This is a genomic window from Salimicrobium humidisoli, assembly GCF_002295105.1.
GTDB classification, from domain to species: Bacteria; Bacillota; Bacilli; order Bacillales; family Halobacillaceae; genus Salimicrobium; species Salimicrobium humidisoli.
Genome location: NZ_NSGH01000014.1, coordinates 1 through 57671 on the forward strand (window position 1 = coordinate 1; position 57671 = coordinate 57671).

At 46.1% G+C, this 57671-nt stretch carries 60 protein-coding genes and 1 pseudogene (1 of these 61 running past the window's edge); 54 read left to right on the forward strand and 7 right to left on the reverse strand.

From position 1 onward, the window contains the following. Positions 1 to 118: 118 nt before the first annotated feature. Both CKW00_RS13955 and CKW00_RS13860 read left to right on the forward strand, forming a co-directional pair. A pseudogene (locus CKW00_RS13955) lies at positions 119 to 205 on the forward strand (group II intron maturase-specific domain-containing protein); the annotation flags it as partial. Then, positions 205 to 354: a hypothetical protein gene (locus CKW00_RS13860; protein WP_233129763.1), complete on the forward strand. Its 150-nt coding sequence runs from the start codon at positions 205 to 207 to the stop codon at positions 352 to 354. The pseudogene CKW00_RS13955 and the gene CKW00_RS13860, both read left to right, overlap by 1 nt. A gap of 147 nt (positions 355 to 501) precedes the next feature. Here the strand turns inward: CKW00_RS13860 and CKW00_RS09405 are convergent, their stop codons facing one another. Then, positions 502 to 996: a hypothetical protein gene (locus CKW00_RS09405; protein ID WP_095822360.1), complete on the reverse strand. Its 495-nt coding sequence runs from the start codon at positions 994 to 996 to the stop codon at positions 502 to 504. A gap of 199 nt (positions 997 to 1195) precedes the next feature. Here CKW00_RS09405 and CKW00_RS09410 point away from each other — a divergent pair, with 199 nt between their 5' ends. The 10 genes from CKW00_RS09410 (at position 1196) to CKW00_RS09455 (ending at position 13007) form a co-directional block, all read left to right on the forward strand. Next, positions 1196 to 1477: a YlaN family protein gene (locus CKW00_RS09410; RefSeq protein ID WP_008589694.1), complete on the forward strand. Its 282-nt coding sequence runs from the start codon at positions 1196 to 1198 to the stop codon at positions 1475 to 1477. A 97-nt stretch (positions 1478 to 1574) separates the two neighbouring features. Continuing rightward, positions 1575 to 2765, forward strand: a complete 1191-nt coding sequence (gene ftsW / locus CKW00_RS09415) for a putative lipid II flippase FtsW (protein ID WP_095822361.1) — start codon at positions 1575 to 1577, stop codon at positions 2763 to 2765. Beyond that, complete coding sequence (gene pyc, locus CKW00_RS09420) at positions 2753 to 6196, forward strand: pyruvate carboxylase (protein WP_095822362.1); 3444 nt, start codon at positions 2753 to 2755, stop codon at positions 6194 to 6196. The genes ftsW and pyc overlap by 13 nt, the downstream gene beginning before the upstream one ends. A 271-nt stretch (positions 6197 to 6467) precedes the next feature. Continuing rightward, on the forward strand, positions 6468 to 7409 hold the full coding sequence (gene cyoE, locus CKW00_RS09425; protein WP_008589701.1) for a heme o synthase: 942 nt from the start codon (positions 6468 to 6470) through the stop codon (positions 7407 to 7409). 67 nt (positions 7410 to 7476) lie between these two features. After that, on the forward strand, positions 7477 to 8544 hold the full coding sequence (gene coxB / locus CKW00_RS09430; protein ID WP_095822363.1) for a cytochrome c oxidase subunit II: 1068 nt from the start codon (positions 7477 to 7479) through the stop codon (positions 8542 to 8544). A 62-nt stretch (positions 8545 to 8606) separates the two neighbouring features. After that, the gene (ctaD, locus tag CKW00_RS09435; RefSeq protein WP_374704060.1) at positions 8607 to 10430 is read left to right on the forward strand and encodes a cytochrome c oxidase subunit I; all 1824 of its coding nucleotides are present in this window, start codon (positions 8607 to 8609) and stop codon (positions 10428 to 10430) included. Beyond that, on the forward strand, positions 10427 to 11050 hold the full coding sequence (locus CKW00_RS09440) for a cytochrome (ubi)quinol oxidase subunit III (protein WP_095822365.1): 624 nt from the start codon (positions 10427 to 10429) through the stop codon (positions 11048 to 11050). Before ctaD ends, CKW00_RS09440 begins: the two co-directional genes overlap by 4 nt. Positions 11051 to 11053: 3 nt before the next feature. Further along, the gene (gene ctaF, locus CKW00_RS09445) at positions 11054 to 11380 is read left to right on the forward strand and encodes a cytochrome c oxidase subunit IVB (RefSeq protein ID WP_095822366.1); all 327 of its coding nucleotides are present in this window, start codon (positions 11054 to 11056) and stop codon (positions 11378 to 11380) included. 251 nt (positions 11381 to 11631) lie between these two features. Beyond that, on the forward strand, positions 11632 to 12549 hold the full coding sequence (ctaG, locus tag CKW00_RS09450) for a cytochrome c oxidase assembly factor CtaG (RefSeq protein WP_095822367.1): 918 nt from the start codon (positions 11632 to 11634) through the stop codon (positions 12547 to 12549). A gap of 2 nt (positions 12550 to 12551) precedes the next feature. After that, positions 12552 to 13007: a DUF420 domain-containing protein gene (locus CKW00_RS09455; protein WP_095822368.1), complete on the forward strand. Its 456-nt coding sequence runs from the start codon at positions 12552 to 12554 to the stop codon at positions 13005 to 13007. A gap of 154 nt (positions 13008 to 13161) precedes the next feature. Here the strand turns inward: CKW00_RS09455 and ytvI are convergent, their stop codons facing one another. Further along, positions 13162 to 14220 (reverse strand): sporulation integral membrane protein YtvI, encoded by a 1059-nt coding sequence (ytvI, locus tag CKW00_RS09460; protein WP_095822369.1) that lies wholly within the window; start codon positions 14218 to 14220, stop codon positions 13162 to 13164. An 82-nt stretch (positions 14221 to 14302) separates the two neighbouring features. Further along, positions 14303 to 14674: a YugN family protein gene (locus CKW00_RS09465; RefSeq protein WP_008589716.1), complete on the reverse strand. Its 372-nt coding sequence runs from the start codon at positions 14672 to 14674 to the stop codon at positions 14303 to 14305. A 183-nt stretch (positions 14675 to 14857) separates the two neighbouring features. Between CKW00_RS09465 and CKW00_RS09470 the strand changes: the two genes are divergently transcribed. Then, positions 14858 to 15292: a YlbF family regulator gene (locus CKW00_RS09470; RefSeq protein WP_008589718.1), complete on the forward strand. Its 435-nt coding sequence runs from the start codon at positions 14858 to 14860 to the stop codon at positions 15290 to 15292. Positions 15293 to 15308: 16 nt separating this feature from the next. Further along, positions 15309 to 15584: a YlbG family protein gene (locus tag CKW00_RS09475; RefSeq protein ID WP_008589720.1), complete on the forward strand. Its 276-nt coding sequence runs from the start codon at positions 15309 to 15311 to the stop codon at positions 15582 to 15584. Positions 15585 to 15663: 79 nt separating this feature from the next. Here CKW00_RS09475 and CKW00_RS09480 read toward each other — a convergent pair whose 3' ends face one another. Beyond that, positions 15664 to 16047, reverse strand: a complete 384-nt coding sequence (locus CKW00_RS09480) for a DUF7147 family protein (protein ID WP_095822370.1) — start codon at positions 16045 to 16047, stop codon at positions 15664 to 15666. Positions 16048 to 16262: 215 nt separating this feature from the next. On the opposite strand from CKW00_RS09480, the gene rsmD reads away from it, so the two are divergent. From rsmD to CKW00_RS09495, 3 genes are all read left to right on the forward strand, one after another. Further along, positions 16263 to 16820, forward strand: a complete 558-nt coding sequence (gene rsmD, locus CKW00_RS09485; RefSeq protein WP_095822371.1) for a 16S rRNA (guanine(966)-N(2))-methyltransferase RsmD — start codon at positions 16263 to 16265, stop codon at positions 16818 to 16820. A 1-nt stretch (position 16821) separates the two neighbouring features. Continuing rightward, a complete protein-coding gene (gene coaD / locus CKW00_RS09490; protein ID WP_095822372.1) occupies positions 16822 to 17304 on the forward strand; it encodes a pantetheine-phosphate adenylyltransferase in 483 nt (160 codons plus the stop codon). 202 nt (positions 17305 to 17506) lie between these two features. Continuing rightward, positions 17507 to 18523 carry a SepM family pheromone-processing serine protease gene (locus tag CKW00_RS09495; RefSeq protein ID WP_095822373.1) on the forward strand — a complete coding sequence of 339 codons (1017 nt, stop codon included), beginning with the start codon at positions 17507 to 17509 and terminating at the stop codon, positions 18521 to 18523. 121 nt (positions 18524 to 18644) lie between these two features. Here the strand turns inward: CKW00_RS09495 and CKW00_RS09500 are convergent, their stop codons facing one another. After that, the gene (locus CKW00_RS09500) at positions 18645 to 19844 is read right to left on the reverse strand and encodes a nucleotidyltransferase (protein WP_095822374.1); all 1200 of its coding nucleotides are present in this window, start codon (positions 19842 to 19844) and stop codon (positions 18645 to 18647) included. Positions 19845 to 19987: 143 nt separating this feature from the next. Between CKW00_RS09500 and CKW00_RS09505 the strand changes: the two genes are divergently transcribed. From CKW00_RS09505 to CKW00_RS09515, 3 genes are all read left to right on the forward strand, one after another. Continuing rightward, positions 19988 to 20503: a YceD family protein gene (locus CKW00_RS09505; RefSeq protein WP_180962606.1), complete on the forward strand. Its 516-nt coding sequence runs from the start codon at positions 19988 to 19990 to the stop codon at positions 20501 to 20503. A 49-nt stretch (positions 20504 to 20552) separates the two neighbouring features. After that, positions 20553 to 20726 (forward strand): 50S ribosomal protein L32, encoded by a 174-nt coding sequence (gene rpmF / locus CKW00_RS09510; RefSeq protein WP_095822376.1) that lies wholly within the window; start codon positions 20553 to 20555, stop codon positions 20724 to 20726. A gap of 125 nt (positions 20727 to 20851) precedes the next feature. Continuing rightward, positions 20852 to 21595 carry an enoyl-CoA hydratase/isomerase family protein gene (locus tag CKW00_RS09515; RefSeq protein WP_095822377.1) on the forward strand — a complete coding sequence of 248 codons (744 nt, stop codon included), beginning with the start codon at positions 20852 to 20854 and terminating at the stop codon, positions 21593 to 21595. A 60-nt stretch (positions 21596 to 21655) separates the two neighbouring features. Here CKW00_RS09515 and CKW00_RS09520 read toward each other — a convergent pair whose 3' ends face one another. After that, positions 21656 to 22144 carry an N-acetyltransferase gene (locus tag CKW00_RS09520; RefSeq protein WP_008589736.1) on the reverse strand — a complete coding sequence of 163 codons (489 nt, stop codon included), beginning with the start codon at positions 22142 to 22144 and terminating at the stop codon, positions 21656 to 21658. A 147-nt stretch (positions 22145 to 22291) separates the two neighbouring features. Between CKW00_RS09520 and CKW00_RS09525 the strand changes: the two genes are divergently transcribed. The 30 genes from CKW00_RS09525 (at position 22292) to pyrE (ending at position 54082) form a co-directional block, all read left to right on the forward strand. Continuing rightward, the gene (locus CKW00_RS09525) at positions 22292 to 22675 is read left to right on the forward strand and encodes a DUF3397 family protein (RefSeq protein ID WP_095822378.1); all 384 of its coding nucleotides are present in this window, start codon (positions 22292 to 22294) and stop codon (positions 22673 to 22675) included. Between the two features lie 133 nt (positions 22676 to 22808). Then, positions 22809 to 24428, forward strand: a complete 1620-nt coding sequence (gene bshC / locus CKW00_RS09530) for a bacillithiol biosynthesis cysteine-adding enzyme BshC (RefSeq protein ID WP_158221305.1) — start codon at positions 22809 to 22811, stop codon at positions 24426 to 24428. 218 nt (positions 24429 to 24646) lie between these two features. Continuing rightward, a complete protein-coding gene (gene mraZ, locus CKW00_RS09535) occupies positions 24647 to 25078 on the forward strand; it encodes a division/cell wall cluster transcriptional repressor MraZ (RefSeq protein WP_095822380.1) in 432 nt (143 codons plus the stop codon). A 21-nt stretch (positions 25079 to 25099) separates the two neighbouring features. Further along, on the forward strand, positions 25100 to 26077 hold the full coding sequence (gene rsmH / locus CKW00_RS09540; RefSeq protein ID WP_095822381.1) for a 16S rRNA (cytosine(1402)-N(4))-methyltransferase RsmH: 978 nt from the start codon (positions 25100 to 25102) through the stop codon (positions 26075 to 26077). Further along, positions 26074 to 26442, forward strand: a complete 369-nt coding sequence (ftsL, locus tag CKW00_RS09545; protein WP_095822382.1) for a cell division protein FtsL — start codon at positions 26074 to 26076, stop codon at positions 26440 to 26442. The genes rsmH and ftsL overlap by 4 nt, the downstream gene beginning before the upstream one ends. 19 nt (positions 26443 to 26461) lie before the next feature. Next, positions 26462 to 28603, forward strand: a complete 2142-nt coding sequence (locus CKW00_RS09550; RefSeq protein ID WP_095822383.1) for a penicillin-binding protein — start codon at positions 26462 to 26464, stop codon at positions 28601 to 28603. A gap of 145 nt (positions 28604 to 28748) precedes the next feature. Further along, entirely contained in the window at positions 28749 to 30212 is a 1464-nt protein-coding gene (locus CKW00_RS09555; RefSeq protein ID WP_095822384.1) for a UDP-N-acetylmuramoyl-L-alanyl-D-glutamate--2,6-diaminopimelate ligase, read from the forward strand. A 1-nt stretch (position 30213) separates the two neighbouring features. After that, positions 30214 to 31563, forward strand: coding sequence for a UDP-N-acetylmuramoyl-tripeptide--D-alanyl-D-alanine ligase (locus CKW00_RS09560; protein ID WP_095822385.1), 1350 nt, complete (start codon positions 30214 to 30216; stop codon positions 31561 to 31563). Between the two features lie 36 nt (positions 31564 to 31599). Then, a complete protein-coding gene (gene mraY, locus CKW00_RS09565) occupies positions 31600 to 32586 on the forward strand; it encodes a phospho-N-acetylmuramoyl-pentapeptide-transferase (RefSeq protein WP_095822386.1) in 987 nt (328 codons plus the stop codon). Then, positions 32583 to 33923, forward strand: a complete 1341-nt coding sequence (gene murD, locus CKW00_RS09570; RefSeq protein ID WP_095822387.1) for a UDP-N-acetylmuramoyl-L-alanine--D-glutamate ligase — start codon at positions 32583 to 32585, stop codon at positions 33921 to 33923. Before mraY ends, murD begins: the two co-directional genes overlap by 4 nt. A gap of 259 nt (positions 33924 to 34182) precedes the next feature. Continuing rightward, complete coding sequence (locus CKW00_RS09575) at positions 34183 to 35016, forward strand: cell division protein FtsQ/DivIB (protein ID WP_095822388.1); 834 nt, start codon at positions 34183 to 34185, stop codon at positions 35014 to 35016. A gap of 172 nt (positions 35017 to 35188) precedes the next feature. Further along, complete coding sequence (ftsA, locus tag CKW00_RS09580; protein ID WP_095822389.1) at positions 35189 to 36523, forward strand: cell division protein FtsA; 1335 nt, start codon at positions 35189 to 35191, stop codon at positions 36521 to 36523. Positions 36524 to 36562: 39 nt separating this feature from the next. Continuing rightward, positions 36563 to 37708 (forward strand): cell division protein FtsZ, encoded by a 1146-nt coding sequence (gene ftsZ, locus CKW00_RS09585; RefSeq protein WP_095822390.1) that lies wholly within the window; start codon positions 36563 to 36565, stop codon positions 37706 to 37708. A gap of 292 nt (positions 37709 to 38000) precedes the next feature. Further along, positions 38001 to 38795, forward strand: a complete 795-nt coding sequence (gene pgeF / locus CKW00_RS09590; protein WP_095822391.1) for a peptidoglycan editing factor PgeF — start codon at positions 38001 to 38003, stop codon at positions 38793 to 38795. 14 nt (positions 38796 to 38809) lie between these two features. Continuing rightward, a complete protein-coding gene (locus CKW00_RS09595) occupies positions 38810 to 39499 on the forward strand; it encodes a YggS family pyridoxal phosphate-dependent enzyme (protein WP_198951630.1) in 690 nt (229 codons plus the stop codon). 2 nt (positions 39500 to 39501) lie between these two features. Beyond that, a complete protein-coding gene (locus CKW00_RS09600; protein WP_095822392.1) occupies positions 39502 to 39942 on the forward strand; it encodes a cell division protein SepF in 441 nt (146 codons plus the stop codon). 6 nt (positions 39943 to 39948) lie between these two features. Next, positions 39949 to 40218 (forward strand): YggT family protein, encoded by a 270-nt coding sequence (locus CKW00_RS09605; RefSeq protein WP_093104949.1) that lies wholly within the window; start codon positions 39949 to 39951, stop codon positions 40216 to 40218. Positions 40219 to 40292: 74 nt separating this feature from the next. Then, positions 40293 to 41060 carry a YlmH family RNA-binding protein gene (locus CKW00_RS09610; RefSeq protein WP_095822393.1) on the forward strand — a complete coding sequence of 256 codons (768 nt, stop codon included), beginning with the start codon at positions 40293 to 40295 and terminating at the stop codon, positions 41058 to 41060. 114 nt (positions 41061 to 41174) lie between these two features. Beyond that, a complete protein-coding gene (lspA, locus tag CKW00_RS09615; RefSeq protein WP_095822394.1) occupies positions 41175 to 41648 on the forward strand; it encodes a signal peptidase II in 474 nt (157 codons plus the stop codon). Beyond that, positions 41645 to 42553, forward strand: coding sequence for an RluA family pseudouridine synthase (locus tag CKW00_RS09620; protein WP_095822395.1), 909 nt, complete (start codon positions 41645 to 41647; stop codon positions 42551 to 42553). The genes lspA and CKW00_RS09620 overlap by 4 nt, the downstream gene beginning before the upstream one ends. 142 nt (positions 42554 to 42695) lie before the next feature. Continuing rightward, positions 42696 to 43238 carry a bifunctional pyr operon transcriptional regulator/uracil phosphoribosyltransferase PyrR gene (gene pyrR / locus CKW00_RS09625; protein WP_076570305.1) on the forward strand — a complete coding sequence of 181 codons (543 nt, stop codon included), beginning with the start codon at positions 42696 to 42698 and terminating at the stop codon, positions 43236 to 43238. Between the two features lie 141 nt (positions 43239 to 43379). Beyond that, positions 43380 to 44741, forward strand: a complete 1362-nt coding sequence (locus CKW00_RS09630; RefSeq protein ID WP_095822396.1) for a uracil-xanthine permease family protein — start codon at positions 43380 to 43382, stop codon at positions 44739 to 44741. Between the two features lie 10 nt (positions 44742 to 44751). Next, positions 44752 to 45672, forward strand: coding sequence for an aspartate carbamoyltransferase catalytic subunit (locus CKW00_RS09635; protein ID WP_095822397.1), 921 nt, complete (start codon positions 44752 to 44754; stop codon positions 45670 to 45672). Further along, positions 45620 to 46894 (forward strand): dihydroorotase, encoded by a 1275-nt coding sequence (locus CKW00_RS09640; protein WP_095822398.1) that lies wholly within the window; start codon positions 45620 to 45622, stop codon positions 46892 to 46894. The genes CKW00_RS09635 and CKW00_RS09640 overlap by 53 nt, the downstream gene beginning before the upstream one ends. Continuing rightward, complete coding sequence (carA, locus tag CKW00_RS09645; protein ID WP_095822414.1) at positions 46894 to 47982, forward strand: glutamine-hydrolyzing carbamoyl-phosphate synthase small subunit; 1089 nt, start codon at positions 46894 to 46896, stop codon at positions 47980 to 47982. Before CKW00_RS09640 ends, carA begins: the two co-directional genes overlap by 1 nt. After that, the gene (gene carB, locus CKW00_RS09650) at positions 47969 to 51172 is read left to right on the forward strand and encodes a carbamoyl-phosphate synthase large subunit (protein ID WP_095822399.1); all 3204 of its coding nucleotides are present in this window, start codon (positions 47969 to 47971) and stop codon (positions 51170 to 51172) included. Before carA ends, carB begins: the two co-directional genes overlap by 14 nt. Before the next feature lies 1 nt (position 51173). Beyond that, a complete protein-coding gene (locus CKW00_RS09655; RefSeq protein ID WP_095822415.1) occupies positions 51174 to 51890 on the forward strand; it encodes a dihydroorotate dehydrogenase electron transfer subunit in 717 nt (238 codons plus the stop codon). Next, positions 51887 to 52789: a dihydroorotate dehydrogenase gene (locus CKW00_RS09660; protein ID WP_095822400.1), complete on the forward strand. Its 903-nt coding sequence runs from the start codon at positions 51887 to 51889 to the stop codon at positions 52787 to 52789. Before CKW00_RS09655 ends, CKW00_RS09660 begins: the two co-directional genes overlap by 4 nt. Beyond that, complete coding sequence (pyrF, locus tag CKW00_RS09665; protein ID WP_095822401.1) at positions 52786 to 53472, forward strand: orotidine-5'-phosphate decarboxylase; 687 nt, start codon at positions 52786 to 52788, stop codon at positions 53470 to 53472. The genes CKW00_RS09660 and pyrF overlap by 4 nt, the downstream gene beginning before the upstream one ends. A gap of 1 nt (position 53473) precedes the next feature. After that, positions 53474 to 54082, forward strand: coding sequence for an orotate phosphoribosyltransferase (pyrE, locus tag CKW00_RS09670; RefSeq protein WP_095822402.1), 609 nt, complete (start codon positions 53474 to 53476; stop codon positions 54080 to 54082). Between the two features lie 109 nt (positions 54083 to 54191). Here the strand turns inward: pyrE and CKW00_RS09675 are convergent, their stop codons facing one another. Next, positions 54192 to 55931, reverse strand: a complete 1740-nt coding sequence (locus tag CKW00_RS09675) for an Rqc2 family fibronectin-binding protein (protein ID WP_095822403.1) — start codon at positions 55929 to 55931, stop codon at positions 54192 to 54194. Positions 55932 to 56147: 216 nt separating this feature from the next. Between CKW00_RS09675 and remA the strand changes: the two genes are divergently transcribed. From remA to coaBC, 4 genes are all read left to right on the forward strand, one after another. Continuing rightward, positions 56148 to 56411: an extracellular matrix/biofilm regulator RemA gene (remA, locus tag CKW00_RS09680; RefSeq protein ID WP_008589801.1), complete on the forward strand. Its 264-nt coding sequence runs from the start codon at positions 56148 to 56150 to the stop codon at positions 56409 to 56411. Positions 56412 to 56424: 13 nt separating this feature from the next. Beyond that, on the forward strand, positions 56425 to 57045 hold the full coding sequence (gene gmk, locus CKW00_RS09685) for a guanylate kinase (protein ID WP_008589803.1): 621 nt from the start codon (positions 56425 to 56427) through the stop codon (positions 57043 to 57045). After that, positions 57042 to 57269 (forward strand): DNA-directed RNA polymerase subunit omega, encoded by a 228-nt coding sequence (rpoZ, locus tag CKW00_RS09690; RefSeq protein WP_008589805.1) that lies wholly within the window; start codon positions 57042 to 57044, stop codon positions 57267 to 57269. Before gmk ends, rpoZ begins: the two co-directional genes overlap by 4 nt. Before the next feature lie 77 nt (positions 57270 to 57346). After that, positions 57347 to 57671: the start of a bifunctional phosphopantothenoylcysteine decarboxylase/phosphopantothenate--cysteine ligase CoaBC gene (coaBC, locus tag CKW00_RS09695; RefSeq protein ID WP_095822404.1), read on the forward strand. The gene runs 872 nt beyond the window's last position; only the first 325 of its 1197 coding nucleotides appear in the window; the start codon lies at positions 57347 to 57349; its stop codon lies off the right edge, out of view.

The following is a 57671-nucleotide window of genomic DNA, read 5'->3' on the forward strand; positions in this document are numbered from 1 at the left end:
ACACCTTCGGTGAAAGGAAAGGCTAGAGTGCGCGTCCACAAAGATTCGGTTCACAAGGCTAAACAACGTTTACGCCAATGGACGAGTCGAAAGTGGAGTACCGATATGACATACCGTATTGAGAAAAATTAATGAGTTTCTTACCGGATGGTATAACTACTTTCGCCTGGCGGAAACGCCATCGATCTTCAAAAGAATGATGGAATGGTTGAGGAGAAGGCTCCGAATGATTCGATGGAAGGAATGGAAATGGCCACGGACAAAAGTGAAGAATCTAATAGCATTGGGAGTGCCAAAGGCGAAAGCCTTGAAGTGGGGAAATACAAGAAAAGGCTACTGGCGTATAGCCAGTAGCCCAATTCTCCACCGCACACTCAATGATCACTATTGGCAACGTATGGGTTTGAAATCATTGAATGCACGTTGAATTTTATGAAACCGCCGTATACGGAACCGTACGTACGGTGGTGGGAGAGGACGGAGACTAGTCACCTCCACTGACTATTCGAACCTGATTTTTTTAATCCCCTTAATAGGTTCGTCTTTGTTGGAGCCGTCTCCCATGTAGAGATGGATAGGGCCGTCATCCTTCAAAGGCTTTCCTTTTTCGGCGAACAGGGCGTAGGCGTCACGAATTTCTTCCGCGGTGACTGATTTTTCTCCTTCTGAAGTTTCAAGAACTGCTGTTTTTGCCTCATCATGAATGTCGCTTGTATGTAAAAAAGGCAACAGAGGCATTAAAAATGTTCCTTTTACAGCCCGCTCTTTTTCATAGCGGTTTACGCTTTTGTTGACAGGGGGAGTGACTTTCTGCTGATACATGGCTCTATTGAAGCGTTCCGCCTGTTCGCGCAATTCATCAATCTCCCTTTCCTCCTCGGAAGTGATTCCGTCTTCAAAAATTTCGGAAAACGTAAGTTTACGGTCGTCAAAAATCCAAACGGTGGGATCCAGGGTAATAGGGTAAGTAACCTTACCGGTAATTTGTACAATCATGGATGATAGCCGCCTTTCCTTAAACAATTTATTTCACATGATAGCAGAATTCCCCCGGTATTTCATTAAATTGGGCCCCGCTGTCGCTGAATTTTTATTTTTTTGCTATAATAGGTAAGGATTCAGTGATCGTTATGTTGCATTTCACCCTGATAAACGATAATATTAAATGAAAGAATGCAGAAGAGGGGGGAGTTGAATGTTGTCTGATGTAGCAGTTGATCAGCGGGAGAAAGCATATGCCCTTCTTAAAGCGGACGCAGATAAAATTCTTCAATTAATTAAAGTACAAATAGATAATTTGACTATGCCCCAGTGCCCGTTATATGAAGAGGTACTGGATACCCAGATGTTCGGATTGTCGCGGGAAATCAATTTTGCGACAAGGTTGAATCTTATAACCGAAGAAGAGGGCAAAGAGCTTCTCGACAACCTGGAAAAACAGCTGAATGTTTTACATGAAGCATCTCAACGGTCATAAGTAAAGGCTCAAATTGCGACCTTCAGTTGTAATTTGAGTTTTTTATTACATATACGTTTTCAGAATATTAAAAGGCTTTAGTTAAGGGATGAGATATATGAAAATATGGAAATCATTAGATTTCACTTTAATGTTCGCACCACTGGTACTTATAGGATTCGGCACAGTGATGATCTATAGTGCGAGCATGGTGGATGCACCTGTTAAATTCGAAGTGGAACCGAACCACTTCCTGCTTAAACAGCTGCAGTGGGCGGTGATCGGACTGGCAGTCTTTCTGGTAGCGGCGTTCATCCCTTACAGGCAGTACCGGAGGTTCGTTAAACTTACCGTACTTATTATGGTACTGTCACTGGTAGGAGTTTTCATTTTCGGAGAGACGAGGAACAACGCAACGTCGTGGTATGTATTCGGGGGATTCAGTGTCCAGCCCGCCGAATTTGTGAAAGTCGGACTGGTACTTTATTTAGCGTCTGTATACGCAAAAAAGCAGCCCTACATAGATAATTTCACTCAAGGGGTTCTCCCTCCTTTGTATTTGACTTCGCTGCTGCTCGGCTTAATCATCATGCAGCCTGATATAGGAACAGCCGCTGTTATAGCAATGATAGCTGCAAGCGTTGTAATTTCTTCCGGGATCAGAATGAAGCACGTAATGATTTTAGTGAGCGGTATAGTGCTGGTCACGGTACTTGCCAGCCAGCAGATGATAACGGATGAGCGGGCCTCCAGGTTTACGGGCGCCTACCAGCCGTTTGAGACTCCGGATGCGGACGGTTATCATCTGATCCAGTCTTATATAGCTATCGGCAGTGGCGGTCTGACAGGAGAAGGACTGGGGCAGGGCGTCCAGAAGTTGGGTTACCTGCCTGAACCTCATACAGATTTCATTATGGCGGTCATTGCCGAGGAACTGGGATTCATTGGAGTGGTGATCACTCTTGGTCTTCTGGCTCTATTCGTGTTACGGGGGCTTTATATAGCTAAGAAGTGCGAAGATCCTTTCGGTTCTTTACTGGCCATAGGGATATCTTCCATGGTCGCTATACAGGCGATAATTAATTTAGGTGCTATGAGCGGATTGCTTCCTATAACAGGGGTCCCTCTTCCTTTTGTAAGTTATGGCGGGTCGGCTCTGCTGATATTCATGCTCGCCGCAGGGATGCTGAACAGTGTAGCCAGAGGGGTTCGCTTCAATGAAGAGAAAGAAGTGAGGGAAAAAGAACCCGGCCAGTTCAAGGAGAGAACCATCAATAAAAATCGAGGAGTGAAATCATGGCAGAATTAAGGAAGATCGAAAAAGTACTCGTCGCTAACCGCGGGGAAATTGCTATCCGGGTATTTCGTGCATGTACTGAGCTCGATATTAGAACAGTGGCGGTTTATTCTCAGGAAGACACAGGCTCTTATCACAGATATAAAGCGGATGAAGCTTATTTGATCGGTAAAGGAAAGAAACCGATTGACGCTTATCTCGATATCGAAAATATCATAGAAGTGGCTAAAGAAGTAGGGGTGGATGCCATTCACCCGGGCTATGGGTTTTTGTCTGAAAACATTCATTTCGCAACACGCTGTGAAGAGGAAGGCATCAAATTCATAGGCCCCGGGAGCAGGCAGCTGGAAATGTTCGGTGACAAGGTGAAGGCGAGAGAGCAGGCGCAAAAAGCTGATATTCCGCTGATTCCGGGTACCGACAAGCCCGTAGCCGGAGTAGAAGAAGTGCGAAAGTTCGGCGAAGAACACGGGTATCCGATTATAATCAAAGCTTCTATGGGAGGCGGAGGTCGCGGCATGAGAATTGTCCGGACTTCCGGAGAGCTCGAGGAAGCTTTCGAGAGAGCCAGAGGAGAAGCGAAAGCGGCGTTTGGCAGTGAAGAAGTCTACCTCGAAAAACTAATTGAAAATCCTAAACATATCGAAGTCCAGATCATCGGTGATGAAGATGGAAATGTGGTACATCTTTATGAACGCGACTGTTCCGTGCAACGACGGCATCAGAAAGTGGTTGAGATGGCGCCGAGTATGTCCTTGTCCGGCACACTTCGGGAGAATATTTGTGACGCGGCTGTCAAGCTGATGCGGAATGTTGGATATGTGAATGCCGGAACTGTGGAATTTCTGGTTGCCGATGGAGAATTTTTCTTCATTGAAGTCAATCCGCGGGTACAGGTGGAACATACAATCACCGAAATGATAACAGGAATTGATATCGTTCAGACTCAAATCAAAGTGGCGGAAGGACATCCATTGTTTGAAAGTCACATAGGGATACCATTCCAGGAAAACTTAGTTACGAGCGGCTACGCTATTCAATCAAGAGTTACGACGGAAGACCCGCTCAATAACTTCATGCCTGATACCGGAAAAATCATGGCTTACCGTACCGGGGGAGGGTTCGGGGTGCGTCTGGATGCAGGTAACGGATTTCAGGGTGCGGTGATTTCCCCGTTCTACGATTCCTTACTCGTAAAAGTGTCCACCTGGGCCCTTACATTTGAACAGGCTGCACAAAAAATGGTCAGAAATTTAAAAGAGTTCCGAATTCGGGGTATCAAAACAAACATTCCTTTTCTGCAAAATGTCATTCAGCATCCGCAGTTTATCAACGGCGTATACAGCACCACATTTATTGACAATTCTCCTGAATTATTCGTGTTTCCGAAAAGACAAGACCGGGGCACCAAAATGCTGCAGCACATAGCTGATAAAACGGTGAACGGGTATGATGGAGAAGGCGGCAGAAAAAAACCTGACTATCCGGATCCGCGGGTCCCTGAACTTCCGCGCACTGATGAATTTCCGGGAGGTACCAAACAGATTCTGGATGAGGAAGGGCCGGAAGCACTGGTGGAATGGCTGAAAGAAAGAAAAGAAGTACTGCTTACTGATACGACGTTCAGGGATGCCCACCAGTCGCTGCTTGCTACCAGGGTGAGAACAAAAGATCTCGAAACGATAGCAGAACCGACGGCACGTCTTCTGCCCGAACTTTTTTCCTTAGAAATGTGGGGTGGAGCTACGTTTGATGTGTCTTACCGCTTTTTGAACGAAGATCCGTGGTCCCGGCTGCTTACCTTACGGGAAAAAGCTCCGAATGTTCTTTTCCAGATGCTGCTCCGTGCCTCCAATGCTGTAGGATATAAAAACTACCCGGATAACCTGATTGAAGAATTCGTAGAGAAAAGTGCGAATGCAGGAATAGACGTCTTCCGGATTTTCGACAGTCTAAACTGGGTGGAAGGTATGAAACCTGCCATCGAAGCCGTCAGAAAGACAGGTAAAATAGCGGAAGCCGCCATGTGTTATACCGGGGATATTCTCGATCCGGACCGTTCTAAATACGACCTGGATTATTATGTTGAACTGGCAGGCGAACTTGAAGAGGCGGGTGCTCATATCTTAGGGATAAAAGATATGGCAGGACTCCTTAAACCCGAAGCTGCATACCAGCTGATAAGTGCGTTGAAGAAGAAAGTCTCCATTCCTGTGCACCTCCACACCCACGACACAAGCGGGAATGGTATTTTCACGTATGCAAAAGCAGTTGAGGCTGGAGTTGACGTAGTGGATGTTGCTGCAGGTTCAATGGCAGGAATGACTTCCCAGCCGAGTGCCAACAGTTTGTACTATGCTCTCGAAGACAGTGACAGAAGGCCCGGACTGGATATACAAGCTTATGAGAAACTCGGACATTACTGGGAAGATATAAGGGATTATTATGAAGAGTTTGAAAGCGGTCTGCGTGCCCCTCATACTGAAGTGTATGAACATGAGATGCCGGGCGGCCAGTATTCGAATCTTCAGCAGCAGGCTAAAGCCGTAGGCCTTGGTGACCGGTGGGATGAAGTCAAAAGAATGTATAGACGGGTGAATAACATGTTCGGGGATATCGTTAAAGTGACCCCTTCTTCAAAGGTTGTGGGGGACATGGCTTTGTTCATGGTGCAAAACGATCTGAACGAAGATGACGTGTATAATAAAGGGGAAACGATTGATTTCCCGGACAGTGTCATCGAATTTTTCCAAGGGTATCTGGGCCAGCCCTACCAGGGATTCCCTGCCGAACTCCAGCACCTCGTTCTGAAAGGAAAAACGCCTCTTCAAGATCGGCCGGGTAAATTTTTAGAACCTGTAAACTTCAAAGAATTGAAAGAGACGCTGTTCCATAAGCTGGACCGTCAAGTAACAAGCTTCGATATGATAAGCTATGCACTTTATCCTAAAGTTTACATGGATTATCAGAAATTCCTTGATCAGTACGGGGACATGTCGATGCTGAACACTCCCACTTTTTTTTACGGAATGAGACTGGGCGAAGAAATTGCAGTAGACATCGAAAAAGGGAAAACTTTGATAGTGAAACTGGTGTCCATAAGTGAAGCGCAGGAAGACGGAACCAGAACTGCATTTTTTGAGCTTAACGGACAGCCGAGGGAAGTAGTTGTAAAAGACAATAGCATTACTGCCACTACAGCCGTGCGACCACAGGCGGACAAATCAGATGAAAAGCATATCGGAGCCAGTATGCCCGGGACTGCTGTAAAAGTTATGGCTGCAGCAGGTGAAAAGGTCACTAAAGGGGACCATCTGATGGTGACAGAGGCTATGAAAATGGAAACGACTGTACAGGCTCCTTTTGACGGAACGATTAAAGCCGTTCACGTAACAGATAATGCAACTATTCACGTGGGAGATCTACTTATCGAATTTGAATAGAATACAGCCCGGCTTTAGGTGCCGGGCTGTATTTATGAAAAGTCTCCTTGCAAAAATAGTCGTGTAATGGTAAAAATGAATATGTCCTCACATTTACATAGGTTTTACATACTTTTTTCACAACTACGTCACATTTGTTTAATTTTATAGTAATTGAATAGATAGAAATATGGTTCCGTGATACAATTAATTTGACGTTTTTTGTGGCAATGGTTAATATTTCTGTAACTTTTGTGTACTGAGCAAAAGGCAGGAGGAGGAATATCAAGTGATGGACAATCCTAGGACAGTCGATTCTACGTCTGCTCACGTTATGGAAGAAGAAGCGAACCGGGAGACTTCCCTGGTAAAAGATATTAAAAGTTTAATAAAGGTCGGAATCATCAATTCGAACCTGATCACTACTTTTGCGGGTTTCTGGCTCGCTTTGTACTACACCGGGGCAAGTATTGTGACAGAATGGGTCACGCTTCTGTGGACGCTCCTTGGTACTGCGCTTGTTATTGCAGGCGGATGTATTCTAAACAACTGGTATGACAGGGACATCGATCCGATTATGGATCGTACGCAAAACAGACCTACCGTAACAGGGACGATGTCGTTACAGTCTGTTTTAATCGGAGGGCTGGTCACCTCAGCAGCCGGTTTTCTCGTTTTGACACTCGCTTCCTGGCAGGCAGCACTTTGGGGAGTGTTCGGATGGATCGTTTACGTAATCCTTTATACGATGTGGTCCAAAAGAAGATATACTTTGAACACGGTTATAGGTAGTTTCTCCGGAGCCGTCCCCCCGCTGATAGGCTGGGCTGCTATTGAGCCGGGTCTTCGTATGGAAGCGTGGATGCTGTTTCTTATCATGTTCTTATGGCAGACGCCCCATTTTCTGGCACTTGCTATGAAAAAGAAAGATGATTATGAGAGAGCAGGAGTTCCGATGCTTCCGGTAGTCAAAGGATTTGAGATGACAAAAAGACAGATAGTCGTATATGTCGCCTGTCTTCTGCCTTTACCTTTATATCTTGCTTCTTTAGGCGGAGTCTTCCTGACAGTCGCTTATATATTATCTGTAGGTTGGCTCGTATTGGCATTAGCCGGTTTTGTGATGAAAGATGATAAGAAATGGGCTACATGGATGTTTGTGTACTCCCTTAATTATCTTACAATTCTATTCCTTACAATGGTGCTGGTAACTATGCCATTTCCTTACGTTTGAAATTAGGTGAAAACCTAGTTCACATTAATATACTTTCAAATACAAAAAAGAAAGAGAGGTATTACACATGAGAGGTTGGATGGGCAAGCTTCGTCCGGTATTCATTTTTAGTGTGCTGGTACTTTTCCTTGCCGGGTGCGGGGAAGAGAACCTGAGTGCACTCAAGCCCAAAGGGTACGGGGCAGATCTATTACTTGATCTTATGGTGATCAGTCTTGCGATTATGACTTTCGTATTCGTGGTCGTCATGGCTATTTATATTTTCGTACTTATTCGTTACCGTCGTAAAAAGGGTGAGGAGAACTATATCCCTAAACAGACAGAGGGTAACAAATCGCTAGAGATTATCTGGACCGTTATACCGGTACTGCTTCTCCTTATTCTGGCAGTGCCGACTGTACAGGCCACTTTCGACCTTGCAGACGAAAAACCGCGTGAGGAAGACGGTTCGATTACTGTGGAAGTCACCGGTAACCAGTACTGGTGGCACTTTAACTATCCTGATCAGGAAATATCGACCAGTCAGGATCTGTATATTCCGACAGGAGAGCGCGTATACTTAGATATGAAATCAAGTGACGTTATCCACTCATTCTGGGTGCCTTCCATCGCGGGTAAAATGGACACAAACCCTGGTGATAACGAAAACACTATGTACTTAGAAGCTTATGAAGAAGGGGTGTACTGGGGACACTGTGCCGAACTTTGTGGTCAGTCACACTCGTTAATGGACTTCAGAGTAGTCGCAGTAAGTTCCGAAGAGTATGATCAGTGGGTTTCCGATATGCAGAACATTGACCCGGAAGCGACACCTGAAACCGCTTCAGCTAAAGATGGAAAAAAAGCTTTCGAAAACAGCTGTATGGGCTGTCACGCCATAGGTAACTCTCCGGCAGGTGTGGGGCCAAACCTCAGCAACTTCGGAAACCGTACGAAAATTGCCGGTATTCTGGATCACAACAAAGAAAACCTTGTAGACTGGATAATGGATCCGGATCAGTTCAAACCTGGCAACAAAATGGAAGGCTACAACGTATCTGAAAAAGAAGCACAACAAATAGCTGACTACTTAATGCAGTTAGACCATTCAGAAGTAACTCCTGATTCTGTTAATGGCTCTTCCGGCAAGAAGTAAATAATTAAAAAGGAGGTTATAGTGTGAGTAATGCGATTGTACAACAGCGCGGCATTGGTGCTATGATTTGGGACTATATTACAACGGTTGACCACAAAAAAATTGCGCACCTTTACCTGGTCGCCGGAGGTCTATTCTTCCTGATCGGCGGCCTCGAAGCGCTGATAATACGTATCCAGCTGATGCAGCCGGACAGTAACTTTATTTCAGCAGGTCTTTACAACGAAATGATTACGATGCACGGTACTACGATGATATTCCTGGCTGCCATGCCACTTATATTTGCATTGATGAACGCCGTAGTACCATTGCAGATAGGAGCGAGGGACGTAGCGTTTCCTTTCCTTAACTCCCTTGGTTTCTGGCTGTTTTTATTTGGAGGTCTATTACTGAACGTTTCCTGGTTCACTGGAGGAGCGCCGGATGCGGGCTGGACTAACTATGCACCGTTATCCTCGACATCTCCGGGCCACGGAGTGGATTATTACGTAATGGGACTTCAGATAGCGGGGGCAGGAACACTGATCGGTGGTATTAACTTCCTGGTAACGATCATTAACATGAGAGCACCTGGTATGACTTATATGCGTATGCCGCTATTCACCTGGACAACATTCATTACCAGCGTCCTGATTCTTTTCGCGTTCCCGGCTCTTACAGTAGGTCTATTCCTTATGATGTTCGATCGTATGTTTGGCTCTGCCTTCTTCGACGTAACTGCCGGAGGAAACGCAATCATTTGGGAACACTTATTCTGGATATTCGGGCACCCGGAAGTTTATATTCTGATTCTTCCTGTGTTCGGGGCATTCAGTGATATTTTCTCTACATTTTCTAAGAAGAGACTTTTCGGTTACTCTGCAATGGTATTTGCAACAGTGCTGATCGGTTTTCTAGGGTTCATGGTTTGGGCCCACCACATGTTTACAGTAGGACTCGGTCCGATTGCAAACTCTATTTTCGCAGTTTCCACTATGGCGATCGCCGTACCTACAGGAATCAAGATCTTCAACTGGCTGTTTACCATGTGGGGCGGAAGTATTAAACTAAGTGTCGCTATGCTCTGGGCACTCGGGTTCATACCTACATTTACAATTGGAGGTATGACTGGGGTAATGCTCGGTTCAGCAGCAGCCGACTACCAGTATCACGATACATACTTCGTGGTTGCCCACTTCCACTACGTTATTGTCGGAGGTACAGTATTTGGCCTATTTGCGGCTATGCACTACTGGTGGCCGAAGATGTTCGGAAAAGTATTGAACGAGAAATTGGGTCACTTAGGTTTCTGGCCATTCTTCATCGGTTTCCATCTGACATTCTTCATCCAGCACTTCCTGGGACTGATGGGAATGCCTAGACGTTACTGGACATATTTCGAAGGACAGGGTCTTGCAACCGGTAACCTGATCAGTACAATAGGTGCCTTCCTGATGGCTATCGGAACTCTGGTATTCTTATATAACGTAGTTTATACAGCAATTAAGGAACCTAAAGCTTCTGCGGATCCTTGGGATGGCCGTACTCTCGAATGGTCTCTGCCATCTGCACCTCCATTTTATAACTTTAAACAGACTCCACTCGTACGTGGACTGGATCCACTATGGATTGAAAAGATGGAAGGAAGAAAAGGTATTACTCCTGCGGAACCGCTTGGCGATATTCATATGCCTAATGGCTCTATACTTCCATTCCTGATGTCAATGGGTCTGTTTATTGCAGGCTTCGGATTTATTTATCAGGTAGACAACAAACTGTGGTTTATAGCAGTTGCTGTCGGCATGGGACTTTTCTTCGCTTCCATGTTCACCAGATCGTTCAAAGATGATCTCGGTTATCATATTCATAAAGAAGATCTTATTGAAAAGGGGGATGGCAAAGAATGAGTCATGACGACGTTTTAAATCCAAAACATATGCCCCATGATCCGGAAAAAGCCACCCTTGAAGGTAAAAATAAATTTGTCGGTTTCTGGATGTTCCTCGGAGGAGAGACGGTACTTTTCGCCTCTCTCTTCGGAACATACCTGGCTCTCTCCGGATCTACATCCGGCGACAACACTCCCGAAAACCTGTTTGGACTTGAGCTTGTTTTCATAATGACTATGCTGCTGCTGACAAGTTCTTTGACCAGCGTGTATGCTATGTATCATATGAAAAACCATGATTTCAAAAAAATGCAGCTCTGGCTGGGAGTTACAGTACTTCTGGGACTTGGTTTTCTTGGATGCGAAATTTATGAATTCTACCACTACATCCACGAATACGGATTCACGTTCCGTTCTTCTGCCTTCGGGTCCGGGTTTTATACATTGGTCGGTTTCCACGGAGGACACGTTCTATTTGGTTTATTCTGGATAACTTCATTGATGATCCGGAACCAGAAACGCGGTTTGAATTTATATAACGCACCTAAATTCTACATTTCCAGTCTTTACTGGCACTTCATTGACGTAGTGTGGGTGTTCATTTTCACCGTAGTATACCTACTAGGAAAGGTGGGGTAAGCGATGTCGGAACGTACGGAGAACGTATCAAGGCACAAATTGAATGTACGGAAAGATGAAAACAAAGAAGAAATGGTGCAGCAGGTCATTACTTTTGCGCTTATGATCCTGTTTACCCTTATTGCTTTTAGTATGGTAATCCTGGACATCAGTTCTTATTTCATAAAACCGATACTTCTTTTACTGGCTGGAGTTCAGGTAGCATTTCAGTTGTTCTATTTTATGCATATGAAGAATAAAGGGCATTTCATGCCGACCGTCATCATGTTCGGCGGAATGACAATTGCACTTGCAACTATTATCACTTTTACTACAATCATTTGGTGGTAATACAAAAACCGGGGGCTCTCCTCCGGTTTTTTCGTGTGAAAGTATATGAATATCACCTCTATTTTTCCTTCAGCTAAATCCCTGAAAGACTGACATAATAGGTGGGAAGAAAAGGAATGAAGGTATGGACAGAGAAAGAACTTCAACTAAGCAATTTTGACATTTTAGAAAACAATAGGGGATATATCTATTATTTTTGAACGTTGTGATTTAAAATAGCAGTTAGCAAGTTATTTTAAGGGGTGAGATAGATGTGGTTAGAATTACAAATATTCGGATTCCGGGCGTTGTGGAGCCCTTTCTATATGATTTTCGTAGCCGTACTTGCTCTGGTATACTATTATCTGACCGGACCGGGCCGGCGGAATGATAAGGAGAAAGCGACAGGTTTCCAACAGATCACGTTTTTCTCAGGTTTAGTGCTGCTTTACATAGTTAAAGGTTCTCCCATAGATTTGATGGCGCACATTATGTTTGCCGCTCACATGACCCAGATGGCTCTGTACTATCTCGTGTTTCCTTTTCTGATCATTAATGGAGTGCCGGGCGAGGTCTGGAGAAGAATTTTTGACCGTCCGGTAATACGGCCGATTTTGAAGTTCATTACAAAACCGTTGTTGTCACTATTACTGTTCAGCGGATTCTTTTCCATGTACCACGTGCCTGCGGTTTTTGATTTCGCCAAATCGAACGAAATCATCCACGCCGGGTTTTCCACCACTATTCTTTTCTTCGCTTTTTGTATGTGGGTATCCGTCTTCCCTCCTACGGAAGGCTTAGACAGACTCGGACCTCTACTGAAGATAGGCGTCATTTTTGGAAGTGGTGTGTTGCTGACCCCTGCATGTGCTCTGATCATATTCTCTGATGCTCCGCTGTATGCGACATACACGCAGTCCGGTGCCTGGATGGACGCTCTCAGTCTATGTGTGCCTACCGGAGTTCTCGAAGGGCTGGCAGGTTCACTGAACGGGCCGGAATTCTTTACGTCGATGCCTCTGTTACAGGACCAGCAGCTTGGCGGAATCATCATGAAAATAATGCAGGAAGTTATTTTTGCGGCTATCATCGGGCACATCTTTTTCTCATGGTTCAACAAGGAACGAAATATAGTCGATCCTATACCGGAAGTATCGATGGAACAAAATGAATATGTACAGGAGAGATAACAATGCCCTTATTGCCAACGATTAGTACTGCTTTTATTGTACTAAGTGCTGTTCTGGTGGGGATCGGCTGGATTCTCATAGCTAATGATAAAAGATCAGCTCATAAGAAAGTTATGCTTGCAGCTGCGCTCAGCGCTCTGATATTTTTCATAATCTACGTAAGCCGGACCGTCTTCATCGGAAATACAAGCTTTGGAGGACCCGAGGAATACAAGATTTACTATACTGTATTTCTTATTTTCCACATAACGCTTGCGACAACCGGGGCGGTGTTCGGTATCATCACGATTATCCTTGCGCTTAAACGGAATATTAAAAAGCATCGCAAGATCGGACCGGTCACCAGTATCATATGGTTTTTTACTGCGATTACCGGAGTAGCTGTCTATCTTCTTCTATATATCATATATGACGGGGGAGATACGACCAGCGTCATTAAAGCGATTCTGGGTACATGATCGGTATCGTAAATTAAAATTCAGGAAAAAATCACAAAAAGCGGTCTGTACGGGGGGAACCCCGGGCAGACCGCTTTTTATGAGGAATATTATATTTATTACGTCATTTTATCGAATTCCTCACTAGAGAAGAGTAATGTGAGAAATAGGTACATTAAAGTTTGACATTCAACTTGATCAGACCGGCTTCCTTAGCGGAATTGAAGGCTATGATGACAAGAGGACCTACGAAAAATCCGAGTACCCCTATAAGTTTCAGACCTATATACATTGCTACAAGAGTAGCAAGCGGGGAAAGGCCGATCTGTGTTCCCATGACTTTCGGTTCGACCGTACGCCGGATGGCCAGCAGCACGATAGCGAGTACCATAAGTTGGGTTCCGGTCGCAGCGTCTCCGGTAGCGTACATGTAAACGGACCAGGGGCCTATAATGGCGATGGAACCGATAATCGGAATGAAATCTACTGCCCAGGTAATCAGAGCCATAAGAATAGCGACTTCGGGTGAAATGAAGAGAAGTGCCACCAGCGTAACTATAAATATAATGATGCTGACCTGGAACTGTGCTTTCAGAAAACCGAACACGACATAGCTGAGACGGGCATTCATGAATTGAACCTTTTCGGAAGTTTCTTCGGTCAAGTAGGAATGCATTTTCGTTTTCAGCCTTGGCAGTTCCAGCATAAACAGAAAGAGAGCGATCAGGTACACGAGCAGACTTACTATCAGATTAGGTATTTTAGCCGCAAGTGCAGTTACATTTTCTATGTTTAATGTATCGGTAAGTCTTTCGGTGGACCTTTCCAAACTCTCTTCGATACGATCGGAAGTCTGGTCAATGAACTCTTTAGGCAGCATTTCTGTAAGGTTGTTCATGTTATCTTTTAAATCGATGACTACCTGGTTCAGCTGGGAAATATAAAGAGGGGCGTTATCAATCAGATGTATGATTTGAGCTACAGCTCTTGTCACAGCGAATGTACCTACGAGCCCTAGAAGTAAGAGAAACAAGAGAAATACGATAGACACGGAAAATTGCCGGCCTATATGGAATCTATACTGAAACCAGCGTACCGACGGGTTCAGAAATAGGGCGGTGATGAAAGCGATTATGAGAGGAACTGCTACAGGCAGTATGAAATAAGCTGCTGCGAGCCCGATAATTGTAAGAAAAATCAATGTCCATTGACGTTTAGTTATTTGTTTAAACAACGCGGGGCCGTGTCTCCTTTCCCTTGAGAAATCGTTCGAAAAAAGAGTCGCCCATCATTCACGATGCGCGACTCCCAATCCATTACTCGTCTGTCTGGTTCGCCTTTGCCGGAGCCTGTACTTTGCTGATCAAATAATGAGACTTATCGATTAAATCTTTGGAGAATCCTTCTTCTTCACCGTATTCGACTCCATGAGGATAATAATGCTTTCCGAGCAGCGGAGTCATGAGTTTCATAACGGCATTTCCTTTATCCACGTCTCCACTGAGAGCATAACCCTGGATTCTTACGTAGTAAGTGATGTTCGTTTCAGGGGATTCGATTTTATGATCGTATGTAACCCTTTCATAGTCCCAGGATCCGCCGAGCATAAACCCGTTTGATTCCATGATTCGTGTCAACGTCTTCACGTCGAGTACTAAATCTTCGATACCAGTGTTTTCTAATTTCATACTCTCCACCTCACAACAAATTATGTATAGTTAACATTTTATTATGAAAAGAAGAAAGTTGCAATTAAACCGGAAGGGTTTATCGTTAAATTTAGTCTTTTTCACGCGAAAGGGGAATTTCTCAAGAACGATTTTCTTATATGTATTAGTCTGATATGATAAAGGAGGAGGTGAATCCCTTTTATGCTAGCTACTATGGAAATTGTAGACTTGTTGGATAGATCGGAAGAGATAGGCCAGATAATAATGAAATCAGACGTTATGGAAGAGTTCTATGAGGCGAAATCCGACCTTGCCAAAGATGAAGAAGCTCAGACTCTCATACGTAATTTTAATAAAATGAAAGACCAATACGAAGAAGTACAGCGTTTCGGAAGGTATCATCCCGATTATAGTAAAATTATGAAAAGTATCCGAAGTGTGAAAAGAGAAATGGATATGCACCCGAGCGTCGCCCGCTACAAGCGTGCTGAACGTGAACTTCAGAAGCTGCTCGATGATATTAGCCAGGACGTGGCTTTCAGCGTAAGTGAACAGATTAAAGTCCCACGGAACGGGATGGTTTTCACAGATACCGGCTGTTCATGCGGCAGTGGCGGCGGCTGTGGCTGTTCTTAAGAAGGATGTGTGAAACATGAGAGTTAAAAGACAGGGGATCATCGTTTATTTTCAGCAGATGAAAAATGTTCGTCACCTGAAGAAATACGGGCATTTGATTCATGCTTCCAAGAAACGGAAATATGCGGTTATTTACGTGAACCGGGAAGAACTTGAGGAAAAGATGGAGACACTGAATAAATTATCTTATGTACTCCGCGTGGAACCTTCCTGGAAACCGCAGGTAGAAACGGATTTTGAAAACGCCAAGCCCGATAAAGCAAAAGAATATGACTATAAGTTCGGTATATAGTTACAATTACGCATTTTATAGATATATCAGCCCTGACCGGGCAGAAATGTCCCGGTCGGGGTTATTTAGTTTTGAACGATCAGGTAAGCCTTGCCAGGGCCTTGTTACTTCTTAATATTCCTATCAGGTACTGATAGTATAAATCTGTTTCAGGAAACATCGTGGATGGTTTAAGCGTATATTCCTGAATTTCCACCCCGATTTCGTCCGTCATTTCTCTGAACAGATCGAACCTGGTGTTCGGAATCTCATGAGGGTTCGGTATTCCTTCTCTGCATATATATATGGGCTGAAACTTTTCGGCCGGCTTCATTATCAAAGCGAGAGACGTTTTCGGTTCTCCGTCAATTTCGCTGTGAAAAGCAAGGGCGGTTTCAACACGGGCTGGCATATGTTTGCCCAGTTCAACAAGTTCATAGATATCCGTGTAACCTTCCCCCAGTTCAATGAATTTTTGTCTCATAAATATTTCTCCTTTCTTCGCTGCATCATTATTACTCTAGCACGCCAGCACTTGGTAATAAACCGTTTATATAAAACAATGGTCGGTCCCTTCCCTGATGGCGACCGCGTGACCCGTCGATAAATAAAAAAAACAGGGTTCCGGTGAATGATGATTTTTCTGCACGGCGTTTTATGGTAGCATTAAGAAAAACCTTGTAACGGGAGGTGATCAGCATGAGAGTAATAAGCGGCAGTCACAAAGGGCAGCGTCTCTATTCTGTGCCCACACATAACACAAGGCCTACGACTGATAAAGTCAAAGAAGCTATTTTCCAGATCATCGGTCCGTACTTTGACGGAGGTAAAGTTTTCGACTGCTTTGCAGGAAGCGGAGGACTCGGCGTCGAATGTCTCAGCAGAGGGGCAGATGAGGCAGTTTTCATAGATAAAGAACCTGCAGCCATTAAAACGATATGGGACAACCTCAGATCTTTGAAGCTCGAGGAACGTTCCGAAGTCTTCAAAACCGATGCATACAGAGCTATAAAAGCAGCAGGAAAGAGGGGGCTCACTTTTTCTTACGTATTTCTTGACCCCCCCTATAAGAAATTTTCTTATGAAGAATTACTGAAAAGCCTTCAAGAGTATCAACTTCTCGAGGAAAAAGCTATAATAGTGTGCGAACACGATGTGTCAGAATCGCTGCCTCAGCAGGTGGGTTCTGTAGTTATGTTCAAACAGGAAGAGTACGGCTCTAATATCGGAGTGGCGTTTTATAAGAAGGAGGGATAATATGGCCGGTTTAGCGATCTGCCCTGGGAGTTTCGATCCGATTACATACGGACATCTTGATATCATAGAACGGGCTGCCAGAGTGTTTGACGAAGTACGGGTCGTAGTTTTTAATAATCAAAGTAAATCTCCGCTTTTTTCTGTGGAGGAAAGAAAAAAATTGATTAGGGAATCCACGGCCGGGATACATAACGTGACGGTGGAGAGTTACGGCGGACTACTTATGAAGTACGCCGAAGAAGCCGGGGCTGAGGCGATCATCCGTGGCTTGAGAGCAGTCAGTGATTTTGAATACGAGATGCAGATCACTTCAATGAACCGTAAATTAAATGAAGAGATTGAAACGTTTTTCGTAATGACGAATAATCAGTATTCGTTCCTCAGTTCAAGCATTGTCAAGGAGATAGCGAAATATCAGGGAGAGATTACCGGGCTTGTTCCGGAAGTAGTGGAGAAGGCTCTGCAGGACCGTTTCAAAAGATGAACGTCTCCCCGTGCCGACGGGAAAGTTGATTGAAAAGTATGTATACGTGAACCCGGAGTGTTAAATAACAAGGGTTCACGTATTTTTATTTACGTGACAGGGATTGCTGTACTTCCTAAATGACGGGATGTAAAATATATTTGTGTTTCAGTAAAGCAGACCTGCTTCAGACGTTCTGTACAGGTAAGGAAGGAGTAAGGGTATGAGTCCGAACAGAAAAACGATTATAGCTATTGTTATTACTGCACTGATAACTGCTGTGTTATTTTCCTATCAGTTACCATACTACGTTTACAAGCCCGGCACCGCCGAGGCCCTTGACCCGGTTATTGAAGTGGATGGAGGGTACGCAAGTGAAGGCGATATGCATCTGGTTACAATCCGTGGAGGCCAGGCGACTGCAGTTCAGTGGCTGCTTGCTCAATTCAGACCCTATTATGAGTTGATGCCGCTCGAGGAAGTCAGGCCGGAGGGCGTGTCCGAACAGGAATACTTCCACGCTCAGCTGCAGATGATGGAGACCTCCCAGGAAGCAGCACAGGTGGTGGCATACGAAGCAGCCGGGAAGCAGATCGATATCCAGTATGACGGTGTCTATGTGATGCAGCTGGTCAAAGGTATGCCAGCCGCAGATCGTCTGCAGTCCGGTGATCGTATAGTGAAAGTTGACGGTCAGGAAGTGAAAGAGTCCAGTGATCTTATTAACTACGTGGAAGACAAAAAAGCCGGGGAAAGCGTCTCACTTCTCATCGAGAGAGAGAAAGGGACCCTGACAAGGGAAGTCGAACTGGCACCTTTCCCCGATAATGAAGAGAAAGTGGGGATAGGTATATCTCTTGTAACCGATCGATCTGTAGAGGTGGACCCGGAAGTAAATGTTGAAAGCGGAGAAATTGGCGGACCGAGTGCCGGACTGATGTTTTCACTTGAGATTTACGACCAGTTGACAGAATATGATTTAACATCCGGCAAAGAAATAGCCGGTACAGGAGAAATAAATTATGACGGTGAAGTCGGGAAAATCGGTGGTATCGACAAAAAGGTAGTCGCAGCTGATGAAGAAGGGGCTTCTGTTTTCTTTGCACCTAATGAAGGTGGGGCTGAGGACTCCAACTATAAAATAGCCGCACAGACTGCCGAAGACATCGGTACAGATATGAAAATCGTTCCGGTGGATACGTTCCAGGAAGCGGTTGACTATTTGAAGAAGAATAAATAATAAGCTTTACGTCGTTTAAAAGTCTGTTCAGTTTTCACCGGCCCCTCCGGGTTTCCGTAATGAAGGAGCTCCGGAAGAGCCGGTATTTTATCGAACATGTTTAAGATAGTATATTCGGAGTTTAAATGAATAAAGGGGGGAGTTTTTCCCGGTGGTAACTTTCTACTCTTTGCTTTCCCGAAAGAGGGTAAAGGTAGGTCCTTTGAGCTTTCAGGTCAATGTCGAAGAGCGGATGATCGATCTGTTTAAGTTGAGTCACTAATGGAACTTCTATATTTTTTTTCTGTTCGGAAAGGTATTGTCTCCCCCGTTTATTCATACCCAGTACCCGGACGTATGGTACAGGTTCGTTCAGAAGGTAGCTGTCTTTTTTTCTTGTGTTTGTTATTAAATGAACGAATATGCGCTGCAGTCTCGTCCAGGTGTATCTTTTCGTTTTGACGGACTCCATCATTTCCTGGAACGAACTGCTATTGTTGATGCTTGATAACAGGCGGTGCTCCAGCCCTTCTTCGACTCCGTGAATCTGCCTTAATTCTTCGGGGGAGGTTGTCCACAGCAGGTGCTGAATGAGGGGGAAATAGTCTTCGAACTGGTGAAACTTCCCTTTGTTTTTTATGTAATTATGGAGGGATTGTACTGTAGAATCCGGAAGAGCCTGTCTGACTCCTTCCGTGATTTCCCCCTGTTTGTGGATTTCCCTGCGGATGCTTGTAGCGCTGGAAATTTTCCCTTTGATCATTTCATCGTGATATTCGCTCTCAATTCGCGAAATCGTCTCCGGTTTTATATGAGGAGCAAATCGCTTTATTGCTTTTACGTAGCTGTAACCGAGAATGTTGTTGGGCTGTGATAGATCAAGTTCATCGACGCCGACAGCCCGGTAAGCAAGACGTGATGCTTCCGGAAAGGAGATGCCCTCATCCAGAAAAGCGGTTAAATGTTCGTCGAAGTTCTCCCGGTTATGTTCCCATTTATTGTGGGAATTGATGAAAGGAGCAATGTTCCCCTCTTCACTTCCGAAGCAGATGGAAGAGACGTTCAACCTGTCCAGGGTCTCCACAGCCCCTTTGCTGAAATAGTCCCCGTGCTGAACCGCAAACAAATGAGGCAGTTCAACCACCAAGTCCACGGACTGCAGAAGGGCGGATCTCGCTCTTTCCCATTTATCCATTATAGCCGGCTCTCCACGCTGGAGAAAAGGTCCGCTCATGACAGCGATGATACAGTCAGCACCGGTTTCTTTCCTCGCCTGTGTTACATGGAAGTCATGGCCGAGATGGAACGGGTTGTATTCCACGATAATACCTGAAGCTTGCATAGGATCTTCCTTTCCTGCTATATTTGCATTCCTTTCCTTTCTATCTTAACATTAGATAAAGATAAGCGATGGTGTAAAGAAAAAATGTTGACAAAACGTTTATTTGGTTTTAAAATTACTCTTGTTGTCATGAGGTGATGACCGTGAAATTTCCAATACAAAAAGTAAAACAGGCAGGGGACAACCCTTATCATTTTGAAGGGGATGTGGACCTTTCCTCTCTGGAGGATGCCAAAAATGATATCCGGGAAATTTCTCCTGTTTCGGTAACCGGTCAGGCAGAAATGAAAGGGGAAAACATATCAGTATCGATGACCATTGAAGGAGATATGATTCTTCCTTGCGCCAGAACGCTGGTGGATGTTCCTTTCGTATTCAACATCCAGGCTACGGAATACTTCAACCTTTCTCCTTATTATGAGGAAGAGGATGAGTCGGAAGTACACCCGCTGCATGGAGAACTGCTTGACTTGACTCCTTATATAAAGGAGAATGTGCTATTGGAGGTTCCCTATCGTGTCTTTTCGGATGATCCTGACGTCGTCCCTCCGCAAGAAGGAGAAGGCTGGGAAGTCGTGGACGAGAAACCGGAATCTGAAAGCAAAATAGATCCTCGATTAGCTAAACTGGAATCATTATTAGATGAAAAAGAGAAATAGAGAGGGCATCGACCGCTCTTCTCTTTACTTATAAAGGAGGTGGACAGCAATGGCAGTACCTAAGCGCAGAACGTCCAAAAAGGTGAAAAATCAACGTCGTACGCATAAAAAATTGAGTGCTCCTAAATTGGTGGCATGTCAAAATTGCGGAGAGCTGACTAAGCCACACCGTGTGTGCAGCTCTTGCGGCCAGTACAATGGCAAGCAAGTAGTCGAAGCATAAAGGAAAGCCTGTGACCGCAGGCTTTTTTTTATGCTTTTTTGTCTTGTTCGCTGACCTTTTCATGTGCAGGAAAAGATGTAAAATGAAAGCAGAGGCTTTTAATCTCACCAAGGGGAGTGGATGCAGTGGAAACGGTATATGTCACTTATGAACAGTACGTGGCTGTTGTTACGTTGAACCGGGAAGATAAAAGAAATGCAGTCAGCAGACAAATGACGATGGAACTCAGGCAGATTACTGAAGAAATTAAAGCGAATGAACAGGTGAAAGCACTTGTACTCACCTCCAGAGGAGAACGTGCCTTTTGTTCGGGGGGAGATCTGAAAGAGCTGCATGGAGATTTATCGGAAGAGGAAGCGTATACGGTTCTTTCTCCGATGAAGGAATTGCTTTATGAAATAGCGACGCTGCCGGTGCCGACCCTCGCTTATTTGAATGGAGAAGCGCGGGGAGGGGGATGCGAACTTGCTACCGCATGTGATATACGAATAGGAAAAGAAGGAAGCAGGTTCGGCTTTGTGCAGGGAAAACTTGGTATCGTACCTGGATGGGGAGGCGGAGCGCTTCTTTATGAAAGAATTTCTCCGGTCCAGGCTTTTCACTGGTTGACTGCAAGTGAGGTTATTGACGCAGAAGAAGCGAAGCAGCTCGGGTGGCTCCAGGGGATGGCAAACGAACTGGATCTCGGTATATTCACCACTCGTTCCAGGGAACAGCTCAGGTTCTGGAAAAAGCAGCTTATGGAAAATATAGACACTTCTGTACTTTATAGAAAAATGGAAGAGGAAACCCGGCAGTCAGCGGCTTTATGGCCATCAGAAGCTCACAAAAAAGCAGTGAATGCGTTTTTCAGCCGCAAAAATAAATAAAAGCCCGCCGGCTAATCGCTTAAAAAAGAGCCGTTCATAGGAACGGCTCTTTCGTGGATATCAGCTGTCTTCTTTCGGTTGCTCGTCCACTCCCTCAGGCAGCCATAAGAGGGGGTTCTCCCCGCGGTCTCTCTCCATGTTATAAGTAGCTTTCTGGAAGCCGAGACGTTCCCAGAATCCATGGGAGTTAATGCGCGGATTCGTTTTAATAGGCAAATGATAGCTTTTGGCGAAGTCCACCAGCTGTTTTCCGTAACCTTTGCCCTGATAGTCTTTAAGTACTTCCAGTTTCCATAGTTCGAGATAATCCTGAGGAGGATTGAAATAATTATCGTATTTAGCGGAAATTCTATAGAGACTCATTCTTGCAATCATGGCATTACCGATATAAATACCGAAAAACGGAGATTCGCTGTTATTTTCCACGATGTTACTCTGTAAATCTTCGAGCATAGTAAGTTCCTGAAGACCATACTCTTTGAAACGTTTGAACTCCTCGAGTGTTTTATAGTTGATTAGTAAAGGCTGCACTTCTGTACTGATACTCATCGACCGTGACGCTCCTTTCGGCAATCTTGCTTCCAATTACATTATAGTATAAAAATTTTCAGAATCAAATGGATTACTTTTACCTGCTATATCTGTTACAAGTTTGCTACAATAGAGTTTGAAAAATGCAGGAAGAAGGTGGGATAGATGCCTGAAAACGACCCTTCGGTCTCGTGGCTGCTTATAATAATAACCCCTATAATCTTCGTTGTGTTGTATATGTGGTTTTTGAAGTGGACGGCAAGTAAAGGAAAAGCGCTGCGGGGAGCCGTATATATAAGTACTCCTTTTCTGGTTTTTGCTGTGCGCGAACTTATGAACCTGCTGCTTGGAGGGAACAATACAGGCTGGGTCATCGTCGCGTTGCTCGTCCTGGTCGGTATTTCACTGTATATTCAGTACAGGACAGCTGGTGAAATGAAGTTACGTAAAACTCTCACCAGTTTTCTGAGACTTACTTTCTTTGTATTTGTCATACTATATATTATGCTTTTGCTAAGTACAGTTACTGCAGGAGTGCTGAACGTTTAAAATTTGACCTGATTTTAATTGCTGCTTACTTACGTTCCGCGTATGTAAACAGATTAGATGAATGCCGGTTGATTATTATGTACAATGTTATGAGGATGTAAGATACATAGGTGCGTATAAAGGAGAATGTGTGATGAGAATAGATCCGGTACAGTTCGGAGAAACGAATACTTTGATGAAAGACTACCGTTACAATTTCGAGAAATTGGCTAATAAATTCGATTACTCCCCTTTCGTGGAACGTGCATGGGAGGAGCGGTTACATGAACTTCAAAACCGAGAGTTCAAAAGAGAGGAAACAGTGGAAATCCTGAAAAAAATGAACGAATATTACGGAGCGGGAGCTGAAACGTTAGCCCATATTGAGCGTTTGTACGAGAAAGATTCTACAGTGATGATCGCCGGCCAGCAGGCTGGTTTGCTTATGGGCCCCATGTATACCGTCAATAAAGCTATTTCGGTCATTGAGGCGGCTAAACAGAAAGAAAAAATGCTTGGTAAACCAGTGCTCCCGGTATTCTGGATGGCAGGAGAAGATCACGACTTTGAAGAAATCAATCATGTTTATCTTGAACAGGATGGTCTGAAAAAACAAAAGATATCCCAGGCGACAGATGGAAAAACTTCAGTTTCCGACGTCGATTTGGACAGTGAAGCTGCAAACGAATTCGTAAAAGCGTGTTTCAGACATCTTCCCGAGTCTATGCATACGAAGGATGTCTACCGGCACGTTCATCATGCCCTCGAGGGAGCCAGAACGTATTCAGACTTTTTTGCGAGACTCCTCACCAGCCTTTTCAAACATCAGGGGCTGATCGTACTGGACGCTCACGCTCCTTCCATACGAAAGCTTGAAAGCGACTATTTTATCCAGATGATCGAGCATAATGAAGCTATAGCTTCGGGAGTATATGCAAAGGAACAGGAAAATAAAAGGCAGGGCTACCCTGTTACTATAGATGCAGAAGTAAGTGATGCCCATCTGTTCTACCACGATGGAAAGCAGCGTGTTCTTCTTATGCGGGAAGGGTCCCGTTTTGTTGGTAAGCAGGGAGAAGTGGAATTCAGTGAGGATGAATTATTGATGATAGCCGAGGAAACGCCCGAAAGGCTGAGTAACAATGTCGTCACACGCCCGCTGATGCAGGATCTGCTGCTTCCCTGTCTAGGCTTTATAGGAGGACCGGGAGAAATAAGCTACTGGTCGGTGCTGAAACCTGCCTTCTCGGAGTTATCGATAAAGATGCCTCCGACGCTTCCAAGACTCAGTTTCACCTTTATCAGCAACAGTATCAAAAACAGGGCAAGAACGGAAGGTATCGATCTTTATGAGGTTCTGCGTAACGGATTAAGTGAGGAGAAGATGAATTTCCTCTCATCCCACTCCGAAGTTCCCCTGGAGGAAATGAAGAGAGAAATGAAAGAGCAGATCTCGCGTCTCCACGCCCCCTTCCGCAGGGAAGCGGAAAGGACGGGACCCGATGTCTTAGGTTATGCGGAGAAAAACCTCGAATATATGGAGTCGCTTATCGACGATATGGGAGACCGTATATCCAAAGAACATCTCAAAAAATATGAGAACACCCTTGCTTTTTATAGTCGTCTGGAAGATGTAATCCGGCCTAAAGGCGGGCTTCAGGAGAGGATATGGAACCCGCTGCCGTTCCTCAATGAATTCGGCTGGGATTTCTTTTCGAAGATTCCGGAATATGAATGGGACTTCCGGCAGCAGCATTATTTGATTTACAGTTAAGCGTATATGGGAAACGACTCCCGGAGTATGTCGCCAGTATTCGGCGATACTTGCTCCGGGAGTTTTTTTTGTCCTTTTTACTATGCTGTTTTCTTTAAACGTTCGAAGGATGAAAAGGAATTAATTCTATTGAAAGATTTTTTTCGTTTTCCGTTAGTTTACTGTGGTACAAAGTGGTGTAGTGTGGTACGCTAAATAAAGAAGGTGGGGTCATCTATATGCTGATGGGGGAACATCGACATAATATGGATTCCAAAGGACGTTTAATAATCCCGAGCAGATTACGGGATTCCCTGGGCGAGTCCTTTGTAGTTACACGAGGACTGGATAATTGCCTGTTCATTTATCCTCCTGAAGAGTGGGAGAAACTTGAGAGGAAATTACAATCCCTCCCCCTGACTAAAAAAGATGCCCGGGCCTTCACGCGGTTTTTCTTATCGGGCGCCATGGAAAGCACCCTGGATAATCAGGGGCGTATTCATATCCCGCTGCCGCTCAGAGAGCATGCTGACCTTGAAAAGGCATGCGTGATCGTCGGCGTCTCCACGAGACTGGAAGTGTGGGCAGAAGATAAGTGGGACAGCTATATGGAAGAATCGCGCCAATCATTAGAATCCTTTTCCGAAAATTTGCTGGATCTTGATTTATGAATAACAGAAACGAGTGAGTGCATGTTTGACCATTACAGCGTATTAAAGACAGAGACGATTGAAAAATTGAATATCCGGCCTGACGGGGTGTACGTTGACTGCACACTCGGGGGTGGAGGTCACAGTAAGGAGATTGCCAGACAGTTGACGAGCGGTCATCTTTACGTGTTCGATCAGGATGTAAACGCAATGGAATCTGCGAGAGATTACCTTGCTGACTATGCATCCAGCATTACATTCATACCTTCGAATTTCCGGCATCTGGAAGAAGAGCTTCAGGCGCGGGGAGTAGAAGAAGTGGACGGCATCCTTTACGATCTTGGGGTATCAAGCCCGCAGCTGGACGTAAAAGAACGGGGATTCAGTTATCAGCAGGACGCCCCGCTTGATATGCGCATGAATCAGGCTGATACCATCAGTGCGTATGAAGTGATTAACGAGTGGGCTTATGAAGACCTTGTACGCATATTTTTCAGATATGGGGAAGAAAAATTTTCGAAACAGATAGCCCGAAAAATAGAGAAACAAAGAGAAAAAGCACCTGTAACTTCTACGGGAGAATTGGTTGAATTGATTAAAGAAGGTATACCGGCAGCGGCCCGCAGAAAAGGCGGTCATCCTGCCAAGCGTGTGTTTCAGGCTATACGTATTGCTGTAAATGATGAACTGGGGGCTTTTCTTTCCTCGCTTGATCAGGCAGCACGATACATATCTCTCGAGGGAAGGATAGCAGTTATCACCTTTCATTCCCTGGAGGACCGAATTTGCAAACAGGCATTCAAACATTGGAGTACAATACCTCCTCTTCCTAAAAATTTTCCTGTCATTCCGGAGGAGAAACAGCCTCCTTTCACTTTGATTACGAGAAAACCGATAGAAGCAGTAGAAGAAGAACTGGAAGAAAACCGCAGGTCGCGCTCGGCTAAGTTGAGAGTAGTTGAAAAAGTGAGGCCCTGGTCAGAAGAATTTCACTTTGAGAAAGGGTGGAAAATGACGTGAGTATAGAAAAAATAAAACCTTATCATCAGCCCGAAAGAGAACCTGCAAAAAGACAGGTGAAAGTCAGAGTAAAAAAGAATAAATGGATAAGCAAGGGTGAAAAATACCTTTATTCCATTATCAGCGGGACAGTGTTGTGCGCTTGTGCCTACGTAATCAGTTTTTCGAGTGCTACAGATACGCTTAACAGAGATATTGAAACCCTTGAAGGGAAAGTTGAACAGCAGCAGTCTGTAAATAATTCTTTAACTTACGATGTAGAGCAACTCAGAAATCCGGAGAGAATTCTGAATGTTGCTAAAAAACACGGACTGGATATTGAACAGTCCCAGGTGAAACAGGCAACTGCCGTTTCTTCGAAATAACACTCAGGAGGCTCGCATCATGAAGCACAGAAACACGTCACGTGGCGCTTCTCTACTCCTGATCATTTTCAGTATCGCCTTCCTTCTGATAGCAGGAAGGTTTCTTTACATACAGACTACCGGTAGTGTTCAGGGAGTCGATTTAGAAAAATGGGCCGAGAAAAAAAGAACAAGTTCCTATACTCTTCCTTCGGAACGGGGGGAAATCTACGGCAAAAACGGGATGGTTCTCGCTTATGATCGACCTACCTATCGCCTGCAGGCGATCGTAGACCCTTCCTATTCCGAAAATCTTCCCGAACCTAAACACGTAACGTCCCCTGAAGAAGTGGGGGAAGTGGTATCCGGATATTTGAATCTGGAAAAAGAAGAAGTAGTAAAGCGTATTAAAGAAGCTAAAAAAAGCGGGAAATTTCAGGTGGAATTCGGAAGCAAAGGCCGGGATATTGCAAAAGATGATAAAGAAGTGATAGAAGAAGCTTTAAAAGAGAAATCTGTTTCCGGCGTAACGTTTGCTGAGGAAACGGAGAGGTATTATCCGAATGGTACTTTTGCTTCGCACGTACTCGGGTTTGCCAAGTCTACGGACGAAGGAGTAGAGGGTGTAACCGGAGTAGAGAAGTCCATGGAAAAATACCTGGAAGGGGAAGACGGTAAAATCTCCTACAAACGTGATAAATACGGTACGGAACTTTTGAATCCGGAAGAAGTACTGCATCCTCCGGAGGACGGAGAAGATGTGTATCTGACGATAGACCAGAAAATCCAGACATTCCTCGAAGACGCTCTTACGGAAGTGGAAGAGGAGTATGAACCTAATAAGATAATGGCGGGTGTAATGGACCCTGATACAGGGGAAATTCTGGCTATGGGGAATCGCCCCGCCTATGATCCCAATGACAGAAGCAACGTGGAGAATTGGTACAACGATATGATTGCCTACCCGTTTGAAGTAGGCTCGACCATGAAGATGTTTACATGGGCTGCTGCCATGGAAGCAGGGGTTTACGACGGCTCCGAAAAATTCAAGTCCGGAGCGTATTCCGTAGACGGTTCCACGATTTCCGATCACAACAGAACCGGTTGGGGGCCAATCTCATATGATGAAGGACTCATCAGATCCTCCAACGTCGCGGCGGCGAAGCTGGGTTACGAAAAGCTCGGGCCGGATCGTTTCGAAAAATATATCAGCAAATTCAACCTCAATGCAAAAACCGGCATCGATCTGCCGGGAGAGAAGACGGGTACTATTCTGAACGACCGTCCCATCGAAACAGTGACCACAGCTTATGGCCAGGGGTCGACGATGACCCCGATGCAGCTGCTGACAGCAGCAACAGCCATCGCGAATGACGGCAAAATGATGAAGCCCTATGTTTTTGATTCGATCAGGGAAGCGAACTCCAGTGATAAAATCACAGAAAACGAACCTTCCGTACTTGGAAAGCCGCTCTCTGAAGAAACGGCACAAAAAATGAGGAAACTGCTTCGTAAAGTGGTCAGTGATGAAAAAGGGACCGGCAAACCTTTTGCGCTGGAGGATTTCAAAGTAGCCGGAAAAACAGGTACAGCCAACATATCCGAAGGTGGATATCTTTCCGGCAGAAATAATTATACATTCTCATTTCTCGGCATGGCTCCTGCCGATGACCCTGAACTGGTCATGTATGTAGCAGTCCGCCAGCCTCAGCTTGAGAATTCCGAAGTCGGTTCGGATGCTGTATCTCACGTATTTAAAACAGTAATGCAAAACAGTCTTCACTATCTTAATATCTCTCCGGAACAGAAGGAGAAATCAAAAGTGAAAATGATGGATATACCTGACCTACAGGGAGTTTCTGTCGAGAAGGCGAAGACCGCGTTGAGCGGTTTTAAAGAAGTTACTGTTATAGGGGAAGGCACCAGAGTAGAAGCGGTTCTGCCTGAAAGCGAAAAAGATGTTGTGAGCAGCGAGCATATTTTCGTTATTACAGGCCAACCGGAAATGCCTGATATGGAAGGCTGGTCCCAGAGGGAAGCGCAGCGATTGACCGATTACTTCGATATCCCTCTTGAGATGAAAGGGAACGGCTACATTAAGGAACAAAGTATCGAAGAAGGTTCCGATTTGACGAAGGTTAAACAGGTGGAAGTACAACTGGAACCTCCCGAGGAAGGATGACGTCACGTTTGCGTTTTTATGAACAGAACGATTAAGATAAAAACATCCGCTTTAAAGGCGGATGTTTTTTTGACCCAAAAGTACATAGGTTTTTGATATAATATACAGGAATGTGTATTCTACTAAGAAAGTTAGGATGAATGGGATGAAGTTAAATGAACTGATCGCCAGTCTTTCTTTTTACAGAAAGTATGGCGAAAGCGACGTAACAATAACTGGAGTAACTATGGACTCCCGGGAAGTGGGGCCTGGAGATCTGTTCATATGTATCAGAGGGTTCAAAACAGACGGACATCAATATATATTTAAGGCTATCGAGCAGGGCGCAGCCGCGATAGTAGCGATGGAATATACGGAACTTGAAGACACTCCGCTCATAGTGGTATCGGATACGAAGAGGGCCATGGCTCAGATAGCTTCCTGTTTTTATTCCGACCCGACATCAGGACTGGATTTGATAGGAGTTACCGGAACAAACGGAAAAACGACTGTTACCTACCTGCTCGATGAGATCTTTACCGAGGATCGGAAGTCCACCGGAGTAATCGGTACAATTCAGACTAAAATCAGCGAACAGACGTATGATGTATCAAACACTACTCCGGACGCGGTCAGCCTCAATCGCTTTTTTCACAAAATGACGGAGGAAGACGTCGATGTGGCAATGATGGAAGTATCCTCTCATGCCCTCGACCAGGGGAGGGTGTACGGCCTTGATTTCGATGTCGCTGTCTTTACTAATCTCAGCCAGGATCATCTGGACTATCACAAAGATATGGATGACTACCTGCGGGCCAAGTCCCTGCTTTTTTCCCAGCTCGGCAATCACTACGATGACGGGAAAAAGAAGTTTGCCGTAATTAACAGGGATGATGCTGCTGCGGACATCCTGATCAAATCTTCAGCACAGCCGGTATTGACATACGGGCTGGAAGAGGGAGACATTCATGCACAGGACATTCGTACGAGCGAAACGGGAATATCGTTTACAATGGTCACCCCGGCTGGTAATGTGGAAGTTTCAAGCAGCCTGATTGGAACATTCAGTGTGTATAATATGCTTGCTACGGCAGGGGCAGCTATTGCCCGGGGGGTAGGTCTTGAAACGATAGCTTCCGCTTTCTCCAGGACAAAAGGAGTTCCGGGGAGACTGGAACCTGTATCTGCAGGACAATCCTACGGCATTGTAGTCGATTACGCTCATACTCCCGATTCTCTTGAGAATGTTCTGAAGACGTTGAAAGGCGTATGCGAAGGTAAGCTCCGCGTAGTCATCGGTTGCGGCGGAGAGAGAGATACAGGGAAACGTCCTGCAATGGCAGACATAGCTATGACGTTTGCAGACGACGTTTACTTCACTTCGGATAATCCAAGATCCGAAGATCCCGAATCGATATTGAACGATATGACTGACCACCTCTCCGGAGAATACCGGCGGATCACTGACCGCAAAGAAGCGATAAGAAGAGCCGTTACATCCTGCCGGAGTAAGGATATTCTTCTTATCGCCGGAAAAGGCCATGAAACATACCAGGAAATCAACGGGGAGAAAATAGATTTCGATGATCGTAAAATAGCCGAACAATCCGTTAAACAAGGGAGGATGTAATATGATAACAACGACTGAAGCACTTACCTCTATTTTTGAGAATTACAGAGGGGCAACCGGGAATGATTCAGCCATAGAGCACGTTATGACTGATACGAGGGCTCCACAGAAGCAGAGCCTTTTCATTCCGATAGCCGGAGAAAATTTTGATGCTCATTCTTTTTTGAATAAAGCTGTCGAAAACGGCGCGGTGGCGACACTTTGGGAAAAAGGGAAAGAACTCCCGGAAGATGTACCGGAAAACTTCCCTGTTTTCTTCGTCGAGGATACTGTAAAAGCGATGCAGACTCTTGCGCAAAACTATATCCGGAAGGTCGGACCTGCCGTAGTGGCCGTTACAGGGTCGAACGGCAAAACGACAACTAAGGATATTGCCGCTTCTGTACTTGCCCAGAAGTTCAAAACCCATCATACGGAAGGGAATCTGAATAACCATATCGGGGTTCCGCTCACTATTTTTTCCATGCCGGAGGATACTGAAGTCGCTGTGATCGAGATGGGGATGAACAATGCTGGAGAAATCGAAGTGCTGAGTCATATTGCCCGTCCTGATTACGCGATTATCACCAATATCGGGGAGTCTCATATTGAGCAGCTTGGCAGCAGGCAAAATATCGCAGAAGCAAAAATGGAAATTACAAAAGGTTTCCATGAGGGCAGCAGTCTTATTTTTGATGGAGATGAACCTTTACTTCGTGGAGTGAAAGGGACCGCCTGCGGATTCAGGGACCACGTCGACCAGAGAGCGAAAGGTATCTTCCTGCATGACGAAGGAAGCCGTTTTGAGGTGAATGAAGAACAATACGAAGTGCCTTTAGTAGGGAAGCATAATGTTAAGAACGCTTTATATGTAGTGACACTTGCGCAGAAAATGGGAATGGACAGGGAAGAAATCCAGCTCGGTTTGAGCCGGTTATCCATGACCGGCATGCGACTGGAAAAACTTACGGGGCTGAACGGTGCCCACGTCTTCAATGATACTTACAACGCCTCCCCTACATCCATGAAGGCTGTAATCGAATTTGTACGGATGTACAATACGAAGAAACATAAAATTCTGGTGCTCGGTGACATGTTCGAGCTCGGTATGCATTCCAATGAACTACACGCTCAAGTGGCCGAGGCGATCAATCCTCAGATCAATGCAGTATTTACCATTGGCGGAGACTCGAAAGTTATCAGCGATAAAGTAGCAGGCAAATTTTCATCCATTACAACCCGGCATTTCAAAGACCCGGAACTTCTTGCCGGGCAACTGAAAGAATTGATGACTGAAGACAGTATTGTACTCATTAAAGCTTCCAGAGGGATGAAACTGGAACGGATTGTGCAATCCATAACAAATGAGTAGTGCCGGTCGCGAAGGTTTAAGGAGGATATTCAGAAAATGAACGATTTATTATTACTGATGACAGCCGGGATAGCTTTTCTAATTACAGTAGCCCTTTTTCCGGTCGTCATCCCTTTTTTAAGAAGATTGAAATTCGGCCAGGAAATCCGGGAAGAAGGCCCTTCTTCCCACCAGAAAAAAAGCGGAACGCCGACCATGGGAGGGGTCATGGTACTGTTTGCAGTCGCAATCACGACCCTTCTGTTTCTTCCGTTCATACTCGGAGACGGGATAGGGAGGAAAACGGCCCTTCTTTTAATTGTTCTCCTGGGATACGGACTTATAGGTTTTCTTGATGATTACATTAAAGTGGCTCTGAAAAGAAACCTGGGACTGACTTCAAAACAGAAAATGCTTATGCAGCTGGTGATCGCTGCAGTAGTTTATATTATTCTCCTGACGGGGGATTTCAGTACGACAATCGGCATCCCTGCGACTGATCTGTCAGTCGATTTAGGGGCAGGTTACGGTATTCTGCTTCTCCTGATGCTCGTCGGGGGCTCCAATGCTGTTAATTTGACTGACGGGCTCGATGGACTGCTCGCAGGTACAGCGTCTATCGCTTTTGGTGCTTTTGCCATTTTAGCGTGGGTAGTCGCCGGGGACGTGGAAACTGCTCTTTTCTCCATTTCGATTGTAGGGGCGCTTCTTGGCTTCCTTATGTTTAACGCTCATCCCGCAAAAGTTTTTATGGGGGACACGGGGTCTCTTGCTCTCGGAGCTGCGATAGCTATGATCGCCATAATTTTGAAAATGGAACTTCTGCTCGTTATTGTCGGAGGGGTGTTTGTACTGGAGACCCTATCTGTAATTATCCAGGTAGCTTCTTTCAAACTTACCGGTAAAAGAGTGTTCCGGATGAGCCCTCTTCATCACCATTATGAACTGAAAGGCTGGTCTGAGTGGAAGGTAGTGACTGCTTTCTGGATAGCCGGGTTGCTTTTTGCTGCTCTCGGACTATCGATGGAGGTGATGGCAGGATGAAACACTTAAAAGGTTTTCCTTATAAAAAAGCTTTGGTGGTAGGTCTTGCCAAAAGCGGATTTGCAGCTGCGGACCTCCTGCATACCAGTGGTATCGACGTGAAAGTCAATGACCTGAACGCGGATTCCACAGGCGAACAGGCTGTGAAACTCGAAGATGCTGGTATCCCGTTAATAACAGGAAGCCATCCTTTCGAACTCCTTGAGGATAGAGAGGTCGTCATAAAAAATCCGGGCATCCCATATGAAAATGAAATGATCATGGAAGCTTCCAGACGTAATATCCCTGTCATTACGGAAGTGGAACTGGTAACTTATCTGCATGACGGTCCCATTATAGGCATTACGGGATCGAATGGTAAAACGACTACGACCACGCTGGTGCATCGCATGCTTGAAGAAGACGGGAAAAATGTGCAAGTCGCAGGAAACATCGGCGACGTAGCGTGTGAGGTGGCACGAAAGACGGGGGCGGAGGACACGATGGTTATTGAACTTTCGTCTTTTCAGCTTCTCGGTATAGACAAATTACGTCTCCATACAGCTGTGTGGCTTAATATTTTCGACAGCCACCTGGATTATCATAAAACAAGAGAGAACTACATCGAAGCCAAGTCTAGGATCATGAAAAATCAATTGGAAGAAGATTCTTTTATATTCAACAAAGATGACATCGTCGTTTCCACCTTCCGTGAAAAATCTGTGGCTGCAGCGGTGCCTTTTACGGTGGAGGAGAACGATCGTGGAGCGAGCGCCGATGGGAACCATGTATATTTCGACGGGGAGATTGTCGCAGAACGAAAGAAAATCGTACTTGTCGGGGAACATAACCTGCAAAATTGTCTGGCTGCTGTTGCAGCCTGTAAGAGCGCAGGGGTTACCAACGAGGCTATTCAGGCAGTTCTTTACAGCTTTCAGGGGGTGGAACATCGCCTGCAGTATGTAGAGGAGAAAAAGGAGCGCTATTTCTATAACGACTCCAAGGCTACGAATATCCGGGCTACGAGTTATGCGCTTGAAGCGTTCGAAAACCCTGTCATATTACTGGCCGGAGGGCTGGATCGCGGAAACTCTTTTGACGGACTCGCCCCTTACCTTAACAACGTGAAACATTTAGTTGTGTTCGGGGAAACAAGTGCCAAACTTGAAGAAGTGGCCGGGGAGCTGAACATCCCCTGTACTCCGGTGGATTCCATGGAAGAGGCTGTGGTTATGGCATACCGGAATTCAGAAGAAAAAGATGTCATTCTGCTCTCTCCGGCGTGTGCGAGCTGGGATCAGTATCGTACCTTTGAGGAACGGGGTAATAAATTTGTAGAAGCTGTGAACAACCTCTGAATATGAAATGCAACAGGCCCCACCTCCTCTTCAGGGAATGGGGTTTTGTTGAAGAAGGTCTCTTTCATTTTCGGCATCTTCTGCCCCGGGTTTTTAAACGGCATGGCCGCAGGAAGACACGGACCGAAACAATAGTCTAATTTTTTTGATTTTCCTTCAATTATCGACTACGTAGAAGCTTTTATGTGTGATACAATAAAAGGGATTGCAACTGTACCGTTCAGGCGTTATACCTGTACGTACATAAGGAGAGCCTGAGATGAAGAAAGAAAAGAATGTCGTTTCAATTGAAGAGCGCATGCCTCAGTTGAAAGAACGAAGAAAAAAGAAAGCTGCCCGCCAGCTGATTTTTTACCTGATTCTCCTCTCTCTGCTGATAGGGATTGTAATATATCTTCAATCTCCACTTAGTCACGTAAGGTATGTAGAAGTCAAAGGGGATGAAGACCTGACTAAGAGTGAAGTCAAAGAAGTTAGTGGTATAACCGGGACGAGTAATTTATGGGGAATAGATCCGGCAGCTGTTTCCGATAAAATAAAAGGGCTTCCGGAGGTCAGCAGTACGGAAGTCAGACGTACCCTGACCGGAGGTATCGAAATTTCACTGGAAGAGAAACGCAGAACCGCCTACGTTAAGGTGGAGGAACAGTTTGCTCCGATTCTTGAGGACGGAACGATACTCGGGGACGCCCTCGTCGAAAACCCGGGAGGAGATGCTCCTATCTTCTACGGCTTCCCGGACAATGAACATTTAACGAAATTGGCTAAAGAACTGAATTCCTTACCCGCCAGTGTTTCGAACTTAATTTCCGAAATCCACTGGATGGACGAAGAGGAGCGGGACAGAGTACGGTTGTACATGAGTGACGGGTACACGGTGATAGCCTCCGTCCGGGAGTTTTCCGAAAAAATGCCCAGTTACCCTTCCATCGTTTCCCAATTGGATCCGGATGCGGAAGGGGTTATCCATGTCGGTGTAGGGACGTACTTTGAGTCATACGCCAGTGGTGACAAAGAACAACTGGAGACGGAAGAGGAACAAGGAAATATCCCGTCAGAAGAAAGTCCGCAGGAGCGGGAAGAAGAAGGCTGACGTTCTGCCGAAGTTGTAAACCAGTGAAATACCGGATGTGGCTTTATACTAAGACAGTGAACACACCGGGCAGTTGAATAAAAGCAGTATTTAAAAAGAAATTATTCATTACAGTTGATTAAATCAACCGGTTCTGAAAAATGTTATCCTTATACTGGATGGAATATTTTTTATGGTCGTTTACAGGAGGTGCGCCAGATTGAATAATGAAAAAGAAATACTCGTGAGCCTGGATGTAGGCACGAGCGAGATAAAAGCAATAATCGGGGAGGTAGCCAATGATTCCCTGAACGTAATAGGGGTAGGAACGGCTCCTTCTCTCGGAATGAAAAAAGGTGCCATTGTAGATATTGACAAGACTGTCCAGTCTATCCATTCTGCAGTGGATCAGGCCGAACGTATGGTGGATATGAAAATCGACCGCGTAGTCGTAGGAGTGAACGGCAACCACGTACAGTTGCAAAACTGTCACGGAGTCGTCGCCGTGTCGAGTGAAGACCGTGAAATCGAAGACGAAGACATCGCCAGGGTCATAGACGCTGCCCAGGTCGTCTCGGTGCCGCCGGAGAGAGAAATCATAGATGTCATCCCGAAAGAATTCATCGTGGATGGACAGGACGAAATAACGGATCCACGGGGGATGATAGGCGTCCGGCTCGAGATGGAAGGGACGATCATCACGTGCACTAAAACAGTATTGCATAATACACTGCGCTGCGTAGAAAGAGCCGGGCTAGAGGTGATTGATGTATGTCTCCAGCCTCTGGCAACGGGCACCGCTGCACTGTCGGAGGATGAGAAACACCTCGGGGTAGCGCTTATGGATGTAGGAGGAGGATCTACGACCATCTCGGTGTTCAAAGAAGGACACCTTTTCGGCACAGCTATGATCCCCGTGGGAGGCGACAATATTACTAAAGATTTGTCAGTAGGCCTGCGGACCTCCACAGAAGAAGCTGAAAGTATCAAAGTGGAACATGGCCATGCGTTTTATGAGGATGCGAACGAGCAGGAGACATTTTCAGTGAACATCATCGGAAGCAACCAGCAGGAAACTTACAATCAGGTGGATATCTCTGATATGATTGAAGCCAGAATGGAAGAAGTATATGTTATGGTGGCAAAAGAATTACAGCGCATGGGAGTCCAGGATCTTCCGGGCGGTTTTGTGCTTACAGGAGGATCCATGAACATGCCGGGAGTCCTCGAGCTGGCTCATGACGTTTTCAGTGCAAATTTAAGACTTGCCGTTCCTGATTACCTGGGCGTACGTGATCCTAAATATACAAGTGGGGTCGGCACCTTGCAATTTGCTTACCGCAATGCGAAAATACAGGGGAAAGATATCTTCCCGAGTGTGCAGAATATAGGGGAACCTGCTAAAACTGCACCGAAACAGCCGAAAGCTCAAAAACCAAAACAGAAATCCCAAACACAAAAGCAACAATCATCAAAAGAAAAAGAAGAAACAGGTTTTTCAAAATTCATTAAAGCATTTTTTGATTAAAATAAAAGAATGTGATAAGTCGGTTAGGAGGAACGAATGATGTTAGATTTTGATACGAGCATGGATCAGTTAGCAACCATTAAAGTCATTGGAGTTGGGGGCGGTGGTTCAAACGCTGTCAACCGTATGATAGAACATGGGGTTCAGGGTGTTGAGTTCATCGCAGTAAACACGGATGCTCAGGCTCTGAATATGTCGAAAGCAGAAGTGAAAATGCAGATAGGCAACAAGTTGACCCGAGGTCTTGGCGCAGGAGCAAACCCTGAAGTAGGAAGAAAAGCAGCAGAAGAAAGCAAGGAACAGCTCGAAGAAGCGCTGCAGGGGGCTGACATGGTATTCGTTACCGCCGGAATGGGCGGAGGAACAGGTACCGGAGCAGCACCAGTCATAGCTCAGGTATCTAAAGAAGTCGGAGCTCTTACTGTCGGTGTTGTGACGAGACCGTTCAGTTTCGAAGGAAGAAAACGTTCGACGCAGGCAACCGGAGGAATCGACAGTTTCAAAGGGAGTGTCGATACACTTATCGTCATTCCGAACGACAGACTGCTTGAAATTGTGGACAAGAATACCCCTATGCTCGAAGCGTTCCGTGAAGCAGATAACGTACTTCGTCAGGGTGTACAGGGTATTTCGGATCTCATTGCGGTACCTGGACTGATTAACGTCGACTTTGCTGATGTGAAAACGATCATGGTGGACAAAGGGTCCGCGTTAATGGGGATTGGTATTGCTACTGGAGAAGACAGAGCTGCAGAAGCAGCCAAAAAAGCTATTTCCTCTCCACTTCTGGAAACTTCCATCGATGGTGCCCACGGGGTACTGATGAACATCAGCGGAGGGACGAACCTCAGCCTGTATGAAGTTCAGGAAGCAGCGGATATTGTTACTTCTGCAGCTGATCAGGAAGTTAACGTTATCTTCGGATCTGTGATCAACGAAAACCTTAAGGATGAAATCGTAGTTACGGTGATTGCTACCGGTTTTGATGAAGCTCAAATGAAAGAAGGGCAGAACAAGCCGAGACAGCGTAACATCAATCAACAGCAGACATCATCCGAGCCCCGTCACAGAGAGGAATCTCCGAGACGTGAGACGAGAGAACCTCAGAATGAAGAGCAGCCGTCTCAGGAAGAAGATACACTGGATATACCGACCTTCCTTCGTAACAGAAACAGAAGAAGATAATAAATCCTGACTTCCGCCCCTTTAAGGGCGGAAGTTTTTTCTTAATACCGGGGAACATCAGTTAATGTGACCGAATGCCGGTGTATTTGTAAACCTTCAGGAATATGACATATATTCAAGTGAAATAGGGAATAAGTTATAGAATAATATAAAACTCTTACCTTTGACTTTCATGGAGGATAAATTGGAATATCATTTTTTACGGGTTACAGAATCCTGAAGGGAATATTGGCGTTGGTAAAGCATACATGGCTGACATGTGGTAAAATGGGATCAATAGAGGTGTTGCGTTATGTTCGTTTCGTCATCAAAGAAATTACTGACATGTAACTGGAAGAGCCCGGAAGTGTTCGCCGGTTTCACAAAACGTAAAGGCGGATACTCCCCTTACCCCGGGGGGTCGCTGAATCTTGGTCTGCATATTGGTGATGACCCGGAACGCGTGATCAAAAACCGGGAATTAGTGGCGGAAGAGATAGATATACCTTTGGAAAGATGGGTTTTTCCGGAGCAGGTACACGGTACGAAAGTACAGGTGGTGACCGCAGAGGACCGGGCAAAAGGTGTAAAAGATCTGGAATCAGCCGTGCAGGGAGCAGACGGGTTGATTACGAAAGATGAAAACACACTTCTCGCCGGTTTTTACGCTGACTGTGTTCCGCTCTATTTCAGCGATGAACAGACCGGCTGGATTGGACTTGCTCATGCCGGCTGGAAAGGGACAGTGAGTCACATGGCGGGAGAAATGATTGAAGCTCTGGTTACGGAAGGGGCTGACAGGGAATCGATAGAGATGGTGATTGGTCCTTGCATCTCCAAAAGTAACTATGTTGTGGATAATCATGTTGCTCAACAGGTCTCGGAGAAATACAGGGATGAGGTACTTCAGTTTGTAGATACGAATACATGGAATTTCGATCTGAAACGGATGAACAGACTGATCGCTTTAAAGCATGGTCTTGGCGAAGACAGAGTGTACAGCACCGATCATTGTACATATTCAGATGAGGAGCTGTTTTTTTCACATCGCCGGGATCGGGGCAATACAGGGAGAATGCTCGGGTATATTGTCAAGTCTCGCTGTTGAAAGGAGCAATGACAGTGAACGTAAAAGAAAATGCAGCCGTTATTAAAGATTCTATCGAACGGGCCTGTTCTAAAGTTGAACGGGACCCGGCCGAAGTGACAACGATAGCAGTAACAAAGTACGTAAGCACGGAAAGAGCCAGAGAGGCGATTGAGGCGGGGATTGTAAATCTTGGAGAGAATCGGAAAGAAGGTTTTCTTGAAAAGTATTCCCGGATCGGGGACGAGGCCAGGTGGCACTTTATCGGCTCGCTTCAGTCCAGGAAAGTGAAAGACGTGATAGGCCAGATGGATGTCCTCCATTCTCTGGATCGCAAGTCTTTAGCTAAGGAAATCGATAAACGTGCAGAGACTGCTGTGTCCTGTTTCGTTCAGGTGAATATCAGTGGGGAAGATTCGAAGCACGGGTTGGAAACGGAAGACGTTCTTCCATTCATACGAATGCTTGAAGATTATCCGAAAGTGAGAGTGGTCGGACTCATGACCATGGCCCCTCATATAGAAGATGAAGAAAAACTGCGGGCAATATTCAGACAGTTACGCGCCCTCCGGGACAAGGTGAGGAATGAGAATATGGCGCACGCCCCCTGTGAATATCTTTCCATGGGGATGAGTAACGATTACACTGTCGCAATCGAAGAAGGGGCCACCCACATACGGATCGGTACAAGTCTTGTAGGCAACGAAACTTATGGAGGTGAGTGATCATGAGTATGAAGAACAGATTCAAATCTTTTTTTACACTGGATGAAGATTATGAATACGTCGAGGAAGACGCTTATGAAGAAAATGAAACCGGCCAGTCGGAAGAGAATAGCAGAAGTAATAAACAGCAGAACGTCGTCAGTTTGAAAAGTGCCCATAGATCTTCTAAAATGGTTTTACACGAACCGAGAAATTACAGCGAAGCGCAGGATGTTGCGGATGAACTTGTAAGTCATCGCGCAGTTGTCATAAATCTCCAGCGCGTGGAGCGGGACCAGGCGAAACGGATAGTGGACTTTTTGAGCGGAACAGTTTACGCTATTGGAGGAGATATTCAGAAGCTTGGATCCCAGACATTCCTCTGTGTGCCGGAGAACGTTGAAATTTCAGGTTCCATCTCCGAAATAATGCAGAACGAGGACGAATTTAACAGAAGGTGGTAATGCTTTGTGGGTTTGATATTTTCTCTTTTGATCAATGCAATCCAGATATACAGCTGGCTGCTGATCATCTATATACTGATGTCCTGGTTCCCGGGAGCAAGAGACTCCAGTTTCGGGCAGGGACTGGCCAGAGTGACGGAACCATTTCTGGAGCAATTTCGCAGATTTATCCCGCCACTCGGCATGATTGATATTTCTCCGATAGTTGCGATTTTAACTTTGAATTTCGCCTCAAGAGGGATTCAGCAGTTATATATTATGTTAATGGTCGCATAAGAAAGAACAGAAGCTGAAGTTTCTGTTCTTTTTCTTTATTGGTTAGACGGGGCGCGAGCGAAAAGGGGGAGACTATGGAAATATATCAGCACTTCAGAAAGGAAGAGAGACCATTCATCGATCAGGTGGAAGCCTGGCGGAAAGATGTCGAAATGAGGTTTCAGCGAAAACTCACGGATTTCCTCAACCCGAGAGAACGGCAGATTGCTGCATCCCTGCTGAGTAATACGAACCTTCAGATGAGGTTTTCCGGAAATGATGATGAAGAAAGACGCCGCATGATTATAGCTCCGGAATACGAGTTGATTGAAGAGGAGGATTTTCAGTTGACACTTCTGGAAGCCTCTTACCCGGCGAAATTTGTAAGCCTGGAACACAGGGATGTATTAGGGGCATTCATGTCTCTCGGTATCAAGCGTGAAAAACTCGGAGATCTCATAGTCAAAGACGGGCTTATACATATTATCGCAGCTGCCGAAATCAGTGATTTTATTAAGATGCAGCTGCAGCAGATTAATAAAGCTTCGGTGACGTGGAAGGAAATAGAGATGGGTTCGCGGATGACATCGGAAGAAGAGTGGAAAGATTCATCTGCTACGGTGTCGTCTCTGCGGATAGACGTCGTTCTGAAAGAGATTTACAATATGCCTCGGAAAAAATCGGTAATGTATATTAAGGGAGGCCAGGTGAAAGTCAACTTCCGCACGGTGGATGACCCCTCTTTTCTGCTTGAAGAAGGAGACCTTATCTCCTTGCGGGGAAAAGGGAGGAGCGAACTGACTGAAGTGATGGGACAGACGAAGAAAGATAAATGGCGCATTACTTTTTCGGTGTTGTCCTGATCACTATTTCGTGATGGTTCTCCCCTGGCATAGTGTGACGCTATATACCTAACTATTGGCTTCACATAGATAAATGATATAATAATAAGGACTCGCAGGGGATGGAGGATTTGAATGTTTCGGTTTTATGGACTTTCATTATTGATAATTGCAATAGATCAAATCAGCAAATGGCTGGTAACTAAATATATGGAAATAGGAGAGAGAATACCCGTCATAGATTCCTTTCTTCTGCTTACCTCTCACAGGAACCAGGGGGCGGCATGGGGGATATTACAGGGCCAGATGCTTTTCTTTTATATTATTACAGTTCTGATTGTGGGATTTTTGATTTACTACATGCAGACACAGGGAAAAAAAAGTAGATGGAGTGCTGTGGCTTTAGCTCTTCTTCTTGCAGGAGCAATAGGGAATTTCATCGATCGCCTGTTCAGAAAAGAAGTAGTGGATTTCGTAGATGTGTACATCGGCAGCTACAATTATCCGATTTTTAACGTTGCTGATGCTTCTTTGACTATCGGCGTTATACTATTCCTTATAGCGACATTTATCGAAGACAAGAGACAAAAGGAGACAGAACAGTCATGAGTGAACAATTAAAAGTGGAAGCAGCGGATGCTTCTAAGAGAATAGATAAGTGGCTCAGTGATCATCTTGAAGATGTATCGCGTGCTCAGGTTCAGCAGTGGATAAGGGAACACCACGTCTCTGTGAATGATCGACACGTGAAAAGTAATTATAAAATACAGGAAGGGGATCTTGTTGCGTGGTCAGTGCCGGAAGTGAAACCGGCTGCCATTGAAAAAGAAAATATCCCTCTTACTATCGTTTACGAAGATGAAGACGTGCTTGTAGTGAATAAGCCGGTGGGGATGGTGGTTCATCCTTCAGCCGGCCATTACAGCGGAACGCTGGTAAATGCCCTTTTATACCATTGTGATGATCTTTCCGGTATTAACGGAGTGGAGCGTCCGGGTATTGTACACCGAATTGATAAAGATACGAGCGGTTTACTGATGGTAGCCAAGCACGATAAGGCTCATCAGCATCTGGCGGATCAACTGCAGGAAAAAACTGTGGAAAGGGAATATGAAGCGATTGCTCACGGGGTTATCGCCCACGATCACGGTACGATCGATGCTCCCATCGGCCGTGACCCTAAAGAACGTCAGCGCATGGCCGTGACGGAAGAGGGGAAAGATGCGGTAACTCATTTTACCGTAGAACGTCGTTTTGAAGAGTTCACCCATCTTACCTGTAAACTGGAAACGGGACGGACCCATCAGATACGGGCACACATGAGATATATCGAACATCCGCTGGCAGGGGACCACAAATACGGACCCAGGAAAACACTCGCTCTTCCAGGTCAGGCTCTGCATGCCAGAACCCTTTCCTTCACTCACCCGGTAAGCGGGGAAAGAATGAAGTTTACTGCTCCTGCGCCCGAACACTTCCAAAAAGCTCTGCGTGAACTGGAAGAAACGAGTTGACAAAAACCCGCGCTTTTGTAATAATAGTGAACAAGTTAATAAGAGACCTTTAACGACAGTCCCGTGAGGCTGAGAAGGAACCGGATTTTGACCTTTTCTGCCCACGTGTGCAGAAAAGGTTTTTTGTGTAGGAGGATGCATTATGAATAAAAAGGCGACTGTACTCGATGATGCAGCGATCAGGCGAACCCTTACAAGGCTTTCGCATGAAATCGTAGAGAAAAATAAAGGCATCGAAGATCTTGTGCTTATCGGGGTGAAGACGCGGGGAGTTCCTCTTGCCACGAGAATCAAAAGTAAAATCGAAGATATTGAAGGGGCGTCCCTTCCTCAAGGAGAGCTTGACATCACCCTTTATCGCGATGATCTGAAGGAAGTGACAGACAATCATGAACCGGAACTGAAAGATTCTAAACTCCCGGTCGATATCAGCGATAAGAAAGTAATACTCGTAGACGATGTCCTTTATACAGGTCGGACAGTGCGTGCCGCAATGGACGCGCTCGTGGATCTCGGACGTCCATCCTCCATTCAGCTGGCGGTGCTGGTGGATCGGGGTCACAGAGAATTACCGATACGAGCAGATTACGTCGGTAAAAATATCCCGACTTCGAAGGAAGAAGTAGTGACTGTACGTCTTGAGGAGACCGATCAGCAGGAGGAAGTCGTCATTTACGAAAAATGAATAAAGGTACCTTTAATGAATGTCCCGAGAGGCTTCAAAGGTAAGGAGTAAGGCACGGGTATACCTATGTACCGATGCTGTGATCTCTTTGCTTATTGAAGCAAAGAGATTTTTTTATGCACAAAAAGAGGAGGAATTCGAATGAATGATAGAGAGATTGTATATGATATCGAAGAGAAGCCGGCTCCGGCTAAATGGCTCGCCCTGAGCCTTCAGCATCTGTTCGCCATGTTCGGAGCTACGATACTGGTTCCTTTCCTTACCGGCCTGTCTCCTTCTGTAGCTCTCGTAGCCAGTGGAACAGGAACGCTTGCTTATCTCCTGATAACACGGGGGAAAGTTCCGGCATACTTAGGGTCTAGTTTTGCTTTTATTTATCCGATTACCCAGATCTCCGAATCTTCCGGGGTCGCGGGAGCCATGGTCGGAAGCTTTCTTGCGGGGCTTGTGTACGGTGCTGCCTCCCTGCTCATCATGGTCTTCGGTGTAAAGTGGCTTACTAAACTGCTCCCACCGGTCGTAGTGGGACCGGTCATTATGGTGATCGGCCTCGGGCTCGCTTCCACTGCTGTAGACATGGCTATGTACGAACCGGGTAGCGACAAGGTTTACAGTACTATCCACATTACCACCGCTCTCGTCACACTCGGAGCTACAATTATAGCCATGGTGTTCCTGCGGGGGATATTCCGCCTTATCCCGATCTTAATCGGTATTGCGACCGGCTATACTTTTGCACTGGTGAACGGAGTGGTGGACACATCAGGAATTCAGGCAGAGTGGGAAAACTGGACCGGTGCCGAGTCATTTACGGGCTTTCTGCAGGCTTTCTTCCGGACGCCGGACTTCCTCCTTCCCTTTATCGATTATTCACCTTTCAGTGTTCTCAGTCTGGATATCGCCATGGTTATGATGCCTTTTGCTCTCGTTACACTCGCGGAACATACGGGTGACCAGATGGTGTTATCAAAAGTGACGGGCAGGAATTTTCTTAAGAATCCCGGACTCGATAAAACGATTCTCGGTGACGGAGCGGCGACAATGATTGCGAGCATGCTCGGGGGACCGCCGAACACAACCTATGGTGAGAATATAGGAGTGCTGGCCGTAACAAGGGTTTTCAGCGTATTCGTAATAGGCCTTGCAGCGGTTATGGCTATTGCATTCGGGTGGATAGGAATGGTTACGGTTCTAATAAGTTCGATACCTCAGGCAGTCATGGGCGGCGTCAGCATTCTTTTGTTCGGAGTCATAGCGGCGAGCGGACTTCGTATGATGATCGATCATAACGTAAACCTCGGGGATAACCGGAATCTGGTGATCACGTCAGTCATTCTCGTAATCGGAGTGGGTGGTGCTTTCATCCGGCTGTCTCCGCAGGTAGAGCTCGGAGGGATGGCACTTGCGGCTGTGACGGGAATCGTACTGAACCTCATTATTCCCCGGTCTGAAGAAGAGAAGCAGCAGAAATCAGTGTTCGAAAAGGATGAAGAAATAGCATAGGAGGGATTCCATGAATCACTTATTAACTATGGATCAATTAAGTAACAGAATGATTTATTCACTTCTCGAAAATGCCGGACGCATGAAAAGAGGCGAGCAGAAAACGTGGAAAGGAAGGTTCGCAGCGAATCTTTTCCTTGAACCGAGCACAAGGACGAGACAAAGCTTTCACGTTGCAGAGAGACGGATGCAGATGGAAGTGCTGGAAATGGAAGCGGAGCAGTCGAGTCTTCTCAAAGGTGAATCGCTGTATGATTCAGTCCGTACTCTGGAGGCGATAGGAACCGATATTCTGGTTATCAGGCAGTCCGAGCGCGATTCTCTTCAGGAACTTTCAGAATGCAAAGGAATCTCGATTATTAACGCAGGGGACGGTACGGGGGAACACCCGACGCAAAGTCTGCTGGATCTGTTCACCATTTATGAGGAGTTCGGCTGTTTTAAAGGTCTGACAGTCACTATTGCGGGTGATATTAAACACAGCAGAGTAGCGAGGTCGAACGCATACGCTCTGAAGCAGCTTGGTGCAGAGGTTCAATTTTCTTCTCCCGACGAATGGAAGGAGCCGGGGAAGACGTACGTAACGATGGATGAGGCCGTCGCTTCGAGCGATGTTCTTATGCTGCTCAGAATACAGAAAGAGCGCCACGACTGGGAAGGGGATATCCCTGACTACCTTACGGATTACGGTTTGACGAAAGAAAGAGAAAGGCGGATGAAGAGTCACTCCATCATTCTCCATCCTGCTCCGGTTAACCGTGGCGTGGAAATCGATTCCGCTCTAGTGGAATGTCAAAAATCGCGTATATTTACGCAAATGAACAACGGGGTCTACATGAGAATGGCGATAATAGACGAATTAATGAGGGGGAAGCACAATGAAAATAACAAATGCGTTCCGATGGAAAGAGAACTCTTTGCAAGCATGTGAAATCCGTGTGAAAGATGGAATGATTGCTGAGGTTAAAGCACAAATGGGAGAGGTTAGCGGGGAGGAGATTTTTGATGCCGGGGGGACCCTTGTCGCACCCGGCTTCACTGACGTGCACATCCATTTAAGAGAGCCCGGCGCGGAATATAAAGAAACGATCGCATCCGGTACGAGAGCTGCTCTCAAAGGAGGGTTCACGACCGTCTGTCCGATGCCGAATACCTCTCCTGTACCCGATACGAAAGAAAATATGGAAGATCTCATGAGTAGAATCAAAAAAGATGCAGTAATGGAAGTGTTGCCTTACGCCTCCATTTCTCTCGGGCAGAATGGAGAAATTCTCACTGACATGAAAGCTTTGAAAGAAGCCGGTGCCTTTGCATTCACCGATGATGGAGTGGGGATTCAGGAGGCTTCATTCATGAAAAAAGCGATGCAGAACGCTGCCCTTCTCGGGATGTCGATCGTCGCTCACTGTGAAGATAATGGGCTCGCAGGTTCCGGAGTCGTACACGAAGGCGAGGTGTCCGAACGACTGGGGCTGCCGGGAATCCCGTCGAGTGCAGAATCTGTTCACATCGCAAGAGATGCCATACTTGCCGGCGAAACCGGATGTCACTACCACGTCTGTCACGTATCATCAGCATCCTCGGTCAGAGTGATCCGGGAAGCGAAAAATGCAGGAATCAACATTACAGCGGAAGTTACACCGCATCATCTGCTTCTCAATGAAAGTGATATACATAAAGATGATGCCATGTACAAAATGAATCCCCCCTTACGTTCCGAGGAAGATCGTCAGGCGCTTATCCAGGGTCTGGAAGAAGGAACCATTGATTTTATAGCTACCGATCATGCTCCTCATTCCGAGGATGAAAAACAGCAGAGCATGAGGAAAGCCCCCTTCGGAATCACCGGACTTGAAACGGCGTTCCCTCTTCTGTACACGACTTTTGTCAAAAACGGCCATTGGACGACCGGGCAGCTTACAGAATGGCTTACGGCAAAACCGAGAAAAGTCTTTTCAATGAGTCAGAGAACTTTGGAACATGGACAGCCTGCAACACTCACATTCGTTGACCTGCATACGGAAGAGGAAATCGACAGACATCGGTTCCTGTCCAAAGGAAAAAATACCCCGTTCCACGGGGTGAAAGTGAGCGGTATTCCAAAATGCACAATGATAGAAGGGCACATCGCCTGGGAAGGGTGGAATAAATGATGAAGCGACTCGTTCTTGAAGATGGCACGGTGTTCAGCGGCAACGGATTCGGAAGCGAAAAGGATGTAATAGGAGAAATCGTCTTTCAGACCGGTATGACCGGTTATCAGGAAGTAATGTCCGATCCTTCGTATTACGGACAGATAATAACTTTTACATATCCGTCTATCGGAAACTATGGAATAAATCGGGATGATTTTGAAACTATCTTTCCGTCTTTATCGGGAGTGGTGGTTAAGGAACATTGTGAATACCCGTCCAATTTCAGGAATGAAGAGACGCTGGATTCTTTTCTGAAAGCGAGAGGGATTCCCGGAATAAGCGGAATCGATACGAGAGAGCTCACAAAAATCATAAGAGAAACCGGAACGATGAAGGCAGTTATCACAAGCAGTGAAAGGAATGTAAGGGAAGTACTGGAGGAGATAAGCAAGTATGAACTTCCGACTGATCAGGTGGCGAGTGTCTCTACTGATAAACCCTACGTCATCCCTCATCGGGGGGAAAGGATTGTAGTCGTCGATTACGGGATGAAAAATGGTCTGCTTCGAGCTTTTACCGAGAGAGATTGTCACATTACTGTAGTACCTTATAATACTTCCGCTGAAGAAATAATGAGGCAGAAACCGGATGGAGTGTTTCTTTCAAATGGCCCCGGCAATCCTGCGCACATACCGGAGGCGACAGAGACAGTAAGAAAGCTGATCGGCAAGGTACCTGTCTTCGGTGTCTGTATGGGACATCAGGTTATTGCCAGAGCTTGCGGAGCGAGGACGGAAAAACTTCACTTCGGCCATCGCGGGGTAAACCAGCCTGTATTTGACAAAGTCAATAACCGGACTTATATGACATCCCAGAATCATGGTTATTCAGTTGATTATAATTCAATTATGTCAACTGAATTGAAAATCACTCAGTATTCTCTGAATGATGATACGGTGGAAGCTTTGGAACATGCGAGATATCCTGTATTTTCCGTTCAGTACCACCCCGAGAGTACCCCGGGTCCTGAAGACACCGGCCACTTATTTGATCGATTTTTAAGCATCGTACGTAATTGGAAGGAGGAGACGTATGTCCGCACATAAGAATATAAAAAAAATCCTCGTTATAGGCTCCGGACCTATTGTTATAGGTCAGGCTGCAGAATTCGATTATTCAGGTACCCAGGCCTGTCAGTCGCTGAAAGAAGAAGGATATGAAGTCATCCTGGCCAATTCCAACCCGGCAACGATTATGACTGATTACACGTTCGCCGACCAGGTCTACATGGAACCCCTGACGGTGGACTTTCTGTCAAAAATCATCCGTAAAGAACGTCCCGATGCACTGCTTCCGACACTCGGAGGGCAGACCGGGCTGAACCTGGCCGTGGAGCTGGATGAGTCAGGGGTCCTTAAAGAGATGAACGTTGAACTTCTCGGTTCTTCTCTTCATGCAATCCAGAAAGCAGAAGACAGGGAACTTTTCCGGTCTCTTATGAGAGAAATCGGGCAGCCTGTCCCCGAAAGTGATATCGTATCAACGACAAAAGAAGCTTTAACTTCCGCAGCACATATCGGTTACCCGGTGATCGTACGTCCGGCTTATACGATGGGAGGAGCCGGAGGAGGCATCTGCAGAAACGAAGAAGAACTCACGGAAGTTGTAAGAAGTGGCCTTGATCTTTCGCCGGTGCATCAGTGTCTCATAGAGAAGAACATTGCCGGCTTCAAAGAAATAGAAATGGAAGTGATGCGCGACAAAAAGGATAACTGTATCGTCGTCTGTTCTATGGAAAATGTCGATCCGGTAGGGATCCATACGGGGGATTCGATTGTTGTAGCTCCGACACAGACGCTGAGTGACCGGGATTATCAGATAATGAGGAATGCCTCCACAGAAATTATCCGTTCACTCGGAATCGAGGGGGGATGTAACGTTCAGCTTGCGATGGACCCGGAGAGCTTCGATTACTACGTCATCGAAGTGAACCCAAGGGTCAGCCGCTCCTCCGCTCTCGCATCAAAAGCTACCGGGTACCCGATTGCCAAGATCGCAGCCAAAATCGCCGTAGGTATGAGCCTTGATGAAATCCGTAATCCGGTTACAGGAACGACTACTGCCTGCTTCGAGCCTTCTCTCGACTATGTCGTATGTAAAATCCCCCGCTGGCCTTTTGACAAATTCGAGGACGGTAACCGTATACTCGGTACACAGATGAAGGCGACCGGCGAGGTGATGGCAATGGGGCGTACATTTGAGGAGGCTTTTCTGAAAGGGGTGCGCTCTCTTGAACAGAATGACGGTGACTTCTATGATTCCGACTTCACCGGTCTCCCGGACGATGAACTGCTTGAACAGATGCACAGAGCGGACGACAGGCGTCTGTTCATCCTCTCTGAAGCGATGAGAAGAGGAATCGGTCTCGAAGTTATTCACGAAAAAACGAAGATAGACCGTTTCTTTCTTAGAAAAATCGACTCCATTCTTCTTCTGGAGAAAGAAATCGGAGAGAAAGGCTGGAGTACCGAACTGATCAGCCGGGCCAAGGAAAAGGGTTTTTCCGACCGTCATCTTGCACGCGTGCTGAAGACCACCGCGGCAGACGTCAGTGAAAAGAGACGTTCAGAAGGTATCACTCCTGTCTACAAGATGGTGGATACGTGTGCAGGGGAGTTTGAGTCGGCGACTCCTTACTACTACTCCACTTATGAAACTTTCAACGAATCAGATGTAACTAAGAGAAAAAAAGTTCTTGTTGTCGGGTCCGGACCCATCCGTATCGGCCAGGGCGTGGAGTTCGATTATGCTACGGTCCACTCGGTCCTTGCGTTAAAAGAATTGGGGTATGAAGCGATCATCATCAACAATAACCCTGAAACTGTCTCAACGGATTTCAGTGTGTCCGACAAACTTTATTTCGAACCGCTCACTGTAGAGGATGTCATGAACGTTGTGGATCTCGAACAGCCGGAAGGGGTGATTCTGCAGTTCGGCGGTCAGACTTCGGTGAATCTGGCGGACGGGCTGGAGGAAAGAGGCGTGAGGATTCTCGGAACGACCATCGACTCCATCAGGCAGACGGAAGATCGGAGCTCCTTCGAACGATTGCTGAATAATCTCGGGGTAAGTCATCCCGGAGGGGAAAGCGTGGACGGGAAGGAGGACGCCTACCGTGTGGCGCAGGCTGTCGGTTACCCGGTTCTCGTTCGTCCCTCATATGTCCTCGGGGGCAGGGCCATGGAAATCGTCTATTCGGAGGAAGAGCTGACTCATTACTTATCGAAATTCGTCTCCAATGGTCATCCGGTATTAATAGATAAATATCTTTCCGGTAAAGAAGTGGAAGTTGACGCGATCACTGACGGGAAAGATGTGGTTATACCGGGTATCATGGAGCACATTGAACGGGCGGGCGTCCATTCGGGTGACTCGATGGCGGTATACCCCCCTCAAAATCTTTCGCAGGAAGTGATCAGACAACTGGAAGAAGCAACGATAAAGATAGCGAAAAACCTGCCTTTAAAAGGACTGATCAACATTCAGTTCGTAGTCCAGGAAGAGAAAGTTTACGTACTCGAAGTCAACCCGCGTGCCAGCCGTACGGTTCCATTCCTGAGCAAAATCACCGGAATACAGATGGCCGGACTGGCTACGAAAGTGATGACGGGTCTGAGACTTACGGACGAAGGCTACTCTACCGGGATTGTGACTGAAAGAGAAGGCATATATGTAAAGGTACCTGTGTTTTCCTTTGAAAAATTACGAAGTGTCGACACTACCCTCGGACCCGAAATGAAATCGACGGGAGAAGTGATCGGATACGATAAAGATCTGGAAAGAGCGCTCTACAAAGGTATGATGGCAGCAGGTATGAAGATTCCGGAACACGGAAGCGTTCTGTTGACCGTAGCGGATAAAGATAAAAAGGAAGTGGAACCGCTGGCAGCCACGCTCGTCGATCTGGGTTTTCATTTAATTGCCACGGCCGGAACGGCAAGGTTTTTAAAAGAAAGGAATCTTCCGGTTACAACTGTAGGAAAAGTGGATGAGGACGGAGGCGTCCTGGCAGTTATCCGGGAACAGAAGGTACAGATGGTCATTAATACGTTGAACAGGAAGAGGAAGGCGCACACGGACGGGTTCCGTATCCGGCGGGAAGCTGTGGAGTACGGGAAAGCATGCTTTACAAGCGTGGATACTGCATCTGCAGCCGTGGATGTATTGAAATCCATGAGCCTGACATCAAGGCCGTTATCAAATCGAAAGGGGTTGGTAACAAGTGCAGACGTATGATATGAAAGTCGTGAACCATAGAGAAATTTCCGAGTGTACGTACGAAATAACATTGCAGACTGATGTTTTTTTCCCTGCAGAGCCCGGTCAGTTTGTGCACATCCTTGTCGATCCTCCCCATCAGCTCAGACGTCCGTTGTCACTCGCTTCTTCTTCCGGAGGGGAGATCACCGTGGTCTATAAGACGTTCGGGGAAGGTACACGAACCCTCACGAACAAAAAGAGGGGGGATACGGTTAACGTTCTCGGGCCCCTTGGAAACGGGTTCACTCTGCCCGAGCAGGAAAAGGTGATGCTTGTAGGGGGAGGGGTCGGTGTGCCCCCATTACTCTGGCTTGCAAAAGAGCTGCATAAGGATGGCAAAAAAGTCAGTGCTGTATTAGGTTTCAAATCTGTAAATCAAGTTTTTTACAGAAGGGAAATGGAGGAGTATGCAGAAGTGACGGTAGTCACAGACGATGGTTCTTCCGGTGAAAAAGGACTGGTTACGAAATGGCTGGATCCGGAAGCTGATGTTTATTATGCGTGCGGGCCGAACCCCATGCTGAAAGCTCTGGAAGCACAACTTGCGATCCCCGGCTATAATTCCATGGAAGAGAGGATGGGCTGTGCTATCGGGGCCTGCTTCGCCTGTACTGTCGAAACCACGGATGACGGTTACGTCAACGTATGTAAGGACGGACCTGTTTTTCCGAAGGGGAGGGTGAAACTGCCATGAGTTTACGTGTACATCTGCCCGGACTGGAATTGAAAAATCCCGTCATGCCTGCTTCCGGATGCTTCAGTTTCGGTAAAGAATATGCGCAGTTCTATGATCTCGATACTCTTGGAGCGGTAATTATGAAAGCTGCTACGAAAGAGCCCCGGTTGGGTAACAAAACACCGAGAGTCGCCGAAACTTCAAGTGGTATGCTGAATGCTATCGGATTACAGAACCCGGGTGTCGATAAAATAATAAACGGAGAAATGCCGTTTCTGAACGGATATGCACTTCCGAAAATCGCGAATATAGCAGGGTCCTCCCCTGAAGAATATACAGAGACAGCCAAGAAAATGTCTCCGCATGTACAGGCGCTTGAGCTGAATATTTCCTGTCCGAACGTGAAAGAAGGAGGAATCCAGTTCGGAACCGACCCTCACCTCGCTTCAAACGTGGTAAGACAAGTGAAAAAAGTATCGGAAGTACCGGTCTATGTAAAACTCTCTCCGAACGTGACAGATATTAGGGAGATGGCAGTGGCCTGCGAACAGGCAGGAGCGGACGGATTGTCCATGATCAATACAATTACCGGAATGCAGATTTTGAAAGAGAGGAGACGTCCCCTGCTTCATAATCAGACAGGCGGTTTATCAGGTCCTGCAATCAAACCTGTAGCTATCCGTATGATTTACGAAGTTTATCCGTACGTCTCCATCCCTATTATAGGCATGGGAGGCATCGGGTCTGCTGAAGATGTATTGGAGTTCTTACTGGCCGGGGCATCTGCTGTGGCTGTTGGTACAGCGAATTTCCACAATCCGTTCGTCATGCCCGAAATAATTGCTGATTTACCCGGAGTGCTCCGGAATTACGGTTTTTCTTCTGTGGAAGAAGCGATTGGAGGGGCTCACTATTGAAAACGTTACGTCCACTTTATATAGCTCTTGATTTCCCCGGGAAAGAGGAAGCGCTCGAGTTTCTGGAAACGCACAATCTTGAAAAAGTTCCTGTTAAGGTAGGAATGCAGCTGTTCTATAAAGAGGGGCCTGCTATTGTTCGTGAATTGAGGAAGAGGGGGCATCCGGTCTTTCTCGATGTAAAGCTTCATGATATTCCGGCTACGGCCGAGGGGGCGGTGAGAAGTCTTGTCTCTCTGGATATAGAAGTGCTCACCGTCCATGCCCAGGGCGGAAAAGAGATGATGAAGCGTGCCGGGCGGGCTGCGGGTGATACGGTGGTACTGGCAGTTACTCAACTGACTTCCGTTACGGAGGAGATGCTGAATAGAGAGCTTGGCATTCCTTCGAGTCTGAAGGAGAATGTAATGAATCTCGCTCTGCAGGCACAGGAATCCGGCATGGACGGGGTGGTGTGCTCCGTGCACGAGGCGAAGATGATAAACACCCGTGTAAAAAGAGAATTTTTCACTCTCACTCCCGGTATACGTCTGGAAACGGAAAGTAAGCACGATCAAAAACGTGCAGCTACTCCGGAGGAAGCGAAGCGGGAGGGGGCGACCGCCATTGTAGTGGGGAGAGCCGTTACAGAAGCGGATAATCCGAAAGAAATATATGAAGCGATACGAAGGGAGATTGGATAAAGTGAAGTTAGCAGAGGCATTAATGGAAATCGGAGCTATTCAAATTAACACCGCTGAATTTTTCACGTGGACCTCCGGTATTGAATCCCCGATATATTGTGATAACCGTCTTACCATTTCTTACCCGTCCGTCAGAAAGGAAATATGCAGGCAGTTTGCAGCCAGAATCAAAGAGCTGCCCGGGGAAGTGGACGTGATCGCAGGATGTGCAACGGCAGGCATCCCTCACGCAGCGTGGTTGTCTGAAGAACTCGGGCTGCCGATGGTCTATGTGCGAGGGTCCAAAAAGAAGCATGGAAAAGAGAATCTTATTGAAGGAGAAATTACCGCGGGACAGAGGGTCGTCGTTATCGAGGATCTCATTTCCACCGGAGGTTCGGCTGTGCAGGCTGCAGCAGCACTGAAGGATACCGGGGCGCACGTGAAGGAAGTTTTAAGTATATTTACATACGAACTGCCACAATCAGCAGATGTATTCCGTGAGGCGGATCTTTCTTACAGCTCTTTACTCACTTATTCGGAACTGATCGATGCTTTGAACCTGAATGAAGAGAATAAAAGAGTTCTGGAAAATTGGCGGAGCTCGATGAAGGAGAAAAAGGGCAAGTAAGTTCCGGAAGCTGCTCTTTGCAATGACAGAAAAGGCCCGGCAGAAAAGGAGAATGTCTCCTGGCCTGCCGGGCCTGAATGAGTTTTTCGCTTATGAGAATCTTATCTCCTTACTGTCCGGATGGCCGGTTCCCGGTTTCAGCGTTACGTCGCAGTTGTCTGATCGATTTTTCTTCCGGAGTGACGAAAAGGGTTTTCTGCCGATCATACGTCACAAATCCCGGCTTAGCCCCGGAAGGTTTTTTCACATATTTGATTTTCGTGTAATCGACAGGGACCGAAGAAGAAGCCGAGTACTTACTGAAGTAGGCTGCCAGCTGAGCTGCTTCCGTAAGAGTTTCCTCTGCAGGGTCGTTGTCTTTAATGACGACGTGAGACCCGGGGATATCTTTTGCGTGCAGCCAGATATCTTCTTTATTAGCGAGTCTGCTGGTTACGTACTCATTTTGCAGGTTGTTTCGCCCTACGTACAGTTCTGTGCCATCGGAAGCAGTGTACTTCTCCGGCGAAGGTTTCTGTTTTTTGTTTTTTCTTTTTCCGGTGTTCGCACGTTTTTTCATGTATCCTTCGTCCCGCAATTCTTCCCTGATTTCTTCCACGTCCTGGGTTCTTGCGGATTCCACCTGTTGAAGAAGTCTTTCCAGGTACTCGATTTCCCCTTCAGTTTTCCTGATTTCCTTTTCGACGTATATTTTTGAGTTTTTCAGTTTCTGATAAGTCTGGAAAAAGTTCTGCGCGTTTTGACTCGCCGTCTTGTTAGGGTTCAGGTCGATGACGAGATCGGGCTGGTCTTCTTTGTAATAGTCCGTTACCGTCACCTCGGCGTCTCCGTTTTTGACCATGTGCATGTGAGCTGTAAGAAGTTCTCCCAGTTTCTGATAATCCTCGGCAGCCTCTGATTTTTTCAACGTTTCTTTATGCTTTTTGATTTTGCGGTGGTTTTTGTCGATTTCATTTTTAAGGAATCTGTGCAGGTCCCCTGCCTGCTGCTTCACCCGGTCCCGTTCCGCTTTTCCGGAATAATAAGCATCCAGCATTTTGCTGACAGAGGTATAAACCGTGCGGTCGGCATTCAGGTGTTCAAGTGGCAGAACGTGAAAAGTCTCTTTCTCCCCCTCATAAACAGCAGGTGTATAGGAATGGGACGTGATCAGTTCTTTTAATGAATCGTAAGCTTCACTGAACCCGGATACGTCTCCGAGACCGGCTCTGTAAACGAGTTCCTTCGTAATTACAGGAGAGAAACCCATAACGATATTCAGAAGCTGCCGGTCCATCTTCCCTGAATTGAAATCCAGTTTACGCACGATATCCTCTCCATCGAGATCCAGTGGGGAAATTTTTCCCTGACCGGGTGGTGCGATGTAGGGTTGCCCGGGCATAATGGTCCTGTACGTATTCTGGGCCGGCGGCAGGTGCTTGATACTGTCAAGAATGTGTCCGCCTTCCCGGTCCACGAGCATTACGTTCGAATGTTTGCCCATGATTTCTATAACTACCGTTTTAAGCGTCTCGTCGCCTATTTCGTTTTTCGTACGAACTTGCATGTGTACGATCCGTTCGTTCTCTATCTGTTCGACCCGTTCAAGAAAACCTCCCACAAGATGCTTTCTCAGGAGCATACAGAACATAGGGGGCTGCTTAGGGTTGTCGTACGAATCTTCCGTCAAATGGAACCTCGAGTAAACAGAGTGGGCGGAAACGAGTAACGAATGGTTAGTCCTGTCTTTTCTCACCTGAAATACGAGTTCTGTTTCCGTAGGCTGATATATTTTAGTGATTCTTCCTGTCTCTAGTGTTTCGTTCAGTTCATGAACCGTTGCGCGTGTTACGATTCCGTCGAATGCCATAATGTCTTCACCTCTTGTCACAGTATAGCACGGAACACAAACGTACGTTCAAGTATCGCACAAACCGAAAAATTTTGTTACACTATACTGCATGGTTGTGGAATACAAAATGAAAAGCATCTAAATTATCCGGCGTATCACTTGAGGAAAACGCTTGGAATCGCCTATAATAAGGGTAATATAGTGTTAGTCAAAAGTTGTTGGGAGGATACGGATTTGAGTTTAAAACTAATCAACATAGGTTTCGGAAATGTCGTTTCAGCGAATCGCATCATTTCAATTGTGAGCCCTGAGTCAGCCCCTATCAAACGGATTATTACTATTGCAAGAGATAACAACAAGCTGGTCGATGCTACATATGGAAGGCGCACACGTGCCGTGATCGTAACAGATTCCGATCACGTAGTCCTGTCCGCAGTACAGCCGGAGACAGTGGGACAACGCGTGCTGAGTCACGAAGAAATTTCTGACGATAACTAGGAGGAAAAGCGGTGTGATAAAAGAAAAAGGTATTTTATTTGTATTATCCGGCCCATCCGGTGTCGGAAAGGGGACGGTCCGCAAAGCTCTTTTTGAACAGGATACTGACCTCAGATATTCGATCTCCATGACTACGAGAGCACCACGTGAAGGTGAGAAAGATGGAGTGGATTATTTCTTCAAAACGAGAAACGAATTCGAAAAACTGATCTCCGAGGGCGAACTGATAGAGTACGCGGAGTATGCGAATAACTATTACGGCACACCGAAAGCGTATGTGCAGCAGACTCTCGAAGAAGGTAAGGACGTATTTCTGGAAATCGAAGTGAATGGGGCGTTGCAGGTTCGCGAAAACTTTCCGGAGGGAGTATTCGTTTTCCTCATTCCTCCTTCCCTTGAAGAACTGAAAGACAGAATCGTGAACAGGGGTACGGAAACGGAGGAGAAAATTAAGGCGAGACTGGAAGCTGCAAGAGACGAAATCGATATGATGGATAATTATGATTATGTCATCGTCAATGATAACGTGGACCATGCCGTCTCTAAAGTACAGTCCGTCGTACTAAGTGAACATTGCAAAAGAAGCCGTGTTGCAAAACAATATAAACAGGCACTGGAGGAGGATTTAACATGATGCTTGAACCGTCCATCGACTCTCTGCAAAAGCAGATCAGTTCAAAATACACCCTCGTAGCTCTCTCTGCCCGCCGGGCGAGAGAACTGAAGCAGGGAGCAGAACCGCTCGTTGAAAAGACGAAGTCACCACAGTCTGTCGGTGTCGCACTGCAGGAAATCGAAGAAGGGGAACTTTCCTATTCATATTCGGATAAAGTGCACACGCGTACGGAAAAAGATTAATAGTAAGAGAGAAAGAGCCGCGTGGACAGCGCGGCTCTTGTTTATAGCAGAGGATTTTACCTGAGGAGGGACCGTTTATGCTTGAGAATAAGAAGATAGTACTTGGGGTTTCAGGCGGAATCGCCGCCTACAAAGCAGCTTCGCTTACAAGTAAGCTAACGCAGCAGGGGGCAGTCGTGAAAGTGATCATGACGGATCACGCTAAAAACTTTGTCGGTGCCTCCACTTTCCAGGCGTTATCAAGACAGCCTGTGTACGACGACACTTTTGATGAACAGGATCCGGAGGGAGTGCAGCACGTAGATCTGGCCGACTGGGCTGACCTGTTTATGCTGGCTCCTGCTACTGCCAATCTTATCGGAAAACTTGCGAACGGCATCGCTGATGATATGCTCACGACGA

Excerpts from the sequence above, each read along its gene's own strand:
- CKW00_RS09610 (WP_095822393.1), top strand. The coding sequence starts at position 40,293 with ATGGAAATATATCAGCACTTCAGAAAGGAAGAGAGACCATTCATCGAT.
- CKW00_RS09550 (WP_095822383.1), top strand. The coding sequence starts at position 26,462 with ATGAAGCACAGAAACACGTCACGTGGCGCTTCTCTACTCCTGATCATT.
- CKW00_RS09520 (WP_008589736.1), bottom strand. The coding sequence starts at position 22,144 with ATGAGTATCAGTACAGAAGTGCAGCCTTTACTAATCAACTATAAAACA.
- rsmH (WP_095822381.1), top strand. The coding sequence starts at position 25,100 with ATGTTTGACCATTACAGCGTATTAAAGACAGAGACGATTGAAAAATTG.
- CKW00_RS09475 (WP_008589720.1), top strand. The coding sequence starts at position 15,309 with ATGAGAGTTAAAAGACAGGGGATCATCGTTTATTTTCAGCAGATGAAA.
- ctaD (WP_374704060.1), top strand. The coding sequence starts at position 8,607 with ATGATTTGGGACTATATTACAACGGTTGACCACAAAAAAATTGCGCAC.
- CKW00_RS09495 (WP_095822373.1), top strand. The coding sequence starts at position 17,507 with ATGAGTCCGAACAGAAAAACGATTATAGCTATTGTTATTACTGCACTG.
- CKW00_RS09560 (WP_095822385.1), top strand. The coding sequence starts at position 30,214 with ATGATAACAACGACTGAAGCACTTACCTCTATTTTTGAGAATTACAGA.
- CKW00_RS09640 (WP_095822398.1), top strand. The coding sequence starts at position 45,620 with ATGAAAATAACAAATGCGTTCCGATGGAAAGAGAACTCTTTGCAAGCA.
- CKW00_RS09620 (WP_095822395.1), top strand. The coding sequence starts at position 41,645 with ATGAGTGAACAATTAAAAGTGGAAGCAGCGGATGCTTCTAAGAGAATA.
- ctaF (WP_095822366.1), top strand. The coding sequence starts at position 11,054 with ATGTCGGAACGTACGGAGAACGTATCAAGGCACAAATTGAATGTACGG.
- CKW00_RS09470 (WP_008589718.1), top strand. The coding sequence starts at position 14,858 with ATGCTAGCTACTATGGAAATTGTAGACTTGTTGGATAGATCGGAAGAG.
- CKW00_RS09465 (WP_008589716.1), bottom strand. The coding sequence starts at position 14,674 with ATGAAATTAGAAAACACTGGTATCGAAGATTTAGTACTCGACGTGAAG.
- CKW00_RS09555 (WP_095822384.1), top strand. The coding sequence starts at position 28,749 with ATGAAGTTAAATGAACTGATCGCCAGTCTTTCTTTTTACAGAAAGTAT.
- rpoZ (WP_008589805.1), top strand. The coding sequence starts at position 57,042 with ATGATGCTTGAACCGTCCATCGACTCTCTGCAAAAGCAGATCAGTTCA.
- CKW00_RS09455 (WP_095822368.1), top strand. The coding sequence starts at position 12,552 with ATGCCCTTATTGCCAACGATTAGTACTGCTTTTATTGTACTAAGTGCT.
- CKW00_RS09405 (WP_095822360.1), bottom strand. The coding sequence starts at position 996 with ATGATTGTACAAATTACCGGTAAGGTTACTTACCCTATTACCCTGGAT.
- CKW00_RS09480 (WP_095822370.1), bottom strand. The coding sequence starts at position 16,047 with ATGAGACAAAAATTCATTGAACTGGGGGAAGGTTACACGGATATCTAT.
- CKW00_RS09660 (WP_095822400.1), top strand. The coding sequence starts at position 51,887 with ATGAGTTTACGTGTACATCTGCCCGGACTGGAATTGAAAAATCCCGTC.
- bshC (WP_158221305.1), top strand. The coding sequence starts at position 22,809 with ATGAGAATAGATCCGGTACAGTTCGGAGAAACGAATACTTTGATGAAA.
- mraY (WP_095822386.1), top strand. The coding sequence starts at position 31,600 with ATGAACGATTTATTATTACTGATGACAGCCGGGATAGCTTTTCTAATT.
- ftsZ (WP_095822390.1), top strand. The coding sequence starts at position 36,563 with ATGTTAGATTTTGATACGAGCATGGATCAGTTAGCAACCATTAAAGTC.
- CKW00_RS09440 (WP_095822365.1), top strand. The coding sequence starts at position 10,427 with ATGAGTCATGACGACGTTTTAAATCCAAAACATATGCCCCATGATCCG.
- pgeF (WP_095822391.1), top strand. The coding sequence starts at position 38,001 with ATGTTCGTTTCGTCATCAAAGAAATTACTGACATGTAACTGGAAGAGC.
- cyoE (WP_008589701.1), top strand. The coding sequence starts at position 6,468 with ATGGACAATCCTAGGACAGTCGATTCTACGTCTGCTCACGTTATGGAA.
- rsmD (WP_095822371.1), top strand. The coding sequence starts at position 16,263 with ATGAGAGTAATAAGCGGCAGTCACAAAGGGCAGCGTCTCTATTCTGTG.
- ctaG (WP_095822367.1), top strand. The coding sequence starts at position 11,632 with ATGTGGTTAGAATTACAAATATTCGGATTCCGGGCGTTGTGGAGCCCT.
- carA (WP_095822414.1), top strand. The coding sequence starts at position 46,894 with ATGAAGCGACTCGTTCTTGAAGATGGCACGGTGTTCAGCGGCAACGGA.
- coaD (WP_095822372.1), top strand. The coding sequence starts at position 16,822 with ATGGCCGGTTTAGCGATCTGCCCTGGGAGTTTCGATCCGATTACATAC.
- ftsA (WP_095822389.1), top strand. The coding sequence starts at position 35,189 with ATGGTCGTTTACAGGAGGTGCGCCAGATTGAATAATGAAAAAGAAATA.
- CKW00_RS09575 (WP_095822388.1), top strand. The coding sequence starts at position 34,183 with ATGAAGAAAGAAAAGAATGTCGTTTCAATTGAAGAGCGCATGCCTCAG.
- lspA (WP_095822394.1), top strand. The coding sequence starts at position 41,175 with ATGTTTCGGTTTTATGGACTTTCATTATTGATAATTGCAATAGATCAA.
- CKW00_RS09655 (WP_095822415.1), top strand. The coding sequence starts at position 51,174 with ATGAAAGTCGTGAACCATAGAGAAATTTCCGAGTGTACGTACGAAATA.
- mraZ (WP_095822380.1), top strand. The coding sequence starts at position 24,647 with ATGCTGATGGGGGAACATCGACATAATATGGATTCCAAAGGACGTTTA.
- CKW00_RS09600 (WP_095822392.1), top strand. The coding sequence starts at position 39,502 with ATGAGTATGAAGAACAGATTCAAATCTTTTTTTACACTGGATGAAGAT.
- ftsW (WP_095822361.1), top strand. The coding sequence starts at position 1,575 with ATGAAAATATGGAAATCATTAGATTTCACTTTAATGTTCGCACCACTG.
- murD (WP_095822387.1), top strand. The coding sequence starts at position 32,583 with ATGAAACACTTAAAAGGTTTTCCTTATAAAAAAGCTTTGGTGGTAGGT.
- CKW00_RS09675 (WP_095822403.1), bottom strand. The coding sequence starts at position 55,931 with ATGGCATTCGACGGAATCGTAACACGCGCAACGGTTCATGAACTGAAC.
- CKW00_RS09500 (WP_095822374.1), bottom strand. The coding sequence starts at position 19,844 with ATGCAAGCTTCAGGTATTATCGTGGAATACAACCCGTTCCATCTCGGC.
- coxB (WP_095822363.1), top strand. The coding sequence starts at position 7,477 with ATGAGAGGTTGGATGGGCAAGCTTCGTCCGGTATTCATTTTTAGTGTG.
- CKW00_RS09410 (WP_008589694.1), top strand. The coding sequence starts at position 1,196 with ATGTTGTCTGATGTAGCAGTTGATCAGCGGGAGAAAGCATATGCCCTT.
- pyc (WP_095822362.1), top strand. The coding sequence starts at position 2,753 with ATGGCAGAATTAAGGAAGATCGAAAAAGTACTCGTCGCTAACCGCGGG.
- CKW00_RS09525 (WP_095822378.1), top strand. The coding sequence starts at position 22,292 with ATGCCTGAAAACGACCCTTCGGTCTCGTGGCTGCTTATAATAATAACC.
- rpmF (WP_095822376.1), top strand. The coding sequence starts at position 20,553 with ATGGCAGTACCTAAGCGCAGAACGTCCAAAAAGGTGAAAAATCAACGT.
- CKW00_RS13860 (WP_233129763.1), top strand. The coding sequence starts at position 205 with ATGGTTGAGGAGAAGGCTCCGAATGATTCGATGGAAGGAATGGAAATG.
- CKW00_RS09630 (WP_095822396.1), top strand. The coding sequence starts at position 43,380 with ATGAATGATAGAGAGATTGTATATGATATCGAAGAGAAGCCGGCTCCG.
- pyrR (WP_076570305.1), top strand. The coding sequence starts at position 42,696 with ATGAATAAAAAGGCGACTGTACTCGATGATGCAGCGATCAGGCGAACC.
- CKW00_RS09635 (WP_095822397.1), top strand. The coding sequence starts at position 44,752 with ATGAATCACTTATTAACTATGGATCAATTAAGTAACAGAATGATTTAT.
- carB (WP_095822399.1), top strand. The coding sequence starts at position 47,969 with ATGTCCGCACATAAGAATATAAAAAAAATCCTCGTTATAGGCTCCGGA.